The organism is Pontibacter rufus, assembly GCF_015694705.1.
GTDB classification, from domain to species: domain Bacteria; phylum Bacteroidota; class Bacteroidia; order Cytophagales; family Hymenobacteraceae; genus Pontibacter; species Pontibacter rufus.
Window position 1 is genome coordinate 115,343 of record NZ_JADQDR010000004.1, and the last position, 57,135, is coordinate 172,477.

Here is a 57,135-nt window from a genome sequence, read left to right on the forward strand (position 1 = left end):
AACTTAACTTCCCGCACGCTTGCCATTCTAACCTCTTTGGCAGTGGCCATAGTGCTGACTGCCTTTCTTGCTTTAGCCACTTATCTGTCGTCTAAGGGACTGCTGGTGGCGTTGCTGCTGGTGTTTGTAAGCTGCTTTCTGCTGGTATACTTTTCCTACGAAGCACTGGTTTTCCGGGAGGTGAAGAACGTATATTCCAGCTTGGAGAAAATCAAAAAGCAGGATTTTAAAAAAGTAGAGAGCAAATCTACCTTCAGCACCGATCCGCTTAAAAAGATAAAAGACGATATTTTGCTGATAGCTGCGCAAAAGCAGCAGGAAATTGACGAACTGAAACGGCTGCAGCTGATGCGGAGCGAGTTTCTGGCTGATGTGTCGCATGAGCTGAAGACGCCGATCTTCGCTGCCCAGGGCTTTATTCATACCCTGCTCGACGGCGCCGTAGACGACCCCAGCGTGCGCGATAAATTTCTGCAGAAAGCAGGCAAAAGCCTAGATGCACTGGATATACTGGTGCAGGACCTGATCAGCATTTCGCAGTTTGAAAAGGGGGTGGTAAAAATGCAGAAGCGCAATTTCGATGCCGCGGAACTGGTGCGCGAGGTATTTGAGCAACTGGAACTGGTAGCCGCTGCACGCAACATAACGCTGCACCTGGCAGCGCCTGGACAGAAAATCATGCTGTTTGCCGACCCTAACCGGATGCGCCAGGTATTCATCAACCTCGTAGACAATGCCATTAAGTATGGCCGCCCGGCCGGAAATATTTGGGTAACGTTTACAGAGGGCCGCAGGAAGTATACGGTTACGGTAAAAGACGACGGCAGAGGCATTGCCGAAGAGCACATCAACCGCATCTTTGAACGATTTTACCGCGCCGACAAAAGCCGCTCCCGCGACACCACCAGCACCGGCCTGGGCCTGGCTATCTGCAAGCACATTGTAGAAGCGCACCGTTCGTTTATCGCCGTAAAAAGTGAAGAAAACAAAGGCACTACGTTGCGGTTTAAGTTACTAAAAGCGAAAAAGGAGTAGGTATGGTGGCGTTGGATAACGTGCTGGGCTATGGTGCGTTTATGCACTATAGGTGTTGTTGGCGATCGTTTTTCTTTCTTCTAAAAGTTCATTGGCAGCAATGGTTGCTTCCTTTTTAAATCCATTTGCTATGGTCTTCTTTTTTAGTTCCTCTTCCGTGTGATTTTGGAACTTAGCTTTATAGGCTTCTATTTCCACACGCTGATACTCTTTCAACTCTTCTATTGTAGGTTCTTTCTCAATTCTATCTTCTAAAAATGGGATGTAGCTGTATTTAGTTACAGTTGGATGAATTGGCGGCTTTAGTGGGTCAAGAAGCAGAGAGGTAAGTAAGAACATCTTATCATCTGTGGTTATAAGTTTCAGATAGCCATAGTTCCTCCACGGCATTGGAGTCCAGTTCTGTTGCCATTTAGGAAGCTTGTAGTCGCTGTAAATTACTCTTTCAACTTTCCTTATATCATCTATTTGTAAACAGTACTCTCCGTTGCTATTTGTTATCGTTATGCTACGACCTCCTGGTTCTATTTCAAGTTTTGTATCTCTATTAGCAAAGTAATAGGTAACATGAAGTAACAAAGCAGGTAGGAAACATATTGAATTATAGATTATCAGGACTTTTAAAAAGCCTGGGTCTAAGATGCTGCTGGTAAAACCTCCAAGGTATCCAACGGCTAAGGCTACAGGAAACCATGGAAGTATCTTTAGCCCATTGGAGATAGACTTGACATGGTGTCTTCCATTTATATGGTAAATTTTATTCATATGTTTGCCAACGGGTCGCGGCTATGCGGCGGCCGGGAGATTTACTTGTTAATGTGGTTCAACTACTAATTACATTTATAGGAAAGTAAGAGTTTAGCTTCAAGAATTCAGCCAGGCTGCCGTGTAGCTGGTGTTGGCAGAAGGTGTGATTCTCTTTTTTTACTTCTCTGTAACTGAATAATTCCCCCCAAAGCCAAAATCCAAGATGGTTTTCTTTGTGTTTCCACTAGCAGAGCCCACCCGGTTACCATTTTTAATTCCTTGCACTTTACTGATTATCACTGCATCTTCTGACTTGCTATCAACTATAGCAGTGTAATTACCATCCTTTAAAATGAGTTTATAAGGCGTCTTCAAATCTTTCTTCTCAAGCTGGAATGGCGTTCTGGCTCCAGTTTCGGTAAGGGTAAAACCGGTTATAGATAAGTTGAATTTGGCAGAATCTACACCCGAGGAGTTTATTGATATTTCATAGGTAAAATCCTCAGTTATTTTGACGGGTTCAGGCGCTTTGCCTACTAAATAACCAAGTGAAAGCAGGATAAAGGTAAGTAGTAGTTTCATGTTTCAATTTATTTAGGAGTTTTATTTGCTGGTATTCTTCACTTCTTCACTTACTGCCAACTATCATATAACAGGAACAACTCCTGCTATCTGCACTATGTCTGGAGATAGCTTGAAACATATTGCTTCTCGAATTTAGATTAGAAACTAAATATAATCAAATTCCGGTTCCTATAAAATAAATCAAACAGGCTGCTATTCACCAAAGAGCCTTTACCACTATTCACAGCCAAAGAAAAGATCAGATAAATATAGTTGAGGTTTGGCAAATCTGGCACGGGCCCACAGCGTACAGGCGCGTCAAATTTCTGTATCTTTGCAAAATGCACAGCGCCAGGTATAGCCGTGCGCCAGAACAAAGTATAGCCAACATGAAGTACCCGGTTTTTAAAGACCTGATTATATTCGAGAACGAGGATTATGTGGTGGTGAACAAGCCGCCTTTTGTATCGACACTGGAGGACAGAACGCCCAATGCGACGAACATGCTCAAGCTTGCCCGCCAATACAGCCCCGATATGCAGGCCTGCCACCGCCTCGATAAAGATACATCGGGCTGCCTGGTATTTGCCAAAAATCCGGAAGCGTACCGCCACCTGGCCATGCAATTTGAGCACCGCCAGGTATACAAAATATACCATGCCGTGGTATGGGGCCAGCACAAGTTGGAGGACGAGCTGGTGAGCCGCTCTATCCTGGCGAGTGCCAAAGGTGTTGCCAAGCTCACGCCCAAAGGCAAGCCCGCCGAAACGTACTTTACCACCATCGAGAATTTCAGCCGCCATACGCTATTGGAGTGCAGCCCGGTAACCGGCCGCCTGCACCAGATACGCGTACACGCCGCCTTTCTGGGAGCGCCCATTGTGGCAGACGAGCTCTATGGTGGCGAGCCCGTTTACCTGAGCAACCTGAAGCGCGGCTTCAACCTGAAAGATGGCACTGAAGAGCAGCCGCTTATTAAACGGTTTGCACTGCACTCCTTCAATATTGGCTTTATGCTGCTGAACGGCGAGCCTGTGAAAATTGAGGCGCCTTACCCCAAAGATTTTGCGGTGCTGGTAAAGCAACTGCGGCAGTATTAGCAAGTTATAGACCTGGAGAAAGGATAAAAGACAAAGGACAAAAGATGTGGGATTGTTATTTACAGTACCACATCTTTTGTCCTTTGTCTTTTATCTGGTTCTCTAACTTACCCGCAGTACAATTTTGCCGGTATTCCGGTTTTGCTCCATGTAGCGGTGCGCCTCGGCCACATCTTCCCAATTATATACCGAATCGATTACGGGTTTTAGCGCGCCGCTCCTGAACTTGTCCAGCGCGAAATGGCATAAGTCGTTTGTTAAAGCTATTTGATATTCTTTGGAGCGTGAGCGGAGCGTGGAACCCATGATGTGCAGGCGCTTCGCCAGCACCTGGCGCAGATCAAATTGCGCTACTTTGCCACCGCCCAGGCTGGCAAGTATAACCATGCGTCCGTCAGTACGCAGACAATCGATATTATCCGCAAAGTATGGTCCGGCAATAAAATCGATGATAACATCCACACCTTCTCCATTGGTATATTTCAGCACTTCCTCTTTAAAAGACTGCTGTTTGTAATCTATAGCTTTGGCAGCGCCTAAATCGAGGCAGGTCTGGAGTTTTCCGGCAGAGGCGGTAACCAGCACCCCGGCTCCTATCTGGCGGGCAAGTTGTATAGCTGCGGTGCCCACGCCGCTGGCGCCTGCATGTATGAGCACCCGCTCGCCGGGCTGCAGTCTGCCCAGCCACACCAGCGCCTGGTAAGCCGTCAGGAACACTTCGGGTATAGCTGCCGCTTCTTCCATACTTAAATTAGCAGGCACCGGTATGGCCATCCCTTCGTCTATCACCGCGCATTCGGCGTAGCCACCGCCGGGCAACAACCCGAATACCTTATCGCCAACTTTATACTTTGTTACATCGGCACCAACCTCCGTTACTTCCCCGGCAATCTCCAGGCCCAGCAGCGGGCTGGCTCCCTCGGGCGGCGGGTATTTGCCCTCGCGCTGCAAGGTATCAGCACGATTCAGGGCAGTAGCATGCACTTTTACGAGCAGTTTGTTAGCAGCTGGTTTTGGCGCAGGGTATTCCCCAGGTATAAGTTGCTCTGGCCCGCCGGGTTGTTTTACAAGTATGGCTTTCATGGTTTAATGGACATTGGACTTAAGATTTAAGACGCAAGACAGCGGAAGAAGGATATTCCTGCATCAGATTCAAAATGCGATACTTCAGTTAAGCAGCTGGTTTATAAGGTTTAGGTTTATTTTAAAATAAATTTCCTAATTAATAACCTTTTATTACGAAATATTCGTAATATTACGAAACACTCGTAAATTATGGAAAAATTAACGCAACAGGAAGAAGAAGCCATGCAGGCCATCTGGGCATTGGAAGGCGGATTCATAAAGGATTTCCTGGAGAAGCTTCCGGAACCAAAGCCGCCTTATACTACCCTGGCTTCAACGGTAAAAAACCTCGAAAAGAAAGGGTATCTGCAAAGCGAACGGCTGGGAAACACGTACCGCTACACTCCTTTCGTGAAAGCCGAAGACTACAAGAAACGCTTTATGAAAGGTTTTGTGGATGATTACTTTAAGAACTCCTACAAAGAACTGGTGGCTTTTTTTGCAAAGGAAAAGCAGATTAGCGCAGCAGAACTGAAAGAGATTATAGATATGATCGAAAACAAAAAACCCGAATAACATGCCAGCCCTGCTCCTATACCTGCTGAAAGTGAACGCTGCCTTAGCGCTTTTTTATGTGGCTTATCATTTTATACTCCGCAGGCTCACTTTTTATCATCTTAACCGCCTGTTTCTGGTGTTCAGCATCATGTTCTCCACGCTATACCCCTTTATTGATTTCACAGGGCTGCTTAACCGGCATCAGGCACTTGCCAATGCCTATACCGTAACAGTGCCAGCCTGGGTTAGTGCAACAGTTATACCCGACCAAGGGCCTGTATTTGATTACTGGCAGATACCGGTTTTTCTGTTCTGGATTGGCGCAATGGTCATGGCGTTCAGGTTACTGATACAGTTTATATCTCTTTTTCAGATACATTCCAGCTCAGTACCAGCCCGGCATAAAGGTGTCAGCTTCCGGAAGATTGAAAGTATAACGCAGGCCTTTTCTTTCTGGCAGACTATTTACCTGAATCCGGAACAGCACAAACACGATGAAACCGAATCGATACTCCGGCACGAGCAGGTGCACATACAAGGCTGGCACACGCTTGATGTGCTGCTTGCTGAGCTAAGCACCGTGTTTTACTGGTTTAACCCGGGCGTATGGCTCCTGAAAAAAGCCATCAAAGAGAACCTGGAATTTATAGCCGACCAGAAAGTAGTTAAGGCCGGTGCAGACAGAAAACAATACCAATACCTGCTCCTGAAAGTTACAGCTACGCCGGAGCCACAGATCGCCAACCAATTCAACTTTCCATCACTTAAAAGAAGAATCGCCATGATGAACAAAAAACAATCCTCCCTACTGCAGGTTGCCCGGTATGCAGTGCTTGTACCCCTAATGATGGTCCCCGCGCTTATCGTTACCGCCTGCAGTGAAGAACCCGATGTTTCGTTGCCTGATGCTGTTGCTGTTCAGGAACAAGCCAGTGCAAAGGCAACTATACCTGATTCTGTAATTTACTACATCGACGGAAAGGAAGTACCCAATGATGCCATCAAGGAACTGGATCCAAATGAAATCTCTAGTATTAGTGTCCTGAAAGGTGAAAGCGCTAAAAAGGCTTTTGGAGACAAAGCAGCTAAGGGCATGATCGTTATCACAACCAAGAAGAATAAAGATTCTCCCCAGGTGTTAAAGTTCAACGAAGCCTTGCCTGTGCCACCGCCACCTGCACCGGAACCAGCTCCTGTTCCCCCACCGCCACCTGCCACGGAAGCAGATGCAGCGCCATCGCATAGTAAACAGCAACAAAATGAAGCTTTCATCTTTACCCCTAATGAGGTGGATTACTATAGAGACGAAACGAAACTGCCCGAGGATTATAAGGCATTTCTGAAACGAAACCCAACGGTAAAACAGGTTGGCTGGAAGTTCAACAACCGGAAAGACTATAACCTGGAGTCAATTGTTATTTATTTAAAATCCGGTAAATCTGAAGTATATGACTTTAATGGAAGCAAAAGCATCCCTGCCGCAGAAAGCAAATACGGGCAACTGCCTGGTCTGCTTCCACCACCGCCACCTGTTAGGGTAAAGAAATAAAGAGACACTTACCACCAACTATTGGCCTAAAGAAACCAGCGGCTTCTTTAGGCCAATTCGTTTATCCGGAGGGCTTACGTTACTGAAACTGCCCTATTATTTACCTGTTACACAGCATATTTTACCCTATCAGTTGCATATCAAATAACTAACAGCTATCTTTGTGTCCATTTTTGAAGTACCGAAAGTCCAATAATCAAATAAATAAATCGCTTACAACCACCAATAATGGATCATTTAAGTTACAAAACCCAGTTTGTCAACAAGAAGTCAGCCAATAAAGGCTGGGTGATTGTAGACGCCGGGCAAGGAAATCTGGGTCGCGTGGCGTCTGAAGTCGCCAAGATCCTGAAAGGCAAGAATAAGCCTACCTACACGCCTTTCGCCGACTGCGGCGACAACGTGATTGTTATCAATGCTGATAACGTGCGTTTCTCAGGCCGCAAGTGGGATCAGAAGTATTACCTGTCGCACACGGGTTACCCGGGCGGACAGCGGCGTATTTCTCCGCGCGAGCTAAAGGCCAAGTCGTCTACGCTGCTTGTGGAGCACGCTGTACGCGGTATGCTGCCTAAAGGTGTTTTAGGCCGTGAGCTATTCAGAAATCTTCATGTTTTTACAGGTAGCGAGCATCCGTATGCAGCACAGCAGCCTAAAGAATTAACCCTCAATATCTAATTTAATGGAAGTTATCAATACATCTGGTAGAAGAAAAACCTCGGTGGCACGCATCTACATGACGTCCGGGCAAGGGAATATCACTATTAACGGTAAAGATATCAAGGCATACTTCCCTAGCGAAGTATTGCAAACTATTGTGAATCAGCCGTTTCAAACCTTAGAATCAACTGGCAAGTACGATGTGGTTGCCAACCTCAAAGGTGGTGGTGTAAGCGGCCAGGCTGAAGCACTTAGACTTGCTATCTCTAAAGCACTGGTAGTTGAAAACGCCGAGGCTAAATCAGCTCTGCGCAAAGAAGGATTTATCACGCGTGACCCACGCATGGTAGAGCGCAAGAAGTTCGGTAAGCGCAAAGCGCGTCGTTCGTTCCAGTTCAGCAAACGTTAATCGTAAAGGTGTAGCAACATGGCAAATACTAATTATAAAGAATTACTGGATGCAGGCGTTCACTTCGGACACCTTACCAGAAAGTGGGATCCGAAAATGGCGCCGTACATCTTCATGGAGAAGAACGGCATCCACATCATCGACCTGAATAAAACACTGGCTTCGCTGAATGAGGCGACTTCGGCCATCAAAAACATAGCTAAATCCGGCCGCAAAATCCTGTTCGTCGCTACCAAAAAGCAGGCGCAGGAAATTGTAACAGAAGAGGCAAAGCGCCTGAAGATGCCGTACGTAACGGATCGTTGGTTGGGTGGCATGCTCACTAACTTCGCTACTGTGCGCAAGTCGCTGAAAAAAATGTCGACCATCGATAAAATGGTGAAAGACAACACAGCCTATGCCGCTATTGCGAAGCGCGAAAAACTGATGTTATCGCGTGAGCGCGAGAAACTGGAGCGTGTGCTGGGCGGTATTGCAGACCTGTCGAGACTGCCTGCTGCGCTGTTTGTAGTAGACGTAAAGCGTGAGCACATTGCCGTAAAAGAGGCGCATAAGCTGAACCTGCCGGTTTTCGCTATCTGCGACACCAACTCTAACCCGGAACTGGTTGATTTCCCGATTCCGGCAAACGACGATGCTTCTAAATCAGTAGCCCTTATCGTATCTATTATCGGTAAAGCCATTGAGGAAGGCCTGTCGGAGCGTAAGGTGGACAAAGAGGAAAGCGAGCGCAAGCGTTCTGAAGAAGAAGGCATTAAGGCAAAACAAGAAGCAGACGAACAATAGTCTATCGTTCCTATTGCATGACAACGAACTGAACATTGGGCAAAACTGCTTCAATGTTCAGTTTGTTTTAGGGGATATTGGATTTTAGCTGTTGGATCTTAGACTCAAGACAAAAGACACTAATTTGCTGCTGTGAACAGGATTGCACTTTATGCTCTCCATTTTACTTAAGGAATACCCTCATTCCCCGATTTTAATTCGTAATTCGTAATTTTTAATTAAACAAAAATATGGCTATTACAGCACAAGACGTTAACAAACTCCGTCAGGAAACAGGAGCAGGTATGATGGACTGCAAAAAAGCGCTGACAGAAGCAAACGGCGATTTTGAAACAGCAAAAGATATTCTGCGCAAGCAAGGTCAAAAGATTGCCAACAAGCGTGCTGACAATGCTACTTCTGAAGGTATTGTTCTGACACAGGTAAATGCTGAGGGCACTACAGGTAAAATAGTAGCTGTGGCCTGCGAAACGGAGCCGGTATCCAAGGTTGCTGACTTCCAGAACGTGGCAAAAGCAGTGCTCGATACAGCTGTATCTTCTAATGCAACTTCTAAAGAAGAACTGCTGGCAACACCACAGGCTGATGGCCGTCCGCTACAGGACCACATCACCGACCTGATGGGCAAAATCGGTGAGAAAGTAGACTTGGTAGCTTACGAAACTGTTTCGGCTGATAAAGTAGTGGCGTATAACCACTCTAATGGCAAGCTGGGCGTATTGGTTGGCCTGAACAACACCAACGGCACCGACGCAACAGAAGTTGGCAAGGACATAGCCATGCAGATTGCAGCCATGAAGCCGATTGCTTTGGACAAAGACGGCGTGGATGCTGCTACTATTGAGCGCGAAATTGAAATTGGCAAAGAGCAGGCACGTGCCGAAGGCAAGCCCGAAGCAATGCTGGAGAAAATCGCGCAAGGCAAGTTGAACAAGTTCTACAAAGAAAACACCCTGCTGAACCAGGAATTTGTAAAAGACCCGTCGCTGAACATTTCACAGCTGCTGGAGAAAACGAGCAAGGGCTTAAAAGTAAGCGAGTTCAAGCGTGTAGCTATCGGCTAATTGCTGGTTACAAGTATAAGTATAAAGAAAGGCCCGCAGAGATGCGGGCCTTTCTGTTTTGGGTTATATAATTACTCAGGAACAAAGTCATGCCACGGCATGATGCTATAGAGCACACTTTCGGTTTCAGGGAAAATATCTGTATATTTCTCTCCGGTGAAGCACTCTTTCAAATGTCAGAACTTCATCTTCATACTTTACCCCAACTCTATAATTCCCGAATCTAACGCGGTAGAAGTGATGATAACCTTTGAGCTTTTCGAATGTTCCAGCAGATTCAATTGATTCAAGATTTGCACTCTCATCAAAAACGAAAGCTTCTATCTTCTGCCGATCGCCTGCCGGAATTTCGGCCAAATCTTTCAGGAATCTTTTATTGATTTTAACTTTCACGCTATTGCGCTTTACCCAGCTGATTATAAAATTCTCTGGCTTCCTGCAAATCCAGATTCTCGACAGGATCATTTTCTTCCATTAATTTGCCGAGTGCATAATCCTCCAGGATCTGCTCTATCTTTTCAAAGTCAGCTATGTCAATTTGTACTGCTAATTTGTTCTGATGCTCATCAATGATGTATGTTTTCTTTATCAATTCCATGGTATTGTGTTTATCCAACTCCTGTAATCCTTATATCTGACAAACCTCTTAAAAGTTTCGTTCGCATTGTCAGTGGCTTTTATAAGATATAGCCAATCAAAAGCCTTTAGGAGATATATATTGCATTACCCATTCCGCCGGACAGTACTGACGAAGGCATCGCGCATGTCAACGAACCTGTTCATGGCAGCTTCAAGGAATTCCTCGTCCAGCAGGGCTTTGGCTCCTTCATCGCCGGTTACGTTCATTTCGCTGATTTTATAGGTCTGCTCGAAGTCGGCTTTCTCCAGTTTCAGCAGGTACTTGCCGTTCCACGACAGCAGGGTTACTTTCATGTTCGGGTTTGGGATATCGGCTACTACTCTCATAGGTTAATGTGCTAACGTTTAATGTGCTAAGTAGATTAGGTGTGATGTGCTATACCCGGAAGTATAAATCATCAGCAAAGTATAAAAGTCTTTTGTCTAAAACTCCTGTATCAAAGATTCTTCTAAAAACTCAACCCCGGCCCTGCATATCAATGCCCATCAGTTCCATCAGTTTGCTGGCGTTAAAGCTGCGGCAGAGGCCGCGTTGCAGCTTGTAATCGAATATAATCTCGTCCCCCACAATGTCGCTGTTGAAGCTGTAGTTGTGTACGCTGCCGGCGAGTTCCTCCTCCATTGCACCAAGTTCCAGGTCATGGGTGGAGATGAGGCCGGAGGCATTGCGCTTGTGTAACTGCCGGATAAGCGCCATTGCACCCTGGTGCCGGTCGCGGGAGTTGGTACCTTTCAGGATTTCGTCGAGCAGGTAGAAAACCGGCTGCTCTTCTTCCGTGAGTTCCAGCAGCACGCGCAGGCGCTTTAGTTCGGCATAAAAAGAAGACGTGTTCTCGGCCAGGTTATCAACGGTACGCATGGCGGTGTATACTTGTGCGGGGGCAAGTATAAGCTTGTCCGCACAGGCCGGCGCACCCATCAGCGCCAGCACCATGTTGATGCCAATAGTACGCAGAAAAGTGGTTTTGCCGGACATGTTAGAACCTGTTACCACGATGGTCTGGCCAATGCCCGCCATTCCGAAATCATTCGTAACCGGCGATACCGAGAAGATAAGCGGATGTGCCAGCGCCATTGCCTTAAACTCAAAAGGCTGCGTGCTAAGTTGCGGAATAGCGTATGTTGGGTGGGCATGCTGATAGCAGGCCATACTTGCCAGAGTCTCCGTTTCGGCCAGCACTTCCACTGCCTGCTCCAGCTGCGCCAGGTGCTTTTGCTTCCACTGCTCCAGGCGATACATCCAGATAAAATCCCACATCAGGATCGTATTCAGGAAAAAGCTCATGAGGGTGCTGAGGCGCCAGGAGAAATAATCTATAATGGTAGAAAGCCTGCCCACTGCTACAGAAGCTTTGCCCCTCTCCGTTATAAGCCCTGACTGTAAACCCCGTAGCAGGCCGGACCCAAAGGTATGGCTTTCCAGGTGCTGCAATTGCCGCGTATAACTCCGCACAGCCTCATACATCGCCATGCTGTTCTCGTAATAAGCTTCGCGCGCTGCTCTAAACTTGTACCCCAGCAGGTACTGCACTGCCAGAAAAAAAGATGGTACGTAGCCGCTCACGCCATTAAACCAGGCCACCACAGCCGCCAGCGTAAGTATGGGCAGCACCCAGATCAGCAGCTTCATGTAGGCGTGGCGCTGGTAAAAGTCTGTGTGCTGCCGCATCCAGGCAATAAATTCCGTTGCCGGGGCCGCAGCCTGTTTGTAGTAGCGCGGCAGCACCAGAAACGTCTGCAGCCAGTTTAGCTGCTGTGTGAGCTCCTGTACGGCTTCCTGGCGCTGCTGTATGCTATTTATACTTGCAGCGTGTTGAAGCCATTGGGCCAGTCTGCTTTTGCCTATACTTGACACGGCCCTGTTCAGCAGTTGAAACAACGAACTGTCACCAAATATATCCAGATCTGAAGTATAAGGATGCGCCGGATCAATAAACTCATTGCCACCGTTAAACCCTTTCAGGCGGCCGTGCAGCCGGTCTGTTTCCTGCAGGTTAAACTGCCGCAGCAGCACCAACTGCTGGTAATTAAAATCGAGACGCTGGTGCCACTTGAGCACAACCAGGAACAGCCCATAAAAAACAAGTATGGCAACAACCCCCAAAGCCATGTTGCCGCTGCTGAAAAAATAATACGCCAGCACGGCTCCCACCAGAAACACCAGTACCCGCCCCCACGATACCATACTCACTTTTGAGGTTGCACTTTTTTCCTGTTCAGCTAACTTATCAGCACGCTGCCGATAGAACTGTTCTGTAGTTTCGTTCACGGATCTTGTTTTTGATAGCTATACTTGTTGCGGCATATTGACAGTAGCAATAGACTTCAACTTGATAACAATAGGCGTTGGCAGCTTGTTTACTTCTACCATGACGAGTGAAGGATGTCTTCTTCTATTGCCAAGTCCAAAGATAAACATTACCGGCATTTCCGCCCGGCCAGAAACAAAAAGAGCCGGCAACAGCCAGCTCCTTTCTCACCTTAGACTAACAATCAACACTGCCTTTATTGTGTAAACTTCACGTCGCCATACTTAGAGGTGATGGTTACCAGGCCTTTAGATGTTGCGCCGCCGAAGTTACCTTTATACTCCGCAGAGGTATAATCCTTATCAGAGGAAGTAATATTGATTAACGATTTATCTACTTTAAAATCACCAAACTGCACGCTCACATCAAATCTGAAAGTGGTGTTATCCTCAAAATTTAAAGCGATTGGCGTAAAGCCGCTGTCGAGCGAAATACGGCGGATGCCCTTGCTCACTTTATCCACTTTAAACGAGCCATACTTTACTTCCAGGTTCAGCTCTTCGCCAAGGCTGCCGATTTTAAAGTCGCTGTATCTTGAGGAGCCCTGCAGGCCGTTGGTGCCGCTAAGGTTGAAATCAGCATATGCCACCTGTATGTTACCGCCATTTATAAAACCGCAGCTGCCCGAGCCGTACGTCAGTTTTACGTTGTTGCCGCTGTTGCTCAGGCGTTCGCTCTTCAGGGTGCCATACTTTACCGTGATGTCTGCTTTGCCCTGCAGGTCGGCCAGGTATACATCGCCATAGGTATTTTTTACTGCCAGCGGATTTTCGGAAGGCATAAAAACAGTATAGTTTACCTCAAAGCTTTTTTGCGTATTTCCGTTGATGCGCATCGGCGACATTTCTGTTTTAAAAGAGATAGCATCTCCTTCGCGGAACTCTACAATCCTGATGTTGTCCAGTATCTCCTGCGCTTTGCTGTCGGAGGCGGCGCGGGCAATAACATCTACCTTCACCCGCATTTCGTTTTTGCTCCAGGTGTTTACCTGCACCTTGCCGAAGCTGTTTTCGATGTCGAGCAAATTGGCTTTGCTCACTTTATAGCTTTTATCAATGGTTTTGCGCTTTTCCGCATCGAAAGCAGCAGGCTGTTGCTGTTCCAGGTATACGGTTTTCAGACTTGGGTCCAGCATGGCCAGTTTGCCCGGCTCCGCAAGCGCAGCCAGCCCTGACAAATCGACTGAAACAACCCTGAAAGGAGCAGCAGGAGCACAAGGTGCATCTGTTGCCTTTTGCGCCAGGGCCATCATCGGGAACATTACCAGCAATAAAAATAGAGATTGTATAGCGTTACGCATGGGTTGTATTATTTTTTACAGGTTCAGAATCAGGTTGTTTTTGCTTGTGTTCTATCTTTTGGAGCACTTCTAACTGGCGGTTGAGCACCTCCATCCGGATTTGTAAATTTTGGATCATGGCCTCCACCACCCTGTCGGTATTGGGCGTCGTATAAAGTTCTTTTTTGAGCTGTGTATAGCTGCTGTCGAGGCGGGCCAGCTCCTGATCGATATCCGCATCACCGTTCAGGCCGAGTAGTTTCAGGTCATAGGCGCTCAGTTCGCTTTTTTTCTTCTGTATCTGGCTGGTATAATAAGCTTCGACCTCTACTATCTCCGGCGAAATTTTCTGCAGCCTGGCCTGGTTCGCTGTGGCTATGGTGTTAGCTGCCCCAGGCGAGGCCTGCTTCATCAGGAACAGCGTAAGGCCACAGGCGAACAGGAGCAGAATTGCCGCCGCCACACGCATAAACAGGGCATCGGCGCTAAAGCTGGCGCGCTGGCCAAACGAAATCTTTATCACCTTCGCCTCCCTGGGTGCAGCGGGTAGATCCCGGCAGATTTCCTGCCACAGATCGGCGCGGGGCTCGAACGTGTCGAACGCCTCCCGGTGTTCGTGCACAAAATCTTTTAGTTTATCTCTCATGGTACTTCTCTGTTTGTTATGCTAGGCCACCAACAGTGGCTCCCGCATCAGTTCTATCAGTTTCTTTTTGGCGCGGCTATACTGCGATTTCGATGTTGACTCCGTGATGTCCAGTACTTCGCCGATTTCGGCATGATCGTAACCTTCCAGCAAGTATAAACTCAGTACCACGCGATAACCGTCGGGCAGCTTCTGGATAGCCCGCCGCACCTTGTCTGCCTGCCATTCCGTGTCATCGTCGTATCCCTGTTCGTCGGCTATCTCACCAGCAAGCCGTTCATCTATCGGCACCAGTTCCGCGCGTCTTCTGCGGATAGCATTGATGGCTGCATTCACTACAATCTTTTTAAGCCAGCTCCCGAACGAGGCCTCTGCTTTGTAAGTATGCAGGTTCTTGAAAGCGCTGATAAAAGCCTCCTGCAACACATCCTCGGCTTCGGCATAGTCGTTGGTGATGCGCATACACACGTTGAACATCGCTTTGGAATAAAGCTTGTATAGCTCATACTGCGCCCGGTTCTCGCCGTTTCTGCAGCGATCTATCACGTGCCGGTTCACATCCTGGTAGCTGAGTGTCTCCAAAGTCAGTGTTATTAGCTTTGCTGTTTAAGTAGCCTGCGCGTTTAACTTTATACTTCTGTATCCCTTTCTCCAACATCCACTACAAAGACAAAAGCATTGATGCAAGGTTGCATGATTAACAAAATATTTCAAGATGATTTTAGTTGATAAGTATTTTTTGTGTTTTGAGCTGTGGGACGGGTAAATTATACTTTGGCAGAAGCCGGACTAGCAAAGTTTAGAAATAGAAAAGCCAGCCCTGAATAGAGCCGGCTTTTCTGTTTTAGATTTGGCAGGTTTTATACTTTCTCAACCCTCACATGTCTTTCGTACCCAAGGCGCCTTTGGTGGCTCGGGTCTTTGGCACAGACGCTGCACACGCCGCGAGGTCTTTCTGTCAACACATCAGCACATTAAAAAAATAGCACATCCATTTAGTCCATAATATCAAACCTGATGCCCTGGGCGAGTGGCATTTCGCGGCTGTAGTTAATGGTGTTGGTCTGGCGGCGCATGTAGACGCGCCAGGCATCAGAACCGGACTCGCGGCCACCGCCAGTCTCCTTTTCGCCGCCAAAAGCGCCGCCAATCTCGGCACCCGACGTGCCGATGTTTACGTTGGCGATACCACAGTCAGAGCCCCGGTGGCTTAAAAATGCTTCCGTTTCCAGCAGGTTGGTAGAGAAGATAGCCGATGACAAGCCCTGCCGCACACCATTTTGGATGTCAATAGCATTTTCTATGTCGCCGCTGTACTTGATGAGGTATAAAATAGGCGCAAAGGTTTCTTCCTGCACCGTTGCGTAGTTGTTGTCGGCTTCTACGATGGCAGGCGTCACGTACGTGCCTGTTTCGTAGCCGCGGCCTTCCAGCACTTCGCCGCCCACTATCAGTTGGCCGCCTTCCTGCTGCACTTTATCTAACGCGTCCCGGAAGGCATCAACCGCCGCTTTGTCAATCAGCGGGCCCACCAGGGTAGTGCTGTTCAGCGGATGGCCGATCGGCAGGTTTGCGTAAATCCTAGCCAGGCGATCTTTTACCTGATCGTATATATTTTCGTGGATAATGAGGCGTCGGGTAGACGTGCACCGCTGGCCGCAGGTGCCCACTGCCCCAAACACTACCGCAGGTATCGCCATATCGATATCGGCACTTTCGGTGATGATGATGGCGTTGTTCCCGCCCAGTTCCAGCAGCGACTTGCCCAGCCGGGCACCTACTGCTTCGCCCACTTTTTTGCCCATGCGCGTAGATCCGGTAGCTGACACCAGTGCCACACGGTTGTCGTGGCTCATCAGGCTGCCAATTTCCGCATCGCCGATTATCACGTTAAACACGCCTTCCGGAACCTCATTCTCTGCTAAAACCTCGCGGATAATGTGCTGGCAGGCAACTGCCGCAAGTGGTGTTTTTTCAGAAGGCTTCCAGATCATTACATCGCCGCATACGCCGGCCAGCATGGCATTCCAGCTCCAGACAGCTACCGGAAAGTTGAAGGCAGAAATGATTCCCACGATTCCCAACGGATGGTACTGCTCATACATACGGTGCTGCGGGCGCTCGGAGTGCATGGTATAGCCGTGCAGCTGGCGCGACAAGCCAACGGCAAAATCACAGATATCTATCATTTCCTGCACTTCGCCAAGGCCTTCCTGCAGAATTTTGCCCATCTCGTAACTCACCAGCTTGCCCAGCGCCTCTTTGTGCTCGCGCAGCTTCAGGCCTATCTGGCGCACCACTTCGCCGCGCTTGGGTGCCGGTACCTTGCGCCATACTTTAAAAGCTTCCTGCGCTGTTTGCACCACGTGATCATAGTCTTCCCGGGAGGCCATACTTACAGAAGCAATCAGGTTGCCATCGGCCGGCGAATAAATTTCGCGCGTAGTGCCGCTTCCCTGCCCACCCCAGGCCAGGCCGGTGCTGTACGCGGGATTTACGTCTTTGATGCCTAACTGCCGCAGCACATCGTGCAGCTCCTTGTTCAGGGGGATTTCGTTTATCGTTTGTTTCATGGTCTTATCTCTAAATTCAGCGTCTTATACAAAGCTATAAAAAATAAGAAAGCTTCTGCTGTATGGCAGAAGCTTTCTTATTCTCAGCAAAAGTTGCTTTCTAATTATTTGCCAATAGGATAATAGGCTTTCAGGCCATCAGGGTATACCCCTTCAATATATACAACGCCATCTTCAAAATCCTCCAGGTATTTCTTCACATCTGAAGGTACATTTACCGGGTATTTGTCGATTTTGGTGATGATGAATCCATCTTTCATACCTGTATCGCGGAACTCGCTGTTGCGGATGCCGGTAATTTTAGCGCCGCCTGTAATGCCCAGCTTATTCATTTCCTGCTTCGACAAAGGAGCAAATGTTGCACCATCAAATGTAATGGCTTTGGCATTGCTTCGTTTCACCAGCTCGGTGCTGTTATTCAGGCTTTTCAGCGTTACGTTGGCTGAATGCTCCTTGCCGTCGCGCAGGTAAGTTACTTTTACCTTATCGCCGGGACGGTAACGGGCTACCTGCTCCAGCAACTGCGACGAATGTGTTACAGCTACGCCATTAATTCCGGTCAGTACATCGCCTGCCTGCAGGCCGGCTTCTTTTGCACCGCTTTTATCCTCTACACCGGCAATGTATACGCCATTCAGCGTTTTCAGATCTTTATCTTTAGCCAAGGTAGCATCCACCTCCTGAATAGTAGCACCCAGCAAAGCGCGCTGCACCTCGCCATACTTCAGCAGGTCGTCTACCACCTTGCTTACAATAGAAGATGGCACAGCAAAAGAATAACCGGCAAATGAGCCCGTTTGCGATGCAATGGCCGTGTTGATACCTACCAGGTCACCGTTCAGGTTCACCAAAGCACCACCGCTGTTGCCGGGGTTTACGGCAGCGTCAGTCTGTATAAAAGATTCGATACTAATGTCTCTGTTCTGATTGGTTCGCAGGATATTGATGTTACGCGCTTTGGCACTCACAATACCAGCTGTTACGGTAGAGTTCAGGTTCAGGGGGTTTCCTACAGCCAGTACCCATTCACCCACCTGTAAATCATCCGAATTTCCGTAACGGATGGTTGGCAGTTTGTCTTCATCTATTTTAATGAGTGCTATGTCGGTGGTTGGGTCAGCGCCAACCAGGGTAGCCTTGTACGTACGCTTGTCGTCGAGCACTACTTTAATTTCGTCTGCTTTGTCGATAACGTGGTTGTTGGTAACGATATAACCATTTGTAGCAATAATAACGCCTGAACCCGATGCCTCCTGTGGTCCGCGCGGTACGCGCTCACCAAATCCGTCGCCAAAGAAATCACGCAGGAATGGGTCCATGGGTGTGCGGTTATCCGCCGTTGCCTGTGCTGTATATGTAGTCATCACGTGCACCACTGCAGGTGTAGCAACCTGCGCCGCTTTTACAAAATTAAGACCTTCGGGCACAATAACATTGCTGCTGCGCATGGCACTGGTGTAGCGAACCATGGGATATTGCTGCCCGGTTACATCAGTGGTAATAATATTATCTTCCAGCAGCTTGTAACTGCCAACGGCCACACCGCCACCAAGTATGGCTGAAAGCGTTAAGCCTACAATAAACTGTTTTGTCTTCATGAATTACCTAGAAATAAATTAAATTAAAAATATAATTGATGACCTATATACATTAAGAATAACGCTACTTAAGTATACGGTAGTATGTGCTCATTCGATTGTAGATAAGGTTACATCTTTAAACTAATCAATAATAAACAAAAAAGAGGCCAGAATGCCCGGCCTCTTTTTTTATTTATCTGATTCTCTGCTTAGTGCTTGCCATCATCCGAAGTGGCAGAAACTTTTTTAGGCGCTGACTGGCCTTTCTTTTCTGTCTCAGCGGATGAGATATTTATCCTGCGTTTCATTATTTTCTGTTCGTCTTTCGGAACAGTTACATGCAGTACACCATCGTTCAAATCAGCTTTAATCTTGTCCGGATTCACGTTGTCGGGCAGGTAGAAGGTTCGGGTGAAGGAACCATATTGGGTTTCAAGCATATGATAATGCTTGTTATCCTCTTTCTTCTCAAACTTACGCTCACCTGTAATCGTCAGCTTTCCTTCCTGAAAGTCTATATCGATATCCTCCTTCTTCACACCCGGCAATGCCAGCTCAATCTCAAAGCCTTTTTCTGTCTCGCTGGCGTCTACATGGGGTGTAAAACCAGAAAAGTTTCTGGTGTTAACAGACTCATTAAAGAATCTGTCGAGCATTGAAGTGAATGTTTGCGGCATTGTTTCGTTGATGCCGTTATACTTTGTAAGTGCCATAACTACCTCCTTGTCAAAAGTTGTTTAACATCTTATACACTTACACTATAGTAAAAAGTATACCAACCCGCTGCTCAAATGAAATAATGTCGCACTCTGCTTTTAAAATCACGCAATTACCCGAAAACTTGTCAGTTAAGTTTTGTCTGGTAAGTAAAACTGGCAGTGCTGCCTTACCTTCAAAGCTGTATCCTGGCTTTAGCCCGCACAAAGGCTGCTGTTTTGCATAGCCACTTGAAGTATAATTCTCCGTGCTGTTGCCCGATATCGAATAGCGGAACATGAAGCGCGCCGCCTTATTCCGCCAGCTCCTGCAGGGCCACAAAGGCCATCAGCCCGATGCTTGTTTCGAGGGCTGCCTCGTCGATATCAAAAGTAGGCGTGTGTACCCCCGACGTAATGCCGCGCGCTTCGTTGCGGGTGCCAAGCCGGTAAAAGCAGGCCGGTACCTGCTGCGAATAATAGGCAAAATCCTCTGCGCCCATCCACAATTCCAGATCCACTACGTTTTCCGCACCCAGGTACGCTACTGCGGCAGCACGCGCGCGTTCCGTTAAAGCCGGATCATTTTTCAGGTATGGGTAACCATACTTTATGTCGATATCGCAGTGGCCGCCCATACTTTCACAAAGCCCTTCGGCCAGTTTCCGGATTTTCTGGTGCGCCTCTTTGCGCCATGCCTCGTCCATGGTCCTGAAAGTACCTTCCAGCTTCACCTCGTCCGGGATAACGTTGGTAGCGCCCTTGGCCTCAACTTTGCCGAACGACAATACCGTTGGGACCTTGGGGCTGGCCCGGCGGCTTACAATCTGCTGCAGGGCTACTATCAGGTGCGATGCCATTAGTACCGGGTCTATGTTTGCCTCCGGCATGGCAGCGTGGCCGCCTTTACCTTTCACGGTAATATATATCTCATCGGCGCTGGCCATGTACATGCCGGCGCGAAAGCCTACCTTACCCGCAGGCAGCAACGGGAACACATGCTGCCCGATAATGCCTGCCGGCGCCGGCTGCTGCAATACGCCTTCCTTAATCATGAGCGAAGCGCCTCCCGGAAACTTCTCCTCCCCAGGCTGAAACACCAGTTTTATACTTCCTTCAAACTCGTGGCGCAACTCCTGCAGTATGCGCGCGGCGCCCAGCAGCGAGGCTGTATGCACATCGTGGCCGCAGGCATGCATCACGCCCTCGTTTTTGGATTTATACGTTACCTCGTTTGCTTCCGTAATCGGCAGCGCATCCAGGTCAGCACGCAGCGCAATGGTTTTCTTCTCCGGATTTTTCCCTTCAATGAGCGCGACCAAACCCGTTCCGGCCATACTTACCGCCTGTATACCATAGCTTTCCAGCGCCTGCTTAACATAAGCCGCCGTGTTATGCTCCTCAAACGACAACTCGGGGTGGGCATGCAGGTGACGGCGCAGTTGCACTGTGCCGGAAGCGTAAGTATGGGCGAGTTGCTGTATTTTTTGTAATATCTGAGCCATGGTGTAAAAGTATGATTCGTTGATTTGGATGCCTAAGTGCTGTGCACAATTTTATAGTGCGATGTAGATAGGAGTGTATTCTATTTGTCTAAAGATAAGTATTCCGGCAAAAGTATTAAGAGATAAGGTATAGACTTTTATACTTGCTGTATTTAATAATGGGGTATTAGATGAATGCCTGACCTGCTTCGTTCATCTATGACTATTTAGAAGCTAGAAGCAAGAGAGACTTCAGCCTGTACTAGTTGCCTCATTTTCAATCCGCCTTATGAAGTTTTATAGCATGTTGGTGTAGGTACTTTGAATCAGCTGATTTTTGAAGCTCACGTACTGTAACAACCTAGCTTTGCAGATGCCTGCTTGCTTTGAATCATCGCTGTGCCTCCGGGCTTTACTTTTCTTTATCCAGTATAGCTTCTATCTGGAGTTTGTTGTCCGGCAGATAATTTGTAGCGACATCCCAAAGTATTTCATAATCAACTCCAAAGTATTCGTGAGATACTTTGTTCCTTAGTAAGTACATCTCGGCCCATGGAACCTCTGGGTATTTATCCTTAACTTTTTGCGGTAAGTTTTTCGATGCTTCTCCAATAATCTCAAAGTTTCTGACTACCGCATCTACTGTTTTATAATCTCTCTTAAAGTCAATAAAAGTATAGCCCTCTACGTATTCAGCAATACGGTTTATAGACACCAGAATATCTTCCAGATACATCCGATACGTTCTGCTGGCCTTTCTCATTAAACGTATTCAACCTGTTTCAAAATGCCGTCTTTAATCTGGTCTTTAAGGGCGTTTTTAGTAACCAAGTCTATTTTCCGGCCAAAGATTTTTTCAAGGTGAAGTTCCAGGGAGAAGAATTTCCACCCAATAGGTTTTTCCAATTCAACCAGTAAGTCAATGTCGCTGCTCTCATTGTATGATTCGTCAGAAAAAGACCCAAATAATCCGATTTCTTTAACTGCATAGTCTTTATAGAGTTCCGGTTTTAGCTCTTTCAGTTTGGAAAGGATATCTTGCTTTGTCATCATATCTCGAGTATAGTTGGCAAGTATTTATTCTTCCAGTTCATCAATAAGTCCATAAAAAGATGTCCTCCCGCTAACAATAGTATAAGATTAAGCATACGGTTATCTGTTGAAGACAACAGATAACCGTAATTGCTCAGGCACAAGTATGCATCTTACAAAGCCCCCTCCTTAATCTCATCCACCACTGCCGGGTCGAGCAGCGTAGACGTATCGCCTAAGTTGCTGGTGTCACCTTCGGCTACTTTGCGCAGGATGCGGCGCATGATTTTGCCGGAGCGGGTTTTGGGAAGGCCACTCACGATCTGTATTTTATCGGGCCTGGCGATTTTCCCGATTTTCTCTACCACGGTTTCGATGATTTCAGCGCGGAGCATTTCCTGGTTTTCCGGCACATCTTTACAAATAACGAAGGCGTAGATGCCCTGCCCTTTTACGTCGTGCGGGTAGCCCACCACCGCCGATTCTATTACATGCTCGTTGTGGTTGATGGCCTCTTCAATCTCGGCAGTTCCGAAGCGGTGCCCCGATACGTTGATCACATCGTCTACACGGCCGATGATGCGGTAAAGACCATTTTCATCGCGCTTGGCGCCGTCGCCGGAAAAGTATAAGCCTTTGTAAGTCGAGAAGTAGCTGAGGCGGCAACGTTCGGGGTCGCCGTAGGTGGTGCGAATCATACCCGGCCACGGGAATTTCATACACAGATAGCCTTCCACGCCGTTCTCTTTTATCTCATTTCCTTCATTATCAACAAGTATAGGTTGCACGCCAGGAAGCGGCAGGCCGGCATGGCTCGGTTTCATGGGCGTAATACCGGCCAGCGTGGAAATCATGATGCCGCCGGTTTCGGTCTGCCACCAGGTATCTACCAGCGGGCAGCGCTCTTTGCCCACGTGGATATGGTACCAGTGCCAGGCCTCTTCGTTTATCGGCTCTCCTACCGATCCCAGCACCTTCAGCGAGTCCAGGCTGTAGGAAAGCACATCGTCGATGTCGCCGCCCATAAGCGAGCGGATAGCGGTAGGCGCTGTGTAGAAAATACTAACGCCGAACTTGTCTACTATCTGCCAGAAGCGGCCCATGTCCGGGTAGTTCGGTACGCCCTCGAACATAACGGTAGTAGCGCCGGACAGCAGCGGACCATACAGCAGGTATGTATGGCCTGTTACCCAGCCGATGTCGGCGGTGCACCAGTAAATATCGCTTTCCTCATACTGAAACACGTTACGGAAGGTATACTGCGCATACACCATGTAGCCGCCGCAGGTATGCACCACGCCTTTTGGTTTGCCTGTAGAGCCGGAAGTATACAGTATAAACAGCATGTCCTCGGCGTCCATTTCTTCGGCAGGACAATCTTTGCCGACTTGCTGTACTTCGTCGTGGTACCACACATCACGGCCTTCCACCATGTTTACGGCCCAGCCCAGGCGCTCCACCACAATTACTTTTTGTACCGAGTCGCAGGTGGCCAAAGCTTCGTCTACCACGCGCTTCACCGGAATCTGCTTGGCACCGCGGTTCAGGCCATCCGACGTAAGCACCATGCTGCATTGGGCATCGTTGATGCGGTCGGCCATGGCGGAGGCAGAGAATCCGGCGAACACCACCGAATGGATGGCGCCGATGCGGGCACAGGCCAGCACGGCAATGGCCAGTTCCGGAATCATGGGCATGTAAATGCAGATGCGGTCGCCTTTTTTAGCGCCATTGTTTTTGAGCACATTGGCGAACTGGCAGACCTTTTCGTGCAGCTCTTTGTAAGTATAGCGGACAAACCGCTCCTTCGGGTCGTTGGGCTCCCAGATCAGGGCCAGTTTGTTGCCGCGTGTTTTCAGGTGGCGGTCCAGGCAGTTTTCAGTAATGTTGAGCTTTCCCCCCTGAAACCACTTGATGTTTGGTTCTTCAAAATTCCATTCCAGCACTTTGTCCCACTTTTTGCGCCACGTAAAGCTTTCAGCAATGTCGGCCCAAAAGCCTTCCGGGTTCTCAACACTTTCCTGGTAAGCTGTTTTGTATTCTTCAAAAGTTTTAATCTGATGATTCATCATGGCGTAGGGTTGCTTTTTGGTTTATAGATTTTAAAGTAAGAAGCTGCGTTTATACTTGCTGCATGTATAAGCTACATATTTCGCACCGATACCAGCACTTCGTTATACTTGTGAGCGTGGTGCAGGAAGTTTACGATTTTGCGGCCCACTTCTTCCGGTGAGGCCAGTTCGTTGCGGGCTTTATACTGCCTGAACTTTTCTACGGTACTGAATTTCTCTGCGTCACTTTCGCGGATATGTTCCTGCATGTCGGTATCTACCACGCCCGGCGAGAGCGCGTATACTTTTACGCCGGTACCGCGCTTGTCCTGCTCCAGCTGCACTGTTTGCGAGAGCATGTCAATGGCGGCTTTGGAAGCGCAGTAACTGGCCCAGCCATCAATCGGGTACTGGCCCGCGCCGGAGCTTACATTCACAATTATCTTTTTGGCCGGATGTTGCCCGTATACTTGTAGAAACGTGTTCATCAGCATGGCAGGCACCACTACGTTTACATCAAACACAAATTCAAAGCGCTCGTTTGGCATATCCTCGCCTACATAGCCAATATCACCCAGCACACCCGCATTGTTGACAAGCACCAACTGCTCCGCCTCCGGGTATGGTAAAAATACTTTCTGCAGGTTATGCTCCACGGCAGCAATATCCGACAGATCAAGCGGCTGATGGCGATAGTTGAGGTGTTGTATGCTACTGGTCCGCGACACGCCTACTACGTGGTTTCCCGCGTCTTTCAACAGCTCCTCAGCAATGGCTTTGCCGATACCTTTGCTCGCCCCAGTGATGATGTAGATGTTCACGTGTATAAAGTTAAAATTTATGTGTTTAGAGTTATAAGTTACGGATATGTCAGTTAGAAAGATTATACTGCGCAGCATCCCTACCCAAAGTATAAAACATCTGCCAAAATAAAAAGCCGGTGCTCCTGCCTTAACAGAAACACCGGCTTTTTGAAGTATAACCACCGCAAGTAAAAGCTGCTTTACACTTCCATCCGTAATTAAAGTATGTACTGGCTCAGATCACGGTTTTTCACCATGCCGCTTAGCTTCTCCTGTACCATAGCGCGATCTACCAGAATGTGGGCGTTGGCGCCTATTTTGTCCGGCACATCGAACAGGATGTCGTTGAGCAGGCGGCTCATCACGGTGTGCAGGCGACGGGCACCGATGTTTTCCACTTCCGTATTCACCTCAAAAGCAATGGAAGCGATTTCGTCCAGCGCTTCGTCGTTAAAAGCCAGCTCCACACCTTCGGAGGCCAGCAAAGCCACGTATTGTTTGGTAAGGGCGTTTTTCGGGAACTTCAGAATCTGGTAGAAGTCGTCTTTGGTCAGGCTGTCGAGCTCCACGCGAATCGGGAAGCGGCCCTGCAACTCCGGGATCAGATCGGAAGGCTTGGCCACGTGGAACGCGCCGGCAGCAATGAACAGAATATGGTCGGTGTTGATGATGCCATACTTGGTGTTCACCGCAGAGCCTTCCACAATCGGCAGCAGGTCGCGCTGCACCCCTTCGCGGCTCACGTCGGGTCCGCCACCGCCTTTTTTGCTGGAGCTGGCTACTTTGTCGATTTCGTCTATAAAAATAACGCCGGAGTTCTCGGCTTTAAAAATAGCTTCCTCCTTCACCTCGTCCATGTCGATGAGTTTGGATGCTTCTTCTTCCAGCAGGATTTTACGGGCTTCCGCGATAGTAACTTTGCGCTTTTTGGTTTTCTTGGGCATCATGCCGCTGATCATCTCCTGGATATTCATCATCGAGGCCTCGTCCATACCAGGCCCCATCACGCCCATGCCCGGCATGGCGCTTTGCTGAATCCGGATTTCGATGGTACGGTCTTCCAGGTCACCGTTGCGGATTTTCTCACGGAACTTCTCGCGGGTGCGCTCATTTAGTTCGTAATCCGTTTCCGGCATAGCGTTCGGGTGCGCTGTAACGCTGACGGGCGACGTATTGCGGCCCTGAATCGGCGGAATCAGTGCATCCAGGATGATGTCTTCCACCATTTCGGCAGCTTTCTGCTTCACTTCCTCTTTCTTGCGCGTCTTCACCATGTTCACCGACTGCTCCACCAGGTCGCGTACCATACTTTCTACGTCGCGGCCTACGTAGCCCACTTCGGTAAATTTAGAAGCCTCTACTTTCGTGAAAGGCGCATCGGCAATCTTGGCCAGGCGGCGGGCAATTTCTGTTTTACCCACACCGGTAGCGCCAATCATCAGGATGTTATTGGGCACAATTTCACGTTGCATGTTTTCATCGGCGTTCATGCGGCGCCAGCGATTGCGGAGCGCAATGGCTACGTTGCGTTTGGCGTCTTTTTGCCCGATGATGTATTTATCCAGCTCCGCTACAATCTGAGCTGGCGTTAAGGCTGCGATATTTTCTAACATTGTAATTCCCTTTGTTTAAAAATCATGTTTACTGCTGCTACAGTAACAACTTAAAAGTATACCTAAACTGTAGGCGTAATTACGTTAATCAATTGTTTATGCTTTAAGCTGGCTTTTCGCCTCGCCGGTTGGGTCTAAATTCCTGCTTCAAGTTTTCAACTTGGAGCTTACCTTAGCGCCAGTTTTCAACTGGCGTGTACTCTTTCGTATACTTTCGCCAGTTGAAAACCGGCCTCATTTTTACTCCAAGTTGAAAACTTGAGGTAGGAAAATGTTCTAAAACAATCCAGCAATGGAGCTTTAAATACAGCACTTCGGCAAATCATCTGCTGCGTCGCTCCTAAAGTATGTTAAAGTATAAAGTCTAATGTCTAAGTCGCTTTCCTCTTCAGAAACGTGCGGGTGTTGGTACTAACGGTAATATAATGCGTTGCACCCGACGGATGAAAAAAGGCGCTGCTGTAGTCCAGTTCAAAACTCCGCACACGCAACATGGCTCCCACCGAAAATCCCGCGCCGCCTGCGTTGGTATCGAGGCGCAGCTCTTTACGCCGCAGGTGGTTATAACCGGCACGCACCTCAAAATTTTTGCTGAACACAAACTCGGCTCCTACCACAAAATGGCGTGCAATCTTATCTCCCAGTGCTTTTTCCTCCTTCACTTCATTGCCGTTCCCGTCCAGCCCGCCTTTTGTGGCCGGGTCCAGGTATACGATGTCGAACTGGTAGAGGCGGTGCGCTGTGAACGAGAGCCGCACGGGCATGTGCTCCGGCTTGTAGCTCAGCCCCAGTTGCGCATCAAAAGGCATCGGCTGCCGCTTGCCGCCGTCGTAGGTTTTTACCTGGTAGCCCATATTCTTAAACGCCAGTCCCACAGTCAGGTCTTTCTCCGGATGTTTAAACACCACGCCTGCATCGGCCAGAATCCCAACCGCTTTGTAACCGGCTATACTCGATACCGCTACTTTGGCTGTAGCACCAATAGTAAAAGCCTCCACTTGCTGCGCATGCGTCAGGCTTAAAGTATAATCATTTACGCTGAAGCTGCCTTCTGCTGCTCCCGTGGCATCGCGCTGTACAAAATCGCCGTAATTGAGGTAGTTTATACCTGCTGCCCAACGGCCGTACTTCTCTGTATTAAACCCATAAACGACGCTGCTCTGCCTGATATCAGCCAGATAGCCTACATAAGCCAGGCTAAGCTGGTTGTCCATTGCTGCATGCAGCAGCGCCGGATTTGCCGCCACCATACTTACATCATGCGCGCCAGCCGTTACATTCACGCCCCCTAATGCCGCTTGTTTGGCGCTGCCGGGCAGCTCCAGAAAAGTAAAACCACGCTGCCCTCCTACCTGCGCCTGCGCCGTGAGCGAAAAGCCCCATAAGGTGCAAAGTATAAGGGCGGCAGTTTTCATGGGCTTTTCAATTCTGAATAACTGAATTTAAATAACCGAATATCTCAGGTCCTGGCATCTTGTGAAGATCTATGTTGCGAAGCATAAGGGCTATTGCGACTCGCCACCAAGATCCTTCCAGGATGACATAGCGTAAGTAACTCGAAACTCACCCACTTATTCAATTATTCAAAATTCAGTTACTCAGTCATTCAAAGTTTTTCCCTCCGTCAGCGTCAGTTTAAGCGGATGCTTTACTGTTTCCTGCAGCAGCGCAATTTTCACTACATCATCTACCCGGTCTACATAATGTATGTGCAGGCCTTTGATGTACTGATCCGGAATCTCGTTAATATCCTTTTTGTTTTTCTGGCAGAGTATCACATCCACAATACCCGCACGGCGGGCTGCCAGCATTTTCTCTTTAATACCGCCCACCGGCAGCACCTTGCCACGCAGCGTAATTTCGCCCGTCATGGCCAGGCGCGGTTTCACTTTGCGCTGCGTGAACACCGACGCAATAGAAGTAAAAATAGCAATGCCGGCTGATGGCCCGTCTTTCGGCACCGCACCTTCCGGAAAGTGGATGTGCAAATCGTACTGATCGAACAGGCGGTAATCGATGTCGAGCAAATCAGCGTGCGCTTTTAAGTATGAGATGGCCGTCATGGCAGATTCTTTCATCACATCACCCAGCTGGCCGGATAAGGTCAGCTTGCCTTTACCTTTGCTTAGGATGGATTCGATGAACAGGATATCGCCGCCTACCGACGTCCAGGCCAGGCCTGTTACCACGCCGGCGGTATCAATGTCCTGGTACATTTCCTTATCGAAAATCTCAGAACCGAGGCGTTTCACCACATCTTCAGGCTTAATGGTTGTCGGATACTCCTCGTCCATCGCTTTCAGTTTGGCCGTGTGCCGCACCAACTGACCAATCTTGCGCTCTAAATTTCTGACACCTGATTCGCGGGTATAATCTTCGATCACCTTCTGGATCGTCTGCTTCGGCACCTTCGCATCTTCCTCCTGCAGGCCATGCTCTGCTACCTGCTTGGGCACCAGATGGCGTTTGGCAATTTCTGTTTTCTCCTCTAACGTATAACCGGTCAGCTCGATGATTTCCATGCGGTCGCGCAGGGCAGGCTGTATGGTATCCAGCGCGTTGGCCGTGGCAATAAACAACACTTTAGACAGGTCATACTCCACATCCAGGTAGTTGTCCATAAAGGTATGGTTCTGCTCCGGGTCCAGCACTTCGAGCAAGGCCGAAGAAGGATCGCCCCGGAAATCAGAGGCAATCTTGTCTATCTCATCCAGTATGATGACGGGATTGGAGGAACCTACTTTTTTTATCTGGCTGATAATCTTGCCCGGCATAGCACCCACATACGTGCGGCGGTGCCCCCTTATTTCAGCCTCATCCCGAATGCCGCCCAATGACATTCTGACATACTTACGGCCCAGTGCTTTGGCTATCGAGCGTCCCAGTGATGTTTTACCCACTCCCGGCGGGCCATAGAGGCAAAGTATGGGCGCTTTCATATCGTTCTTCAGCTTCAGCACTGCCAGGTATTCCAGGATGCGCTCCTTTACCTTCTCCAGCCCGTAATGGTCGTTGTCGAGGATCTTTTTGGTGCGCTTCAGGTTGAAGTTGTCTTTGGTAAATTCGCTCCAGGGCAGGTCGAGCATAAACTCCACATAATTTACCGCCACCGGATATTCTGCTGCCTGCGGATTCAGGCGTGCCAGTTTATCCAGCTCCCTCTGAAAATGCTTTGCTACCGGCTCTGCCCATTTCTTCTTTTCTGCGCGCGCTCTGAAGCGCTCAATTTCCTGGTCGGGACCTTCCTGCCCCAGTTCGTCCTGCAGCACTTTTATCTGCTGGCGCAGGAAATAGTCGCGCTGCTGCTGGTCTATATCGGTGTGTACTTTGGTATGAATTTCCTGCTTCAGCTCCAGCATCTGCACTTCGCGCAGCATTAGTTGCAGCAACTGCGTGCCGCGCTCCACGCCATCGTTCACCTCCAGCAATTGCTGCTTCTGGGTTACTTCCACGTTCAGGTTGCTGGAGAGGAAATGTGTCAGAAAGGCGGGGCTATCGATGTTATCCAGCGCCACCTGTGCCTCCTGCGGTATTTCGGGGCTCAGCTTCAGCATTTTAGCTGCTGCATCTTTCAGCGACTGCACCAGGGCTTTTACTGATTTATTTTTTTTATCGAGCCTGGTTTCCTCACACAAGCTCACCTTGCCTGCCAGGTATGGGTCTTCCTGCGTTACAGCATCTATTCTAAAACGGCTCTGGCCCTGAATGATAATCGTGGTATTGCCATCCGGCAGCACCAGCATTTTCAGGATGCGGGCCACCGTGCCTACGTTATACAAGTCCTCGGCTGTGGGATCTTCGGAGTTAGTATTTTTCTGCGCTACCACACCCACCATCTTGCCGCTTTTATGTGCTTTACGCACCAGCCGCACCGATTTTTTGCGGCTTACGGTAATCGGCAGCACCACCCCCGGAAAAAGGACCGTGTTGCGCACTGCCAGCAAAGGCAGTTCGTCGGGCAGTTCTTCCGCGGCTGTCTCCTCATCCACGTCTGCAGTGGTAATGGGTATAAGTTCTACGCCGTCTTCCTCCTGAAGTCCGCTAAGCAACAGGCTCTGTAAAAAGTTGTTTTGTGAATAGTTCATAGTATGGTTCAATGCCATCCTGACAGAAAAACACCACATGGTTCCCAGTTTTCTGCCGTGGCTAGTTAGTGTCAACTCTTATGCCAAGCCTGCAACGCAGCATTCCTGACGATGGGCAGGCGCCGGCGTTTATGGTCGCTCATAACAAGTATAGCCTGCGCCTTTTCCTGCAAGACAAAGTAAAAATACCTGATTACCGGATAAAGTGTAGGCCGGCAAACGTTTATGCCTCAGATAAATTGCTGCCACGAGCGGCTTCAAAGTATAAACGGCAATGCCCGGAACAGTACTTCACCCAAAACCTCCATTGCAAATGCAAACCTTTGCTAAGTTAAAGCGCATCAGGCACAAGGCTTTTAAAATAGCTGTAGGTTTTTATAAAAAGTAAAATTAAGGATTATGAAAGTATAAAGTTCATTTTGTTCCTATACTTATGGCCTTACTGCTCCTTTTTCAGGCTTAAATTTCCTTTTCCCCGGCTTTTCTTTAAATCGGGAGAGAATAAAAGCAGGATTGCAGCAGATGCGCTGATAAATAAATTTGCGCCGGAGTACATCACTTTACCGCTGAAAACGTTTGAGTGGTAAAAAATTATTATGCCCTTTACCGCCGCGCACCCTGCTGTTATACTTCCGTTAATTCACAGGCGTAGCCGTTTTCTATCTGCCACCGGCCTTGTTGTTGGGGCCATAGTGCCTGATTTTGAGTATTTTTTTGAGATCGAGAAGCCTTTCCGCACCAGCCATACGTTGCCGGGCATATTTTTATTCAACCTGCCTGTGGCTATACTGATTGCGCTGCTTTTCCATGCGTTTGTGCGGGAAGTAGTAGTGGAGCACCTGCCTCCATTTCTTCGGAAAAAGATAAAACCGCAAGGCAACAGCAAATGGTTTTCTTATTTGCGTCGGAACTGGCCCTTCTTTCTCATTTCGATTATTATCGGCACGCTGTCGCACCTTCTCTGGGACTCGTTTACAGAACTGGACGGCCGCCTCCTGGAAAAGCTGTCGCCATTTCTGGTAGAGAAAGTTTTTATACTTGGATTTGGGATGGAACGCGGCCGGATATTACAGCACCTGAGTACAGCCGCCGGCCTGGTAGTAGTTATATGGTATATTATGAAACAGCCTGCCGTAAGGCCCCAAATAGAGCAACAAAAAGTATGGGAATGGCTGAAGTTCTGGGTTATGATATCGCTGTTTGCTTTGCTGTACCTATACCTGGCGTGGCCGAAGCAAGCTATTGCAGAACCGCTCACCAGAGCTGTGGTAATCTTAATCAGCGGCGGCTTGCTTGGCCTGCTTTTCCTGAGCCTGGTTTACAGGTTAAAAGCCAATCTGGCAAGGGCCTAAAAAGATACTTTTTTCTCCTGCTCGTCTTTCTGTAGCAGCATACTTTCTGTTTTGCCTTTATAGCTGATATTAACGATGTTCATCTGGTCACTGAATGTGTCCATCAGCACCGCATTTTTGACGTATAACTGCGGCAGCGTAGCTTGTTTTAAGGGGACTTCTATGTATAGCCAGATGGCGTCGTCCTCTTCTTCAGAACCCAGCAAAGTATAAGCAAGTGGCTTGCCCGGCTGCAGTGCAAAAGCCAGTGTGCTATGTAGATAATTGCTTAATTGCTGCTTCACTGCTGCGCTGTTACTATAATGTATATCTTTTTTGGCGCGCCGCGAGAGGGCGCTTTCCAGATCATCTGTAAATACTTTTACGGCTACCTCCAGGCTTTGGGAGCGCGGGTTATACTTTACGTCGGTGATGCTGGTGTGATAGTTGTGGGCAAAGGCAGCACGGCTCCCCCCGAATACAACAAACAACAGCAAAAACAGGAATTTATACTTCATAAGGCACCAGAAACATACTATGTTGCAAAAGCTTCTGCAAAAACAACACCACAAAAGTAGCAGTTCCTGCTTGACGCCTGGTTATCAAATTTAAGCACATAGCAAGTAGCCAAAGGCCGCTTATCCGCATCCGGCGTTAAAGGAACAGCACGCAGCGCAATGTATAGCGCATACCTGTTTAAAAGAAGGTCTGAAACACATCATTAAAGATGGCAAAGCCCATCAGGCACAGCAGGATAACCATGCCTACTTTCTGCGCATTCTCCAGGAAGTTATCGGATGGTTTGCGGCCGCTCACTATTTCATAAGTCAGGAACATGACGTGGCCGCCATCCAGCGCCGGTATGGGTAAAAAGTTCATAAAAGCCAGCACCATCGACAGCAGGCCCGTCATCGACCAAAACTTAAACCAGTCGAAATTACCGCCATAGATCTGTGCAATTTTAATGGGACCTCCAATGGATTTGGTTGGATCTACCTCGCCGCGGAACATTTTACCGAAGCCTTTTAGCTGCGCCGAAACCACGCCAAATGCCTGCTCTGCACCCAACGGAATAGACTCACCGAGGCTATAGTCGCGGGTGGCATAGTGCAGCATCGGTTTCGGAAAAAAGCCAAGGTGGCCTTCGCTGTCTACTTTTGCACTCAGTTTAATAGGCTTTCCGTCGCGCTCTACCTGCATGGTTATCTGCTTGCCGGCATTTTCCAGCAGCATGCTCTGGAACACATCGAAAAATTTCGCATCCTTGCCGTTCACTGTTAAAATGAGGTCTCCCGGTTTCAGGCCTGCTTTGGCGGCGTTGCTGCCCGCCTGTATGTCGCCAATCTCAAAGGTCTGCCGCGGCTGCACAAAAAACATACGTTCTTCTTTATCGGCCAGCCGGTCCATCAGGTTGGCAGGCACCTGAATGTCCACGCGTTTGCCGTCGCGCAGCACCGTATAATAAGCATTCCGCCCCAGCAGCACATCCATCGAGTATACATCCTCAAACTCCTTTAGTTCCTTGCCGTTCACAGCCACAATCTTATCACCTGTCCGGAAGCCGATATCTTTGCCGATTTCATTGGCCACCACACCATACTTGGCTTCGCTTGCCGGCAGGTAGCTGTCGCCGTAGTGATAGGTCAGGGCCGCGTAAATTACGATGCCCGTAATCACATTCACGATAATGCCGCCCATCATTACGATCAGGCGCTGCCAGGCGGGCTTGGCCCGGAATTCATAGGGCTTGGGCTCTTCTTTCAGCGCTTCCGTGTCCATGGACTCATCCACCATACCTGAAATTTTCACGAAGCCGCCCAGCGGAATCATCCCCAGCATGTATTCTGTTTCGCCGAACTTTTTGCTGATAATTTTTGGCGGAAACCCGATCGCGTACTTCTCTACGCGCATCCCGAACCACTTGGCAGCCAGCATATGGCCCAGCTCGTGCAATCCTACCAGTATTGTAAGGCCCAGGATCAACTGAGCTACCATTATCACTACATCCATCTAAAAAGAGTAAATTTTATACTTTGTATTTTGATGCCAGCGGCTACTTATCGGTTACCGTTGCCGCTGCTGCACGGGCCTCCCTGTCTGTATCAACATAGTCGTCGTAAGAAGGATGCGCAATATACGCAACTTTTGCCAGACAGCTTTCCAGGATATCGGACATCTGCAGGAAACCGATTTTATCCTTTAAAAAAGCACTGACGGCTACTTCATTGGCTGCATTCAGGATACAGGGCATGTTGCCGCCTTTTTCCATGGCATCATACGCCAACTGTAAATTCCGGAATGTCTTTAAATCCGGCTGCTCAAACGTCAGTTGCGGGTAATCCATAAAACTAAAGCGCGGGTAATCCGATTTCAGGCGATTGGGATAACCCAATGCGTACTGTATCGGCAGTTTCATGTCGGGCAGGCCCAGCTGCGCTTTAAGCGAACCATCCTCAAACTGCACTAGCGAATGCACGATAGACTGCGGATGCACCACCACTTCTATCTGCTCGTTGCGCAGCCCGAACAGCCACTTGGCTTCTATCACTTCCAGGCCTTTGTTCATGAGCGACGCCGAGTCGATCGTGATTTTGGCGCCCATGTCCCAATTCGGGTGTTTGAGGGCCTGCGCCTTGGTTACGTGCCGCAGCTCTTCTGCCGTGCGTCCTCTAAACGGCCCGCCAGAGGCAGTTAGTATAATTTTCTCGATAGGGTTGTGAAACTCGCCGGCCAGGCACTGAAAAATAGCGCTGTGCTCTGAGTCTACCGGGTAAATGTTTACACCATGCGCCCGCGCCAGCTCCGTAATCAGCTGCCCGGCCACTACCAGCGTTTCCTTGTTGGCCAGCGCAATCTGCTTGCCCGCTTTAATGGCACGGATGGTGGGCAGCAATCCGGCATAGCCTACCATGGCAGTCAGCACCATGTCTATGTCGCCCATTTCTACTACCGAGCACAGGGCATTGGTTCCGGCATATACTTTGATGTTCTCGTGCTGCAATGCGTCCTGCACCTGCTCATACAAATCCTCCCGGGCTATTACCACCGCGTTCGGCTTAAACGCCAGCGCCTGTGCTATCAGCAGGTCAGCATTGCTGTGGGCAGTGATGACCTCCAGCTCAAAATGCTCAGGGTTGGCTTTTATCACCTCCAGGGCCTGCGTGCCGATGGAACCGGTGGAGCCCAATATGGCGATTCTCTTCATCCAATTACGAATTATGAATTACGAATTACGAATTGGACTTATCTTCCAGCTTCGCTTTACTCGTAATGATGATGCTATTCAATATTTTAACTATTTCCTCACAGTCTGCATGTATACTTTCAAATTGAGGCGCTGCGATATAACCAGTATCACACAACAGCCGCAGCCAATAAGATGTTTCTCTGGCTTCTTTCCGGGCTATACTCAGCTTATGTATAAAATCGACCGTAGACTGGCCTGCTACAGCCTCCTCGATGTTAGCACCAATAGAAGTTCCGCTACGCAGCATCTGCTTTGCCAATACAAATTCCTGCTTTTCTTTTTTCAGAAATTCATAAAGCTTCACAACCCGAATAGCGAAAGCATAAGACTTATTAACAATTACATTCTCCTTCATTCGTAATTAGTAATTCTTAATTCGTAATTGCCAGCAGGCCAGAGGCCAGGTGGCGGTCGTTGCTCAGGCGCGGCACTTTGTTCTGGCCGCCCAGCTTTCCCTGCGATTTCATGTAGTTGCGGAACGTGCCTAGCGGCAGCGATGTAATTTTAAGGTTTTGCAGAATGTTGCCTTTTATCAGGTCGTCGTAGTAGGAATTGAGCTTTTGCAGCTGGCTTTCCAGTTCTTTTTCAAAATTGTCCATGTTAAGCGGCGGACGGGCAAACTCTACCAGCCACTCGTGGTACGACTGCCCCTGATTCTGGCTTACGTATGGCGCCACCGTAAACTCTACCAGTTCTACATTGCTGAACTTGGCCATGGTGCGCTGCATGGCTTTTTCCACCTCCTCGCCTATCACGTGCTCGCCAAAGGCAGAAATAAAATGCTTGATGCGGCCGCTCACCACCACCTTGTATGGCTGTATGGATGTAAACTTCACCGTATCGCCGATGGCGTAGCTCCACAAGCCGGCATTGCTGCTTATTACCAGCGCATAATTCACATCAGGCTCCACCTCCCCAATGGTCAGGCGGGTGGGCTGCGGGCTAAAATATTCTTCGGCAGGTATAAACTCGTAGAAAATGCCCGCATTCAGCAGCAGCAGCAAGCCACGGTCGTTTTGCTCGTTCTGGTAAGCAAAAAAACCTTCGGATGCCGGAAACAGCTCAATAGAATCCACCTCTTTGCCTACAGATTCGATAAGCTTTTTGCGGTAAGGCTCAAAGTTCACCCCGCCGTATACAAACAGCGAGAAGTTCGGAAAAATATCCTTTATCTTTTTGCCCGTCTGCCGCATCAGCTTATCAAAGTACATTTGCACCCATGGCGGAATACCCGAGATGAGCGTCATGTCCTCTTCAATGGTTTCTTCGATTATCTGGTCCAGCTTGGTTTCCCAGTCTTCAATACAGTTGGTTTCGTAGCTGGGCAGCTGGTTGGTGCGCAAATAGCCTGGCACGTGGTGGTTGGCAATACCCGACAGGCGGCCGGTTTTAATACCGCCTACCTCCTCCAGTTCGGGGCTGCCCGACAGGAAGATCATCTTGCCATCAATAAACTGCGCTTTACCCGTTTCATGCACGTAATTCAGCAAAGCATCGCGGGCGCCGTTAATGTGGTTGGGTATGGAATCGCGGGTGATGGGGATATACTTGGTGCCGGAAGTAGTGCCCGACGTTTTAGCCAAATAGAGTGGTTTGCCCGGCCAGAGTACATCCGCCTGGCCCTGCTTTACCAAATCAAAATACATAGACAACCCCTCATAATCGCGCACCGGCACAGCTTTTACATAATCTGCATGACTTTTTATATTTGAGAAGCCATGATCCCGGCCGAAGCGGGTGTGCTGTGCTTTATGCAGAATCTCTTCAAAAACAGCCTGCTGCGCCGCTACCGGATGCTGCACCCAGCTTTGGTGCTTTTTGTGCACAAAGGCAGCCAGCGGCTTACTCAACAACGCTTTTACACCCATAGAATCCGTTTGTATATGGTAAATATAGGCAGATAAACGTTTATTGCCATCATGCCGGCCATTTTCAGGCCAAAGCAATCCGAAATTTCCGGTAAACAGTAAAGCTTTGTTAACCTTATGCGCTTAAATTAGTTTTAAAGTAGTATAAACAAAAAATCGACATCTATGAAAAAGCACACTGCAAAAGCAAAATGGGAAAAAGGCCTGAAAGATGGCTCCGGAGAGTTACAGACAGGAAATGGCGCTGTTCAGGCCAAGTATAGTTATGCCTCCCGCTTCGGCGACAGCACCAGCGGCACAAGTCCCGAAGAACTGATTGGCGCTGCCCATGCCGGCTGTTACTCCATGTTTCTGAGCGCCCTGATGGGCAATGAAAATATTACACCAGACTACATCGAGACGACTGCCAGCGTATGGCTGGGCGAGAAAGACGGCGGACCGCTGATTCAGAAGATAGAATTGCGTACCGAAGCCAAAGCTAACGGCCTGAGTGAAGAGAAATTCCAGCAGCTGGTACAGCAAGCCAAAGCGGGCTGCCCGGTATCGAAAGCGCTGGCTGCCGTACCGGAGATAACGGTTGAGGCAACGCTGAAAGGATAAATTTATTATATTGCGCCAAAGTCATCCTTCTGGCAGCAATTGTTTCACTAAATTTATACTTTATGGCAGCGTCTGGTAGTAATGCCCGATCGACGTTGGTGGTACAGCTTGGTCCTACCCGCAGTGCAAAACTATCTTTTAGTGTTCTGATGGCGCTCTCCCTGCTTTGGCTGGGCTGGGCTGCCTTCCTGCTTTTTTCCGACAGAACCAGCGGAAGCGAGGCTTACCTGTACTACATCTTTTTCGGGTTGGCTGTTGTTTTCCTGCTTTATGTGGTGCTTCAGAATACTTCTGTGTTTGGCGTACAGTCTTACATCGAAGTAACGCCAGAGTACATTGTGCAGAAGCAGGGCGCTTTCCGGACCAAGCACATCATCCCCATACCTGAGATTAAGGAAGTGCACATTTCGCCACTGGCCCTGCAGGTTACCAGGAGAGATGAATCAAAAGTCTACCTGAATCTGAAACAGGTGCGCAAAAGGCGCGATTTGGAAAAGATTAAAATGAAAGTGCGTGACATGGCGCAGGAGCACGGCTATACCGTTACAGAATCGGCCAGCTTCCACGCTTAAACAGGCAGCGCTTATAGTATAAAACAGCGGCGGCTATACTTAGAGCAAGTATAGCCGCCGCTGTTTTTATCAGGCCGGATCAGCTTGGTTTCTTAGCACTGATTATCGTTACTTAAGTACCCGGACAAAATCAACTTGCACTATCTATAAAAGCATCATGCCCCTCAAGCTACTGCATACCAATCGCAGATAGCATAAAAAGGCCTGTGTCTTGATACCTGATACTTGTGTCCTTTTACTTATCTGTAGCGAAGTTTAAATTGGAGGGTTTGGCGATGATACCTACGGGCAGTAGTGTTTTCCCATATACTTCGTTCAGCAAAGTAGCCGCTGCCGTATAGATAGCAGAAGCGCCGCATACGATACCCTCATACCCGGTAAATGTTTTGATGGCTGCATTGCCGGTGGCATCGCCGAGGGCTAGTAAAAAAAACAGGATGGTTAAGGTCGCAAACACAAATTGCAGGGCCCTGCTTATTCTTAGTGTGCCAACAAAAAGCAGCGCTGTAAAAATGCCCCACATAACTAAATAAGCAACCATACCTGTTTCAGAAGCAGGAACAACCCAGCCCAGTTTAGGCATCACGAGCAAACCCACCAGTGTAAGCCAGAAAAACCCATAAGAAATGAAGGCGGTGAAGCCAAAGGTATTGTTCTTCTTTGCCTCCATAATGCCTGCAATAATTTGTGCCAGCCCGCCATAAAAAATCCCCATGGCAAAAATCATTGCGTTCATCTCAAAAATGCCTGCATTGTGCAGGTTCAGTAATACAGTGGTCATACCAAATCCAAAAAGGCCCAGGGGAGCAGGATTTGCAGAAGTGTCTTTTATGGCAATAACATCCGTTTGGCTCATGGTATATCTATGTTTGTTTGGCTAAATGCTTTGCAGGTAAATCCGCGATAGCAAGCAGAAGCTCTTTATTTCAGATGTTGTACTATGCTTCTACTGGAGGTATTTCCCTTTACAGCTATCTCCGCAGTGCTATACTACACATTTACAACAATAAGTGCAATACTTCAGCTGCTACGCGCTCGTTAGCAAGCGCTCAACCTGTTAACCATTTCCCTGATCTCTGCGGGATACCAGGGAAGTTTATGTTCAGGCACATTTCGCTTCTCAAAGCTTCTTAGGCGCCTCAACCGGCTCGCCGGTTGGTATAGTGTATGCAGAAAGGAGTTGCCAGCAGCTTACGGAGCAGCAGAACCGCTATGTCTTCACTCCTGTAAAGAAGTATAAGGGAAGTAAGGAATAAGGGGAAGGAAATTACCGGCACAGTTTCGGCACAGCACCTGGAATGCTGTTTTTGCCGGTCGGTGCAGAAGTAATATTCAATATGATGCTAAAGCCGAACTGCAGAAAAGCGGTTGTAGCTTATCAGCCTGCCTTCGATTTAAACTTTTTCTGAAGTTCCTGTATGCTGGCCTTAAATTTCTTATCGGTGTCGATGAGATCGGAAACGGTTTGTACGGAGTGAATGACGGTGCTGTGATCACGGCCGCCAAAGTGATAGCCAATGGATTTAAGGGAGTGACTGGTAAACTCCTTGGCAAAGTACATAGCTACCTGGCGTGCCGTTACAATTTCTTTCTTGCGCGTTTTGGCTTTAAGCGAGTCCAGGCTTACCTGGAAATATTCGGCCACTGTTTTCTGGATGAAGTCGAGATTTACCTCCGTTTCCACATCCTCGATGATGTGCTTGAGCGCCTGTTTGGCCAGCTCCAGGTCTATTTCCTTGCGGTTCAGCGACGACTGCGCAATCAGCGAAATCAATACGCCTTCCAGCTCCCGCACGTTGGTGTCTACGCTGTAGGCCAGGTATTCCACCACGTTATCCGGAATATCAATGCCGTCGCTCTGCATCTTCTTCTGGATGATGGCCATGCGCGTTTCAAAATCCGGGCTTTGCAGATCGGCCGTCAGGCCCCACTTAAAGCGCGACAGCAGGCGCTCTTCCAGCCCTTTCAAATCGCGTGGCGGACAGTCAGAAGTCATCACGATTTGCTTGCCGGATTGGTGCAAATGGTTGAAGATATGGAAAAACATCTCCTGCGTTTTATCCTTGCCGCTCAGAAACTGCACATCGTCGATGATTAGAATATCCACCAGCAGGTAAAAGTTAGCAAAGTCCTGCACGTTGTTGGTGCGCACCGATTCGATGAACTGGTTTACGAACTTCTCTGAAGACACATACAGCACAAACTTTTCGGGGTCGCTGTTTTTTATCTGGTTGCCGATGGCCTGCACCAGGTGCGTTTTGCCAAGCCCAACCCCGCCATACACCATCAGGGGGTTAAAAGAAGTAGTGCCGGGCTTGTTGGCTACCGCATATCCTGCCGAGCGCGCCAAACGGTTACAGTCGCCCTCAATGTAATTCTCGAAAGTATAAGTGGCGTTTAGCTGCGAGTTCAGAAAGTGCCGGTCGATGGTTTTCGACTCGAACGGATTCTTGATAAAGTTCTGCTCCGGCCTATAGGAATTAACAACAGCCTGCGGTATTTTTTTGGTGGGGATATTGACTGTCTGCGGTTTGTTCGACTCATTGCCGCGGTCCACGATAATAGAGTATTCCAGCCTGCCCTCGCTGCCGAGTTCCTGGTAGATAACCTTCTTCAAAAGCTGCACATAGTGCTCCTCCAGCCATTCGTAGAAGAACTGGCTGGGCACCTGTATAGTTAGTACGCTGTCGCGGAGTGATATCGGCTTTATTGGCTCGAACCAGGTTTTAAAGCTCTGTTCGCCAATATTTTCCTTGATCACCTGCAGGCAGTTACTCCATACAGTAGAACAGTCTTTAATCATCCAGTTTTCCAAGATACACGAGATCCGTTTGGTGAAATAAGCCTCTCCTTAACGGCGGGGGGTTACAAAAATGCTCAAATAATTTAAAACAAAAAATTATTTATTCACGAAGTTAATACAGGGTTATCCACAGGCAGCACCAGGGCACTTACGCCTGTTTTTTGCCTGTTTTTTTTATTGAAGGTAAAGTCGATACGGCCTAAGAAGATACCCGACCAGCCTACCTGGTTCACCAGGGTTTCGCCGCCGGCGTTTTGTACCACGGTAGGTTCGTCCAGAAAAGTATGGGTATGGCCACCGATAATTAAATCGATGCCGGGTACCTGTTTTGCCAGTTTTAGATCATCAATTTTATCAGTTTTGTAGCTATAGCCCAGGTGCGACAGGCAGATAACCAAGTCGCATTTCTGGTTCTGGCGTAATTCCTGCACCATTTCCTGCGCGACTGGCACCGGATCAATGTATTGGGTTTCGCCGTAGTTCTCTTTGCTCACCAGCCCCGCCAGTTCAATACCCAGGCCGAAAACGCCAATGCGCAATCCCTGCTTTTCAAACACCTTGTACGGCTGAAACCGGTTTTCCAGAATAGTGCCGCCAAAGTTATAGTTAGCTATCAGAAACGGGAATGTTGCTTTTGGCAACTGGTTCTGCAGCCCTTGCAGGCCGTTGTCGAAATCGTGGTTGCCCAGCGTGGCTGCATCGTATTGCATCCGGCTCATCAGTTTATACTCCAACTCCCCGTTAAAGAAATTAAAGTATGGCGTGCCCTGCCAGATATCGCCTGCATCGAGCAGCAGCACGTTGGGTTGTTCTTTCCTGATTTTTTCGATAAGGGTGGCGCGTCGGGCCATGCCGCCCATGCCCCCATACTTGCGCCCGTCGTTTGGCATCGGGTCGATGCGCGAGTGCTGGTCGTTGGTGTGCAGGATGGTGAGCGTTACACTTTGCGCTGCCTCTGCCGGCAAAGGAAAGCCCAGCAAGCTGATACCCGCCGCCCCTACTGCCGATGCTTTCAGAAAGTCTCTTCTTTTCATAAGATGATTATACTATGGGAGCACTGTTACGCGTGAATCAGTGTCGGCCGTGACAGGCTGGCCTGCCGCTGTCAGCTGCCTGATTTGCTGCAGAATGGCATCGCGCAGCAGCAGGCCTACTTTCTCAGTTTTGGTTGCTTTTTTCAGCATGTTCAGGTCATCGCCGCCACCTGCCAGGTAATCTGAGGTGACCAGGGTATAACTTTTAGCCGGGTCAAAGGGCTGCCCGCCGATTTTAATGTCTGTCGGTTTGCCGTTTTTCACGGTATAAGTAGCGCCGCCAATGGGCGCCCACTTTTTTTCGACGGCATAATCAAACAGCTCCTGCACCGTACTTCCGTCCAGCGTCAGCACCACCAGTTCGTTCTCGAAAGGCATGAGTTCAAATACATCGCCAACATTAATTTCTCCCTTCGGCAGCGGCTGGCGCAGTCCGCCATTGGTGGTGAGTGACAAGTCGATGGGCTTGCCATAGAGCGGCTGGCTTTGCGCTATTTGCAAATCAACCACAAAGTTACCCAGCGGCGACTCATACTCCGCTTTGCCGAGCGCTTCGGGTGCAAAGCCTATCACTTCGCTCATTTTCTCGGTTACCTGCCGACGGTAAGGCGCGATGACGGCTTCTGTCTGCGGATCGGCGGTAATGGTGCTGTCCACCGGCACGTCGGTATTGGCCAGGCTCGGTGAGGCTTGCCAGGCCAGCGGCTGGCAGGCGCCTACGAGCAATGCCACCAGCGCAACACCGAGGCTCTTCCGGAATCTGATTTTCATGTGAGGAGGTCTGTTGGATAACTTGTCCACAAAAGTACAGTCTTCGCCGGAGCGGCGCAAACGGAGTTGCAGAACGAGTCTGGTATTGTTAACCATCTATACTCGAAAAAACGAGAGCGTATGGTGCTGGTGCGAGTTTGCAGCTTGTACTAAATTGTCTGCTCCTTTTGCATCCTAAACGGCATGCTTTGCTGCTGTTTTATACTTCTCTGCCCATTTATACCAAGGCTATTTACCGTTGCATTTGCGGCTCGCTGTCTTTAGCTATAAAAGGAGGTGATTCTTTTATAGTGTTCCCATTCTACTAATTCATAACCAGCAACGATTGAGTCATTCGCTAATTCTATTATCAGATAGCTGCCACTAACGGGGTCAATATTCCAACCATAATCAACTTCGATTTGATAGGCAATTTTGTTATAGTCCATATCAGCATAATTTTCTGGTTCGCCCAATAAATTAGTAACTTTTTGATATGTCATACCTTCATGCAGATGATTTTCCATAAGGTCCGTCACCATTATTTTTCTGTTTGCATAAAGAAAATCTTCTCTATCATTCCATGTTGTTTTATCAAACTCAACTTCCTTTGCCCCACAAGAAGCCAAAATTACCGACATAAAAATGATTATTACAAGATTAGAATTTCTCATACTTCAACTTGCACACATCTATACTATAAACAAGAAATATACTATAAATCACAAAGGCAGGCATATAAGACTACCTTTATAGTTAGCAGGAATAACTTTATTTTACTTCTTCCCTTTACCTGCCATGTAATTTAATGTCAGGCCTGTAAGCGTTTTCACGCCCAGTTTCATACCGCTTTCATCTATGTAAAAATCGGGCGTATGGTGCGGGGCAGCAGTGGCAGGATCTTTCCCTTTGGGCATGCCGCCTACAAAAATAAACAGGCCAGGTATTTTCTCCTGGTAAAAGGCAAAATCTTCGGCTCCTGTTACGGCTTTGGCCAGTATTACGTTCTGGGGGCCGGCAACCGCCTGCAGCGTGGGCAGCATTTTATCCGTCAGTGCAGGATCGTTGTAGGTAACGGGTGTTTGCGGAATAATTTCGACTTCAGCGGTAGCGCCGGCACTTTCGGCAATTTTCGTGGCTGTCAGCTTAATTTTGTCGTGTAACTGCTGTTGCATTTCCTTGTTCAGCGCACGGATGGTGCCTTCCAGTTGCACCTCTTCCGGAATAATGTTGTTGCGCACGCCGCCATGTATCATGCCTACCGTTATCACGGCAGCATCCTCCGGCAGTTCTATCTGGCGGCTGATGATGGTTTGCAGGCCCATTACAATCTGTGAGGCGGTCACCACCGGATCGATGCCGCCCCAGGGGTAAGCACCATGCACCTGCTTGCCTTTTACCTTGATGCGGAAGATATCGGCGCTGGCCATGGTGCCACCCGGTTTATACTTCAGTTTGCCAACTTCTGTCTGCGAGTTGATGTGCAGGCCGAAAATCACTTCCGGCTTTGGTCCCTTTTCCAGCACGCCTTCCTGCACCATCAGGTTGGCGCCGCCAATCTGCCCCACCGGAGAGCCTTCTTCAGCTGGTTGAAAGATAAATTTTACTGTACCTGGCAGCTCATTCTTCATACCTGCCAGTACTTCAGCCGTTGCCATCAGCATGGCGATATGTGTATCGTGGCCGCAGGCATGCATCACGCCTACCTGCTGCCCGTTATAGGTGGTAGTTACTTTAGAGGCAAAAGGCACATCGGTGCGCTCTGTCACCGGCAGGCCGTCAATGTCTGCGCGCAGCGCTACCACAGGTCCGGGTTTGCCGCCTTTCAGCACGCCTACTACGCCGGTGCGTGCTACGCCTGTCTGCACTTCTATGCCAAGCTTTTTCAGGTGAGCGGCTATTTTGGCAGCAGTTTCGGTTTCATGGTTCCCCAGCTCCGGGTGCTCATGAAAATCGCGGCGCCATTCAATCATCTGCGGCTCCAGCTTATCGGCCATGGTGTTGGCACGGGCAATCAGTTTGCTTTGCTGCGCAAAAGCAGGCGCTGCCAGCAAGCCGAGCCCCAGGGCAGCAAGCAGGATGCGTTTGCAGAAAATATCGTTGCTGTTCATATGTATTGTTACCATAAATAAAGCGATAAATATACAATAATTTCAGGATGGATGATGAAGATGCGATTTATACCTGCGCACACTGCGAGGTCTTTGTTGTAGCAAGCAGATTCCACATCTCCCGAACATCTCACCCAGTTGCTCCCGTACAATAAAGTATGCTAAGACGCTGGAAAGAAACCGTTCGGAAACTTAAGGAGGATATTTATACCTTATACCTGGCTGCCAATGATCCGCGCATTCCGTTTGGGGCCCGGCTGGTGCTGGTTATAACGGTAGCCTATGCCTTCAGCCCCATCGACATCATACCTGACTTTATACCGTTGATAGGCTATCTGGATGACCTGCTGCTGTTGCCGCTCGGTATCTGGCTTTGTATTAAACTGATGCCGGATGAGGTGCTGGCCGAGTACAGAGCCAAGGCAAAAGCACAAATGATGGAGCGAAAACCCAACTACATCATGGCTGCTGTTATCGTTATCCTCTGGCTGCTGCTGGGTTACTGGTTTTATCAAAACTGGATAGCCCGCATCGACTAAACCTCGTATAAGCTGCGTATTTAGCCACCTGGCTCCGTGTAGCCGGTAAGGTATAAAGCTCTATATTTACAGGAAAATAAATAAGGTATGATGACTGACGAGCAGAAATTATTTCCGGATTTCAGCCCTGCAACGGCAGCTGCGTGGGAGCAGAAAGCACGCAAAGACCTGCGCGACATACCGCTCGAAAGCCTGACCTGGCACACCTACGAGGGCATTGACGTAAAGCCATACTATAGCCGCGAAGACATACAAAATCTGCCGCTGGCACAGCAGCAACCCGGCCGCTTTCCGTTTCTGCGGGGTCATAAAACCAACAGCAACAACTGGCTGAACATACAACAACTGAAGGCAGAAAACGACGGCCATACCGCTATAGACAAAGCCGCTGATGCGTTGGCGCGAGGCGCCGATGGTATTCTCTTCGTGGTGCTGCAGCCGGATTTGTTCGATGTGGCCTATCTCACCGAAAAGATAAACCTGAGCCAATGCTCCGTTGGTTATACTTTGGCGCAGCAGCCTGAGGCTTTTCTAACAAAGCTTTATGCCGAACCGGAGGCAAAGCAGCTATCGCCTTATAGCTTACACGGTTTTGTGAACTTCGACCCGATGACGGGCAAAGGCCAGCTTACGGATGAGGAGAATAACAGCCTTATCCGGGTACTGGAGCTAACCAAAGACAGTCCCGATTTTTACGGCGTTACGGTTTGTGGCACCAGTTTCAGCAGCATCGGCGCTTCCATCACGCAGGAGATTGCCTATACTTTGAACGCCGCCGTTGCTTACGTGCACCGCCTGACAGATGCCCGGGCAGCGCCCGGGCACGTGCTGCGCAACATGCAGTTTTATATGGCTTCGGGCACTAATTACTTTTTCGAGATTGCCAAGTTACGCGCATTACGCCTGTTGTGGGCTGCCATAACAGAAGCCTATCAGGCCGGACCAGGTACAGCCGCTAACCTACGCATTCATAGTATCACCTCCAGCTGGTATCAGACGACATTGGACCCTTACGTAAACATGCTGCGCGTAACCACCGAAGCCATGGCCGCCATTATTGCGGGTTGCGACAGCCTGACCGTTGTGCCGTTTGATAACACCTTTAAGCAGCCGGATGAATTTTCGGAGCGCATTGCCCGCAACGTGTCCGTTATCCTGAAAGAGGAAGCTTATTTAGATAAAGCCATCGATCCGGCTGCGGGCTCTTATTACCTGGAGTCGCTTACCAACAAACTGGCGCAAAAAGCCTGGGCACTGTTTAAAGAAGTGGAGGCCAAAGGCGGCTTTGAAGCAGCCTATAAAAGCGGGTTTATACTTGGCTCCATCACCGAAATCAGCCGCCGCAAGTTCCGGGATATTGCCACTGGCCGTGAGGTGCTGGTGGGCACCAACAAATACCCGAACCCCCATGAGAAAATTGATTTTGAACCGGAGGAACTGATACAGAGCGCCGGTTTTGATACCACCCGCGCCGCGTACCCTACCGAAGTAATGCGTATGGCCACAGAACTGCACCTGCGTAAACGCAAACGCCGGCCGAAGGCAGTGGTGGCCACTGTTGGAGACACAGAAGAGCGCCGCCTGAAAACTTCGTTTGCCCTTGAGTTCTTCAGGTGCTCCGGCTTTGAAATCGAATTACAGGAATATGCTTCTACAGCAGAAGCAGCCGACATCCTGCTGCATGCCGCTGCCGAAGTGGTGGTGGTTTCCTCATCAGAAGCGGCCTTTGTACGTGCGTTTGGCCCTAAACTGCGCCACCATCACAACAAGCCCATTGTTATACTGGCAGATGACCCGCAGCACATGAAAGCCGAAATGGTAGAGCATGGCTACGATGAATTCATTTTTGAAGGTTGTGACATGTCCGCTATCCTGAAGGCAGTGCAGCAAAGGCTGAAGCAGGAGGACATAAACGGCAACACTTAAGTATACTGCAGCACACTGATGATGGCAGCAAATACATTAGTTTCAGCTTAACACGTTTGCCGGAAAAAAAGACTGAAATGCTGGTTCCGCCTTAAACACTAAGGCGCTCTTTACAACCGGCAGCAGGATTAATTACAGCATACCTCTATTATTATACTTTATGCAACTGGATGATATTACCATCAGAACCTCTCTGAAACCGGGCGATATCGGGTACGTTATTTACGGCATGGTGCCCTTTACCAGCACGAATGCGGCTATGGCATTGCGTTTGAAAGTTACGTTGCCCAGGGGCTGCACGAGTTCTACAGCGGGTATAATCCGGAACTGGACAGGGTTTGGGTGGCAGAACATCAACATAAAATGGTAGGGTTCCTGCTGCTCCTGCATCGCCCCGGCAACACAGCGCAACTACGATACTTTTTGATTGAGCCGGAGTACAGAGGTATCGGGTTAGGTAAAAAGCTGATGGACCTGTATATGGCTTTTTTCAGGGCCATGGGCTATACTTCGTCTTACCTCTGGACCACACACGAGCAGGAAGCTGCCATAGCCCTGTACAAGCGCTATGGTTTCCGGCTGACCGAAGAAAAACCATCTACGGCCTTTGGCAAACCTTTAACAGAGCAGCGATATGATTTAAAAGTCTAGTATCGCTTCTCCTGAAAACAAAGTATACTTAAAGTGAGCGGATTGGCCGGACTCCGCCATACTTCGCTCGCCTACAATCAAAACTGAAACATGAAGCCTGACTTCTCTGACATTGACATAAACAAAATTGCCCCGGCTGCGGCCCAGCCCGAAGGCGCTTCAGAAGCAAAACCCTGGAGAACCGCCGAGCAAATCAAGGTGAAGCGCTTTTATACTTCGGAAGATGTAAAGGACTTTGAACACCTGGATTTTGCCGCCGGGTTGCCGCCCTACTTACGCGGCCCCTACAGCACCATGTATGTGCAAAAGCCCTGGACAATACGCCAGTATGCCGGTTTCTCGACTGCGGAGGAAAGCAATGCTTTTTACCGCCGTAACCTGGCCGGTGGCCAAAAGGGTCTTTCCGTCGCGTTTGATTTGGCCACACACCGCGGCTACGATTCCGACCATCCGCGCGTGGTAGGCGATGTGGGCAAGGCTGGTGTGGCTATTGATTCGGTGGAGGATATGAAAATCCTTTTCGACCAGATTCCACTTGATGAGATGTCGGTTTCCATGACGATGAACGGAGCGGTGCTGCCGATTATGGCCTTTTACATTGTAGCCGCCGAAGAACAGGGCGTGCTACCGGAGCAACTCAGCGGCACCATCCAGAACGACATCCTGAAGGAATTTATGGTGCGCAACACCTACATTTATCCGCCGGAGCCAAGTATGAAAATTATCGCGGATATTTTTGAATTTACTTCCCGCCACATGCCGCGCTTCAACTCGATCTCTATTTCGGGTTACCACATGCAGGAAGCCGGCGCCACTGCCGACCTGGAATTGGCTTATACCCTCGCGGATGGTTTGGAGTATGTGCGCACCGGTTTACAGGCAGGCATGGACATAGATGAATTCGCGCCACGGCTTTCGTTTTTCTGGGCTATCGGGATGAACCATTTTATGGAGATTGCCAAAATGCGCGCCGCCCGGATGTTATGGGCCAAGCTTATCAAGCAGTTTAACCCGAAAAACCCGAAATCGCTGATGCTGCGCACGCATTGCCAGACTTCCGGCTGGAGCCTGACGGAACAGGACCCGTTCAACAACGTTGCCCGCACCTGCGTGGAGGCGCTGGCCGCCGCGCTTGGCGGCACACAAAGCCTGCACACCAATGCGCTGGATGAGGCGATGGCGCTGCCCACCGATTTTTCGGCCCGCATTGCCCGCAACACACAGATTTACCTGCAGCAGGAAGCCAACATCACCAAAGTGGTAGATCCCTGGGGCGGCTCTTATTATGTGGAAACGCTGACGCACGAGCTGGCGCACAAAGCCTGGGAACTGATTCAGGAAGTGGAAGAACTGGGCGGCATGGCCAAAGCCATTGAAACAGGTTTGCCGAAAATGCGCATCGAAGAAGCCGCTGCCCGTAAGCAGGCCCGCATCGACTCAGGCAAAGACGTGATTGTCGGCGTAAACAAGTATAAACCGGATCAGATACAGGAAATCGACATCCTTGACATCGACAACACGGCCGTGCGCGAATCGCAGTTGCAGCGCCTGGCAAGTATAAAAGTCTCGCGCGACGAAGGCAGCGTGCTGAACGCGTTGCAGGCTTTAACCAATGCTGCCGAATCATGTGTGGGTAATTTGCTGGAACTGGCCGTGGAGGCCACCCGCCGCCGTGCTACGTTGGGTGAGATTTCGGATGCGCTGGAAAAAGTGTATGGAAGACATAAAGCCGTGATAAGATCGATTTCAGGTATTTACAGTGCCGAGCTCTCGGATGACGAGAATTTTGAACGCGCCAAAGCCCTTGCTGATAAGTTTGACGGGTTGGAAGGCCGCCGTCCGCGCATCATGGTTGCCAAAATGGGGCAGGACGGCCACGACCGCGGCTCCAAAGTTATCGCAACCTCCTTCGCCGACCTCGGCTTTGATGTGGACATCGGCCCGCTGTTCCAGACGCCTGCCGAAGTAGCCATGCAAGCCGCCGAAAACGATGTGCACGTGGTAGGTGTTTCTTCGCTCGCAGCCGGCCACAAAACGCTGGTGCCGCAACTCATTGAAGAACTCCGCAAACTCAACCGCGGCGACATCATGGTGATTGTCGGCGGTGTGATTCCGGCCCAGGATTATGATTTCCTGTTTAGAGCCGGTGCAACAGGTGTTTTTGGCCCGGGCACCATCATTTCCGTAGCTGCGCAGCATATTTTAGAGAAGCTGATAGAAAAAGTTGAAGGTTAAGAGTTTAATTAAAGAATGAAAAGTATAAAAAGCCACAGTTGATTCATGTCAGCAGTGGCCTTATACGTCCTACATTCCGGCGTTGGACTTAGTCCCGCGCCAGGAAACAGGTATTTAACCCCATACTTTAATTATCTTTGCTGCAGCCAATACTCTATTCTCCACACCATGTCCTCCAAAACCATCAAATATCTCTTCACAGCTGCAGCAGCCGTCCTCATCATCTGGTTCATCTATGATGCCTCGTCTCAGCCCGGCGTAGATGATCTGAAGGGCAACTTTAAAGAAATAGCCATGTACCGGAACGAAAACAACACGGGCCCTATCGTCCGGATTTACGCCGTAACTGTGGCGGATACGCTCTGGAACGAAATGCGCAAATATGGCGATTACATGCCGCACACCAAGTATGGCAACACCAAAGTATACTTCTTTTTGGCAGATAAACCGGCGCCAACAGCGGTTTATCCCGGCGATGCAAACTTTGATGCACGATTTCATAACAACGCGGTAGCCAGGTATGAAAAAGATGCGATGGGCCAGATAGCATTCGTAAAATATCCCTTCCGGTAGCATGCTTGCTAGTTTGCGTATGAATAATCCCATCAACTCCGGCGTCCTGCCTGCTACTCTCACCCAGAACGGTTTAGGCTGGACGAACAGTACGCTACTGAAATTGCTTGTACTTTGCCCCGAGCTGCTGCAAGTGAAGCAGGAAGCCACTTTGCAGGAGCAACAACAAGTATAAACTACTATTGCTGAGGTGCAAAGTTTTGCGCAGATACAGCGCGTAAAACTTCCTGCATGCACCTGGCACTAGGTTTGCAGATAGCTCGTTTAAGAATCAAAGGAGCTATCATGACTATACTTAAACACTTTGTAGCGGCAGTTATACTTTGTGTTGGCAGCTTTTCGGCTTTTGCGCAAGGCGAAACCGCCAACTGGTACTTCGGCAAGAACGCAGGTATCACTTTTAAGGGCGATTCGGCCATTGCCCAAACCAACGGCCGGCTGGTGACCGAGGAAGGCAGCGCCACACTGTCAGATAAAAATGGCAATCTGCTGCTGTATACCAATGGCATCACCGTCTGGAACGGCAAGCACCGCGTGATGCCCAACGGCAATGGCCTGATGGGCGGCAAATCCTCTACACAATCAGCGCTTATACTTCCCAAGCCCGGCACTGACAGCACCTTTTACATTTTCACGACCGATATCCAGGCGCAGTCCGATGGTTTGCGCTACAGTGTGGTGGATCTAAGCAAGGCCGGCGGCACCGGCGACATCGTTTCCAGGAATGTGTTTATGATTGCACCTGTTACCGAGAAGCTCACTGCCGTGCGCCACAGCAACGGCCGCGACTGGTGGGTGCTCGCGCACCGCTGGAACAGCAATGCGTACATCGCTTACCTGGTATCGGCGGATGGCGTAAGCGTGGAGCCGGTGATGAGCAACGTAGGCACGGTGCATGGCGGCCCCAACCGCAAGGCCATCGGCTATTTAGTGCCCTCGCCGGATGGCAGCCGCCTGGCTGCCGCCCTCTGGAACGACGACAGCAATTTCGAAATACTCGACTTTAACCGCAGCACCGGTGAAGTATCGAACCCTATACTGCTGAAAGGCTATACAGAAGCGTATGGGGTAGCTTTTTCGCCGGATGGCACCAAGCTCTATGGTACGACCAACAACGGCAAAGTGGGCAAAGGTCAGATCGTGCAGTTTGATTTAAAGGCAGGTAATGCCGCTGCGGTGTCCAAATCGGCGGTAGTGGTGGCTACCTCCGGCAGCCCGACATTGGGCGCTTTAGCATTGGGGCCAGACGGTAAAATATATGTGGCGCGAAAAGACAACAATTACCTCGGCGTCATCAGCAAGCCTGATTTAAAAGGCGTCGCCAGCACTTATACCGACGATGGCTTCTACCTGGCAGGACGAAAAAGCGATCTGGGCCTGCCAAACTTTGCCCAGGGCATCCGCACAGGATCTCCTCACAAAACCACCAGCCGCTAAGTATCATACTTGTACTTAGGTGAAAGTGCATCCTGATAATCCTTACTCAAAGCTATATCATCTATTTTATACTTTAAGGACTTCATTTTTGGCTATACTCTCTTCTATCTGTTTACCTTATGGCACTTATGGCACTTCGCTCAAAAATTCTACATTTGTAAGAGCATCACTTAAATAAAAGCTTTGGCCAAACGATACAGCCCCGAAACTTACGTGCAAGGCATTTTAGCCGGAGATCGCGTGCTGCTCAGCCGGGCCATCACGTTAGTGGAAAGCAAGCTACCCGCCGACCAGGAGCTGGCCCAGCAGGTAATCAGCCAGGTGCTGCCCCACGCCGGAAAATCGGTGCGCATCGGCATAACGGGCGTGCCGGGCGTGGGCAAGAGCACGTTTATCGAAGCGTTTGGTGATTTCCTGATAAAAGAGGCGGGCAACAAACTGGCGGTGCTGGCCATAGATCCTACCAGCCAGCGCTCCGGCGGCAGTATACTGGGCGATAAAACACGTATGGATTTGCTGGCCGTAAACCCGCAGGCCTACATCCGGCCTTCCCCGGCGGGCAAGTCGCTGGGTGGCGTAACCAAGAGCACCCGTGAAACCATTATACTTTGCGAAGCAGCAGGTTTTGACACTATTTTCGTGGAGACCGTAGGGGTAGGGCAGTCAGAAACGGCAGTGCATGCCATGGTAGACTTTTTCCTGCTGCTGATGCTGGCCGGCGCTGGCGATGAATTACAGGGCATCAAGCGCGGGATCATCGAAATGGCTGACGCCATCGCCATCACCAAAGCCGACGGGAGCAATACAGACAAAGCCAAAGCCGCCCGTGCCGAATACCAGAACGCACTGCACCTCTACCCGCCTGCCGCTTCCGGCTGGTTACCGAAAGTCAGTACTTGCTCTGCCCTGCAGCATATGGGCCTTGATACTATCCGGCAAACGATAATTGCTTATGTGGAGCTTACCAAGCGCAACGGCTTTTTTGAGCAAAAGCGCCGCGACCAGAACCTGCAGTGGATGTATGAAACTATCCGCCATGCACTGGAAGAAAATTTCTTTGCCCGTGAACAAGTAAAAGATCAGTTGCCGGGTATAGCGCAGGCGGTAAAAGAAGGACAGAAATCAGCTTTTGCTGCCGCAGCAGAATTGCTGAAGATTGTCTGAACCTTTTCGTTTCAAACTGTACAGCTTTTCCTATGTAGCCGGTGCCACTCAGGTAAACAAAAAGGCCGGCTCTTTTCCAGAACCAGCCTCATTTATATTCTTCCAGGAGTACCTTATCTTGCTTCCTCCAGCACCACTTTTGCCCATTTGCAGATGCCTCCGAGGGGTGGGTTATACTTGTACACGCTTACTTTTACCGAAGCTACAAAAGGAAACTGATCGTATACTTTGTCGATGATGCGGTGGCCGAGGTGCTCCAGCAAACGGGCAGGTGTGCCCATTTCCTCCAGCACCAGCGCGTACAGCACTTCGTAGTTTACGGTCTGGTGTAAATCATCTGTTTCGGCGGCACGGCGCAGGTCGGTGTCAATGTATAAATCGATGCCATACTTGTTGCCGATTTTCTGCTCTTCGTCGTAATAGCCGTGGAAGGCAAAGAACTCCATTCCCTCCAGTGCAATCTGCCCCATTTTTATACTTAGCTGATATCGTCGAAGAAAGATCCTGCGCTTTGCTTTACAGCAGCGCCGCCGGCGTAGTTGCGCGATGGCTCCGTAAGCGGACGCTGGATTTCAGGCTTGTCGGGCGTAACCGGCTGTATGTCCGGAATTGGTTTCTCGATATCGGGAGCGGGTACCTGGCCGGGATAATCAGGCGAAGGCTGCTCAATTTCCGGAGCCGGCACGTTGGGTACCATGGGCTCCGCCGGGCTTGGCACCTCCGGCTGCGGCTGTGTTACATCCGGAGCCGGATCGCCAATCGGATCATAACTGTTACTGATAGCTACAGGTACATTTGCCGCTGTAGAAGCTGCGAGCTGGTATGGTTTGTTTTCGTAGGTTGTGTCCATTTCTTTCAGGTTTTTTAAAAGCCCGGCATCCTCTACTTTTACGCCTGCAGCTCCTGAAAGAATACTGTTTATAGTTGTTTTGGGTTTTGCTTTCGTTTTTTCTGCTTTCTCCAGCGCCTCGTTGGCCAGGTTCTTCAGGTCGCGCACCAACGAATCGAGGTATCCCTCCAGGCGCTGGTGATCCTGCTCCATGGCCCTAACTTCCTGCTGCATTTCTGCCACCACTTTTTCGGCGTCTGTTTTAGCCTGTTCCAGCATCTGGCGGGCCTGGTTGCGTGCCTGGTTCAGCAGTTCGTTTGCCTTCAGTTCGGCCTCCCGGGCCTGCAGTTCCGCCGATTTGGTTGCCTGTTCCAGAATGCTGTTGCCGGTATCTTCAGCTGTTTTCAGGGTTTTATAAAGCGATGATTCCACCTCGCGGAGCTTTTGCGTTTCGCGGTGCGATGTGTCCAGCTTCATGCGCAGATCCTTGTTTTCGTCCAGCAGTTTTTCCCATTGCTGCGAGAGGGTGAGCAGAAATGCGTTTACCTCATCCTTGTCTAATCCTCTGAATGCCTTCTCAAACGTTTTTTGCCTGATCTCTAATGGTGTAATCTTCATAAACGTACCTTTTTAATGTCCCAGACCGAAATGGTGCGGTCGTCGCTACACGAAACTAACTGATTCTGATGAGCCGACCAAAATAATTTATTCACAGAAGTGCCATGGCCGGCATTTCGTACTTTGTCTATCACTTTCAGCAATTTAAAAGTTTCAGCATCCCAGAGCTTGATAGATTTATCCATGCTGCACGTAGCAAAATATTGCCCGTCAGGGCTGTACGTAATATGGTTGATGGTATACATGTGTGCAATCTGGTAGCCGCGCGCCTTATAGTTTTCAGCCACCTCCCACACCCACAGGTGCGCATCGCGGCCGGCGGTGAGCAGCAACCGGCCATCCGGCGAATAAGCGACCGTAAACACCGAGTTGGTATGCGCTGTAAGCTCCTGTTGCAGCGCCATACTTGCTGCATCAAACACGCGCACCACATTATCGCTGTAGCCCACGGCCAGTTCGCCCGTATGCTTGTTGTAAGCCAGGCAACGGGCGCTCTGGTCGGTTTTCCGGATAATGGTTTGCAGCTCAAACGTGTCGCCATCCAGCACGCCAACGCCGCCGTTACCCAACGCCACGTATACTTTGCCCTGCTCCGAAGTATAAAGTATGTCGAAGATTGCAGCTTTCGGCAGCGGCACCGATTTTAAGATTTGTTTGCTGTTAAGGCCTATCACCTGCAGTCCTTCCTGGTTCTGGCCGATGAGCAGCAGGTTACGGTCCGGCACGTATTGCAGCGCATATACCGAGGTGCTTACCCGCGCCACCAATTCCCCGTTTTCCGGCTTATCAAAGTCCCAAGCTGCCACCATGCCATCCCCTCCGGCAGAGAAGAAGATGTTTTCCTGCCCGGATGGTTCCAGCGTGTACACGCAGTCGCGGTGGCCAGTAAGGGTCGTTATTTTTTGTACCTGTAAGTTGCCGGCCATGTTACCACACTGCTTGTTTTAAAATTTAGCTAAATTTACAATAATTAAGTAAGATGACACAAGCATCAGGATGTTAGGCAAAAGACTTTCCCGCTGATCCGATTATCAACAGGAAAGTCTTTGTGTCATCCACAGAATTTTAAAATAGCTGATTTATTATGCCTGTCAGCTGTCTTGCAGCTTTGTTTTTTATACTTATACAACCACCCTTACCTGTTCTATTGCCTATGCCCCTGCTGCTTACCCGACAACTGAACCCGCACACCATACTTGGCATCTGGCAGCTGACAGAGCCTGTTGCGGAACTGCAGCAGTTGTTGCCGCCTTACCTGGATGCCAGCCAGCTAACGGGGCAGGTGCATGCACGGCGGCAGCGTGAGTGGCTCGCCAGCCGGACGCTCGTGTACCACCTGCTAAAACACTTTACGGATGAACCGCTTCTGCTCAGGCGCAATGTACACGGCAAGCCATACTTCGAGGAAAAGGGCTACTGTGTATCTATCACACACTCGCCGCACCTGGCTGCCGTTATACTTTCGGATAAGTATGAGGTTGGCACAGATATTGAACTTATCACTCCGAAAGCGCTGCGCGTAGCAGATAAGTTTTTGTCGGAAGCAGAAAAAGAAAGTACAAAATCCGACGAAAAAGAAACCTGCCTGTACTGGAGCGCCAAAGAAACTTTGTACAAAATGTATAGCCGTAAAAAGCTGATTTTCAAGGAAAATTTACTGATTGAGCCTGCCATGCAGCCAAATACACTGCTGGGACGTGTGCAAACGGATAATTTTTCTAAATTGTACCAGATTTCCTTTGAAATGGTACTGAACCATGTGCTTACCTATAGTATCGACCAAAACTGAATTTGAATAACCCAAACCACAACACAATGAAATACCTTGCCTCCATTGCCGCAGCTACCTTCCTTTCGGTGAATGCTTTTGCACAATCCGGCGGGTATGCATTAGGCGATAAAGTCGCTGATTTCTCGCTGAAGGACAGCCACAACCAACCTGTTTCGCTCAGCGATTTTGCCAACACTAAAACTGTAGCGCTGGTGTTTACCAACAACCAGTGTCCTTATGCCAAATTGTACGAAAACCGCCTGGTTGATCTGGCAAACAGCTATGGCAGCAAAGGGGTGCAGTTTGTGTTTATCAACCCCGGCGTGGGCAGCGGCGACGGCAGTGAAACGCTGGCTGATATGGCCGCCAAAAACTACAGCTTTCCTTACCTGGCTGATGAGGGCCAGAAAGTAAGCAGGCAGTTTGGCGCCACCAAAACGCCCGAAGTATACGTGCTGCAGAACAACAATGGCGCGTTTGTGCTGAAGTATAAAGGCGCTATAGACGACAATCCGCAACTGGAGAGCGGCGTAAAGAACTTTTACCTGAAAAACGTATTGGACGAAGTGCTGGCCAATAAAACAGTCACTGCCCTGAATAAACGCCCGACAGGTTGCCTAATAAAAGCATATTAAGCTACTTAAAGAACGAATATTCTGAAATGGAAATAGCGCTTTGCCTTTTAGGAATTATAGCTGCTGCCATAGGTGGCGCGGGTGTATATTATTTGTTGCAACGCGCGAAGGCTAG

57 protein-coding genes (1 of these 57 running past the window's edge) are annotated in these 57,135 nt (G+C 49.3%); 22 read left to right on the forward strand and 35 right to left on the reverse strand.

Translation table 11 applies throughout. The annotated features are described in order from the left end of the window. On the forward strand, positions 1-1,035 hold the 3' portion of the coding sequence (locus tag I2I11_RS08480) for a sensor histidine kinase (RefSeq protein ID WP_196267262.1). 3 nt of this gene lie to the left of the window's left edge; the window shows 1,035 of its 1,038 coding nt (coding positions 4-1,038); the start codon falls outside the window, past its left edge; its stop codon occupies positions 1,033-1,035. A 39-nt stretch (positions 1,036-1,074) separates the two neighbouring features. Here I2I11_RS08480 and I2I11_RS08485 read toward each other — a convergent pair whose 3' ends face one another. Then, positions 1,075-1,800: a PH domain-containing protein gene (locus tag I2I11_RS08485; RefSeq protein ID WP_196267263.1), complete on the reverse strand. Its 726-nt coding sequence runs from the start codon at positions 1,798-1,800 to the stop codon at positions 1,075-1,077. Positions 1,801-1,959: 159 nt separating this feature from the next. Further along, positions 1,960-2,364, reverse strand: a complete 405-nt coding sequence (locus I2I11_RS08490; protein ID WP_196267264.1) for a hypothetical protein — start codon at positions 2,362-2,364, stop codon at positions 1,960-1,962. A gap of 371 nt (positions 2,365-2,735) precedes the next feature. On the opposite strand from I2I11_RS08490, the gene I2I11_RS08495 reads away from it, so the two are divergent. Continuing rightward, positions 2,736-3,446 carry an RluA family pseudouridine synthase gene (locus I2I11_RS08495; RefSeq protein ID WP_196267472.1) on the forward strand — a complete coding sequence of 237 codons (711 nt, stop codon included), beginning with the start codon at positions 2,736-2,738 and terminating at the stop codon, positions 3,444-3,446. A 102-nt stretch (positions 3,447-3,548) separates the two neighbouring features. On the opposite strand, the gene I2I11_RS08500 is transcribed toward I2I11_RS08495, so the two are convergent. After that, the gene (locus I2I11_RS08500) at positions 3,549-4,529 is read right to left on the reverse strand and encodes an NAD(P)H-quinone oxidoreductase (protein ID WP_196267265.1); all 981 of its coding nucleotides are present in this window, start codon (positions 4,527-4,529) and stop codon (positions 3,549-3,551) included. A gap of 192 nt (positions 4,530-4,721) precedes the next feature. Between I2I11_RS08500 and I2I11_RS08505 the strand changes: the two genes are divergently transcribed. The 6 genes from I2I11_RS08505 to tsf all read left to right on the forward strand — a co-directional run bounded on the left by I2I11_RS08505 (position 4,722) and on the right by tsf (position 9,537). Continuing rightward, complete coding sequence (locus I2I11_RS08505; RefSeq protein ID WP_196267266.1) at positions 4,722-5,087, forward strand: BlaI/MecI/CopY family transcriptional regulator; 366 nt, start codon at positions 4,722-4,724, stop codon at positions 5,085-5,087. A 1-nt stretch (position 5,088) separates the two neighbouring features. Beyond that, the gene (locus I2I11_RS08510; RefSeq protein ID WP_196267267.1) at positions 5,089-6,618 is read left to right on the forward strand and encodes a M56 family metallopeptidase; all 1,530 of its coding nucleotides are present in this window, start codon (positions 5,089-5,091) and stop codon (positions 6,616-6,618) included. Positions 6,619-6,846: 228 nt separating this feature from the next. Further along, positions 6,847-7,296: a 50S ribosomal protein L13 gene (gene rplM / locus I2I11_RS08515; RefSeq protein ID WP_196267268.1), complete on the forward strand. Its 450-nt coding sequence runs from the start codon at positions 6,847-6,849 to the stop codon at positions 7,294-7,296. Between the two features lie 4 nt (positions 7,297-7,300). Beyond that, the gene (rpsI, locus tag I2I11_RS08520; protein ID WP_196267269.1) at positions 7,301-7,687 is read left to right on the forward strand and encodes a 30S ribosomal protein S9; all 387 of its coding nucleotides are present in this window, start codon (positions 7,301-7,303) and stop codon (positions 7,685-7,687) included. A gap of 18 nt (positions 7,688-7,705) precedes the next feature. After that, a complete protein-coding gene (rpsB, locus tag I2I11_RS08525; protein ID WP_196267270.1) occupies positions 7,706-8,473 on the forward strand; it encodes a 30S ribosomal protein S2 in 768 nt (255 codons plus the stop codon). A 230-nt stretch (positions 8,474-8,703) separates the two neighbouring features. Then, the gene (tsf, locus tag I2I11_RS08530) at positions 8,704-9,537 is read left to right on the forward strand and encodes a translation elongation factor Ts (protein ID WP_196267271.1); all 834 of its coding nucleotides are present in this window, start codon (positions 8,704-8,706) and stop codon (positions 9,535-9,537) included. Positions 9,538-9,663: 126 nt separating this feature from the next. Here tsf and I2I11_RS08535 read toward each other — a convergent pair whose 3' ends face one another. The 18 genes from I2I11_RS08535 to lon all read right to left on the reverse strand — a co-directional run bounded on the left by I2I11_RS08535 (position 9,664) and on the right by lon (position 30,326). Continuing rightward, positions 9,664-9,930, reverse strand: a complete 267-nt coding sequence (locus tag I2I11_RS08535; RefSeq protein WP_196267272.1) for a type II toxin-antitoxin system RelE family toxin — start codon at positions 9,928-9,930, stop codon at positions 9,664-9,666. A gap of 1 nt (position 9,931) precedes the next feature. Next, positions 9,932-10,135 carry a hypothetical protein gene (locus tag I2I11_RS08540; RefSeq protein WP_196267273.1) on the reverse strand — a complete coding sequence of 68 codons (204 nt, stop codon included), beginning with the start codon at positions 10,133-10,135 and terminating at the stop codon, positions 9,932-9,934. Between the two features lie 125 nt (positions 10,136-10,260). Continuing rightward, complete coding sequence (locus I2I11_RS08545; RefSeq protein WP_196267274.1) at positions 10,261-10,503, reverse strand: hypothetical protein; 243 nt, start codon at positions 10,501-10,503, stop codon at positions 10,261-10,263. 130 nt (positions 10,504-10,633) lie between these two features. Continuing rightward, complete coding sequence (locus I2I11_RS21555) at positions 10,634-12,445, reverse strand: MutS-related protein (protein WP_370582950.1); 1,812 nt, start codon at positions 12,443-12,445, stop codon at positions 10,634-10,636. Between the two features lie 236 nt (positions 12,446-12,681). Next, positions 12,682-13,785 (reverse strand): DUF4097 domain-containing protein, encoded by a 1,104-nt coding sequence (locus I2I11_RS08555; RefSeq protein WP_230679985.1) that lies wholly within the window; start codon positions 13,783-13,785, stop codon positions 12,682-12,684. Then, on the reverse strand, positions 13,778-14,410 hold the full coding sequence (locus I2I11_RS08560; RefSeq protein ID WP_196267275.1) for a hypothetical protein: 633 nt from the start codon (positions 14,408-14,410) through the stop codon (positions 13,778-13,780). The genes I2I11_RS08555 and I2I11_RS08560 overlap by 8 nt, the downstream gene beginning before the upstream one ends. A gap of 21 nt (positions 14,411-14,431) precedes the next feature. Further along, a complete protein-coding gene (locus tag I2I11_RS08565) occupies positions 14,432-14,992 on the reverse strand; it encodes an RNA polymerase sigma factor (RefSeq protein WP_196267276.1) in 561 nt (186 codons plus the stop codon). Between the two features lie 413 nt (positions 14,993-15,405). Then, on the reverse strand, positions 15,406-16,983 hold the full coding sequence (gene amaB, locus I2I11_RS08570; protein ID WP_196267277.1) for an L-piperidine-6-carboxylate dehydrogenase: 1,578 nt from the start codon (positions 16,981-16,983) through the stop codon (positions 15,406-15,408). A gap of 104 nt (positions 16,984-17,087) precedes the next feature. Continuing rightward, positions 17,088-18,581, reverse strand: a complete 1,494-nt coding sequence (locus I2I11_RS08575) for a Do family serine endopeptidase (RefSeq protein ID WP_196267278.1) — start codon at positions 18,579-18,581, stop codon at positions 17,088-17,090. A 191-nt stretch (positions 18,582-18,772) separates the two neighbouring features. Next, entirely contained in the window at positions 18,773-19,276 is a 504-nt protein-coding gene (locus tag I2I11_RS08580; protein ID WP_196267279.1) for an Hsp20/alpha crystallin family protein, read from the reverse strand. Positions 19,277-19,572: 296 nt separating this feature from the next. After that, positions 19,573-20,763 carry a M20 metallopeptidase family protein gene (locus I2I11_RS08585; protein ID WP_196267280.1) on the reverse strand — a complete coding sequence of 397 codons (1,191 nt, stop codon included), beginning with the start codon at positions 20,761-20,763 and terminating at the stop codon, positions 19,573-19,575. Positions 20,764-21,154: 391 nt separating this feature from the next. Then, complete coding sequence (locus I2I11_RS08590) at positions 21,155-21,505, reverse strand: HepT-like ribonuclease domain-containing protein (RefSeq protein WP_196267281.1); 351 nt, start codon at positions 21,503-21,505, stop codon at positions 21,155-21,157. After that, positions 21,505-21,795, reverse strand: a complete 291-nt coding sequence (locus I2I11_RS08595; RefSeq protein ID WP_196267282.1) for a nucleotidyltransferase family protein — start codon at positions 21,793-21,795, stop codon at positions 21,505-21,507. Before I2I11_RS08595 ends, I2I11_RS08590 begins: the two co-directional genes overlap by 1 nt. 152 nt (positions 21,796-21,947) lie before the next feature. After that, positions 21,948-23,846: an acetate--CoA ligase gene (acs, locus tag I2I11_RS08600; protein WP_196267283.1), complete on the reverse strand. Its 1,899-nt coding sequence runs from the start codon at positions 23,844-23,846 to the stop codon at positions 21,948-21,950. A gap of 71 nt (positions 23,847-23,917) precedes the next feature. Next, positions 23,918-24,646 (reverse strand): SDR family NAD(P)-dependent oxidoreductase, encoded by a 729-nt coding sequence (locus I2I11_RS08605; protein ID WP_196267284.1) that lies wholly within the window; start codon positions 24,644-24,646, stop codon positions 23,918-23,920. Between the two features lie 200 nt (positions 24,647-24,846). Beyond that, positions 24,847-26,241: an ATP-dependent protease ATPase subunit HslU gene (hslU, locus tag I2I11_RS08610; protein ID WP_196267285.1), complete on the reverse strand. Its 1,395-nt coding sequence runs from the start codon at positions 26,239-26,241 to the stop codon at positions 24,847-24,849. 371 nt (positions 26,242-26,612) lie between these two features. After that, positions 26,613-27,656: a type IX secretion system protein PorQ gene (gene porQ, locus I2I11_RS08615; RefSeq protein ID WP_196267286.1), complete on the reverse strand. Its 1,044-nt coding sequence runs from the start codon at positions 27,654-27,656 to the stop codon at positions 26,613-26,615. A 183-nt stretch (positions 27,657-27,839) separates the two neighbouring features. Beyond that, positions 27,840-30,326: an endopeptidase La gene (gene lon, locus I2I11_RS08620; RefSeq protein ID WP_196267287.1), complete on the reverse strand. Its 2,487-nt coding sequence runs from the start codon at positions 30,324-30,326 to the stop codon at positions 27,840-27,842. Positions 30,327-30,922: 596 nt separating this feature from the next. On the opposite strand from lon, the gene I2I11_RS08625 reads away from it, so the two are divergent. Beyond that, complete coding sequence (locus tag I2I11_RS08625) at positions 30,923-31,678, forward strand: DUF4184 family protein (RefSeq protein WP_196267288.1); 756 nt, start codon at positions 30,923-30,925, stop codon at positions 31,676-31,678. On the opposite strand, the gene I2I11_RS08630 is transcribed toward I2I11_RS08625, so the two are convergent. The 5 genes from I2I11_RS08630 to I2I11_RS08650 all read right to left on the reverse strand — a co-directional run bounded on the left by I2I11_RS08630 (position 31,675) and on the right by I2I11_RS08650 (position 36,772). Next, positions 31,675-32,175, reverse strand: coding sequence for a DUF6702 family protein (locus tag I2I11_RS08630; protein WP_196267289.1), 501 nt, complete (start codon positions 32,173-32,175; stop codon positions 31,675-31,677). The genes I2I11_RS08625 and I2I11_RS08630 overlap by 4 nt on opposite strands. 178 nt (positions 32,176-32,353) lie before the next feature. Then, entirely contained in the window at positions 32,354-33,667 is a 1,314-nt protein-coding gene (rseP, locus tag I2I11_RS08635) for an RIP metalloprotease RseP (RefSeq protein ID WP_196267290.1), read from the reverse strand. Between the two features lie 43 nt (positions 33,668-33,710). Further along, complete coding sequence (locus I2I11_RS08640; RefSeq protein WP_196267291.1) at positions 33,711-34,862, reverse strand: 1-deoxy-D-xylulose-5-phosphate reductoisomerase; 1,152 nt, start codon at positions 34,860-34,862, stop codon at positions 33,711-33,713. Positions 34,863-34,887: 25 nt separating this feature from the next. Next, positions 34,888-35,259 (reverse strand): four helix bundle protein, encoded by a 372-nt coding sequence (locus I2I11_RS08645; protein WP_196267292.1) that lies wholly within the window; start codon positions 35,257-35,259, stop codon positions 34,888-34,890. A 16-nt stretch (positions 35,260-35,275) separates the two neighbouring features. Beyond that, positions 35,276-36,772 carry a GH3 auxin-responsive promoter family protein gene (locus I2I11_RS08650; RefSeq protein ID WP_196267293.1) on the reverse strand — a complete coding sequence of 499 codons (1,497 nt, stop codon included), beginning with the start codon at positions 36,770-36,772 and terminating at the stop codon, positions 35,276-35,278. Positions 36,773-36,937: 165 nt separating this feature from the next. On the opposite strand from I2I11_RS08650, the gene I2I11_RS08655 reads away from it, so the two are divergent. Next, on the forward strand, positions 36,938-37,372 hold the full coding sequence (locus I2I11_RS08655) for an OsmC family peroxiredoxin (protein ID WP_196267294.1): 435 nt from the start codon (positions 36,938-36,940) through the stop codon (positions 37,370-37,372). A 62-nt stretch (positions 37,373-37,434) separates the two neighbouring features. Continuing rightward, positions 37,435-37,944, forward strand: a complete 510-nt coding sequence (locus tag I2I11_RS08660) for a hypothetical protein (protein WP_196267295.1) — start codon at positions 37,435-37,437, stop codon at positions 37,942-37,944. Between the two features lie 235 nt (positions 37,945-38,179). Here I2I11_RS08660 and I2I11_RS08665 read toward each other — a convergent pair whose 3' ends face one another. The 6 genes from I2I11_RS08665 to I2I11_RS08690 form a co-directional block, all read right to left on the reverse strand. Then, positions 38,180-38,800, reverse strand: a complete 621-nt coding sequence (locus I2I11_RS08665; RefSeq protein WP_196267296.1) for an acetate uptake transporter — start codon at positions 38,798-38,800, stop codon at positions 38,180-38,182. 522 nt (positions 38,801-39,322) lie between these two features. Beyond that, entirely contained in the window at positions 39,323-40,747 is a 1,425-nt protein-coding gene (gene dnaA, locus I2I11_RS08670) for a chromosomal replication initiator protein DnaA (RefSeq protein WP_196267297.1), read from the reverse strand. Positions 40,748-40,851: 104 nt separating this feature from the next. Then, a complete protein-coding gene (locus I2I11_RS08675) occupies positions 40,852-41,781 on the reverse strand; it encodes a bifunctional metallophosphatase/5'-nucleotidase (RefSeq protein ID WP_196267298.1) in 930 nt (309 codons plus the stop codon). Positions 41,782-41,793: 12 nt separating this feature from the next. Continuing rightward, positions 41,794-42,552 (reverse strand): 5'-nucleotidase C-terminal domain-containing protein, encoded by a 759-nt coding sequence (locus I2I11_RS08680; protein ID WP_196267299.1) that lies wholly within the window; start codon positions 42,550-42,552, stop codon positions 41,794-41,796. A gap of 260 nt (positions 42,553-42,812) precedes the next feature. Continuing rightward, positions 42,813-43,205, reverse strand: a complete 393-nt coding sequence (locus tag I2I11_RS08685) for a hypothetical protein (RefSeq protein WP_196267300.1) — start codon at positions 43,203-43,205, stop codon at positions 42,813-42,815. A gap of 102 nt (positions 43,206-43,307) precedes the next feature. Continuing rightward, the gene (locus I2I11_RS08690) at positions 43,308-44,657 is read right to left on the reverse strand and encodes an amidohydrolase (RefSeq protein WP_230679986.1); all 1,350 of its coding nucleotides are present in this window, start codon (positions 44,655-44,657) and stop codon (positions 43,308-43,310) included. Positions 44,658-44,800: 143 nt separating this feature from the next. Between I2I11_RS08690 and I2I11_RS08695 the strand changes: the two genes are divergently transcribed. The 9 genes from I2I11_RS08695 (at position 44,801) to meaB (ending at position 53,167) form a co-directional block, all read left to right on the forward strand. Next, positions 44,801-45,181 carry a YkvA family protein gene (locus I2I11_RS08695; protein ID WP_196267301.1) on the forward strand — a complete coding sequence of 127 codons (381 nt, stop codon included), beginning with the start codon at positions 44,801-44,803 and terminating at the stop codon, positions 45,179-45,181. A gap of 87 nt (positions 45,182-45,268) precedes the next feature. Further along, positions 45,269-47,107 carry a methylmalonyl-CoA mutase family protein gene (locus tag I2I11_RS08700; RefSeq protein WP_230679987.1) on the forward strand — a complete coding sequence of 613 codons (1,839 nt, stop codon included), beginning with the start codon at positions 45,269-45,271 and terminating at the stop codon, positions 47,105-47,107. A gap of 160 nt (positions 47,108-47,267) precedes the next feature. Further along, a complete protein-coding gene (locus I2I11_RS21245; RefSeq protein WP_230679988.1) occupies positions 47,268-47,477 on the forward strand; it encodes a hypothetical protein in 210 nt (69 codons plus the stop codon). Then, complete coding sequence (locus I2I11_RS21250) at positions 47,471-47,758, forward strand: GNAT family N-acetyltransferase (RefSeq protein ID WP_230679989.1); 288 nt, start codon at positions 47,471-47,473, stop codon at positions 47,756-47,758. Before I2I11_RS21245 ends, I2I11_RS21250 begins: the two co-directional genes overlap by 7 nt. Positions 47,759-47,848: 90 nt before the next feature. After that, positions 47,849-49,993: a methylmalonyl-CoA mutase gene (scpA, locus tag I2I11_RS08710; RefSeq protein WP_196267302.1), complete on the forward strand. Its 2,145-nt coding sequence runs from the start codon at positions 47,849-47,851 to the stop codon at positions 49,991-49,993. Positions 49,994-50,161: 168 nt separating this feature from the next. Continuing rightward, entirely contained in the window at positions 50,162-50,566 is a 405-nt protein-coding gene (locus I2I11_RS08715; RefSeq protein WP_196267303.1) for a hypothetical protein, read from the forward strand. 19 nt (positions 50,567-50,585) lie between these two features. Further along, positions 50,586-50,741, forward strand: coding sequence for a hypothetical protein (locus I2I11_RS08720; protein WP_196267304.1), 156 nt, complete (start codon positions 50,586-50,588; stop codon positions 50,739-50,741). 110 nt (positions 50,742-50,851) lie between these two features. Continuing rightward, complete coding sequence (locus I2I11_RS08725; protein ID WP_196267305.1) at positions 50,852-52,003, forward strand: NHL repeat-containing protein; 1,152 nt, start codon at positions 50,852-50,854, stop codon at positions 52,001-52,003. Between the two features lie 183 nt (positions 52,004-52,186). Next, positions 52,187-53,167, forward strand: coding sequence for a methylmalonyl Co-A mutase-associated GTPase MeaB (gene meaB, locus I2I11_RS08730; protein WP_196267306.1), 981 nt, complete (start codon positions 52,187-52,189; stop codon positions 53,165-53,167). A gap of 113 nt (positions 53,168-53,280) precedes the next feature. On the opposite strand, the gene folB is transcribed toward meaB, so the two are convergent. The 3 genes from folB to I2I11_RS08745 are packed head-to-tail and all read right to left on the reverse strand — an operon-like array spanning position 53,281 to position 55,540. Continuing rightward, entirely contained in the window at positions 53,281-53,637 is a 357-nt protein-coding gene (gene folB / locus I2I11_RS08735; protein WP_196267307.1) for a dihydroneopterin aldolase, read from the reverse strand. Between the two features lie 8 nt (positions 53,638-53,645). Beyond that, on the reverse strand, positions 53,646-54,614 hold the full coding sequence (locus tag I2I11_RS08740; protein WP_196267308.1) for a DivIVA domain-containing protein: 969 nt from the start codon (positions 54,612-54,614) through the stop codon (positions 53,646-53,648). Further along, positions 54,611-55,540, reverse strand: coding sequence for a WD40 repeat domain-containing protein (locus I2I11_RS08745; RefSeq protein WP_196267309.1), 930 nt, complete (start codon positions 55,538-55,540; stop codon positions 54,611-54,613). The genes I2I11_RS08740 and I2I11_RS08745 overlap by 4 nt, the downstream gene beginning before the upstream one ends. 227 nt (positions 55,541-55,767) lie before the next feature. Between I2I11_RS08745 and I2I11_RS08750 the strand changes: the two genes are divergently transcribed. Continuing rightward, the gene (locus tag I2I11_RS08750) at positions 55,768-56,403 is read left to right on the forward strand and encodes a 4'-phosphopantetheinyl transferase family protein (RefSeq protein ID WP_196267310.1); all 636 of its coding nucleotides are present in this window, start codon (positions 55,768-55,770) and stop codon (positions 56,401-56,403) included. A 26-nt stretch (positions 56,404-56,429) separates the two neighbouring features. After that, positions 56,430-57,020 carry a thioredoxin family protein gene (locus I2I11_RS08755; RefSeq protein ID WP_196267311.1) on the forward strand — a complete coding sequence of 197 codons (591 nt, stop codon included), beginning with the start codon at positions 56,430-56,432 and terminating at the stop codon, positions 57,018-57,020. Positions 57,021-57,135: the final 115 nt, after the last annotated feature.

Excerpts from the sequence above, each read along its gene's own strand:
- hslU (WP_196267285.1), bottom strand. The coding sequence starts at position 26,241 with ATGTTAGAAAATATCGCAGCCTTAACGCCAGCTCAGATTGTAGCGGAG.
- dnaA (WP_196267297.1), bottom strand. The coding sequence starts at position 40,747 with ATGATTAAAGACTGTTCTACTGTATGGAGTAACTGCCTGCAGGTGATC.
- porQ (WP_196267286.1), bottom strand. The coding sequence starts at position 27,656 with ATGAAAACTGCCGCCCTTATACTTTGCACCTTATGGGGCTTTTCGCTC.
- I2I11_RS08555 (WP_230679985.1), bottom strand. The coding sequence starts at position 13,785 with ATGCGTAACGCTATACAATCTCTATTTTTATTGCTGGTAATGTTCCCG.
- I2I11_RS21250 (WP_230679989.1), top strand. The coding sequence starts at position 47,471 with ATGGTAGGGTTCCTGCTGCTCCTGCATCGCCCCGGCAACACAGCGCAA.
- I2I11_RS08645 (WP_196267292.1), bottom strand. The coding sequence starts at position 35,259 with ATGAAGGAGAATGTAATTGTTAATAAGTCTTATGCTTTCGCTATTCGG.
- folB (WP_196267307.1), bottom strand. The coding sequence starts at position 53,637 with ATGGGGCAGATTGCACTGGAGGGAATGGAGTTCTTTGCCTTCCACGGC.
- I2I11_RS08580 (WP_196267279.1), bottom strand. The coding sequence starts at position 19,276 with ATGGCACTTACAAAGTATAACGGCATCAACGAAACAATGCCGCAAACA.
- I2I11_RS08725 (WP_196267305.1), top strand. The coding sequence starts at position 50,852 with ATGACTATACTTAAACACTTTGTAGCGGCAGTTATACTTTGTGTTGGC.
- I2I11_RS08665 (WP_196267296.1), bottom strand. The coding sequence starts at position 38,800 with ATGAGCCAAACGGATGTTATTGCCATAAAAGACACTTCTGCAAATCCT.
- I2I11_RS21245 (WP_230679988.1), top strand. The coding sequence starts at position 47,268 with ATGCAACTGGATGATATTACCATCAGAACCTCTCTGAAACCGGGCGAT.
- I2I11_RS08540 (WP_196267273.1), bottom strand. The coding sequence starts at position 10,135 with ATGGAATTGATAAAGAAAACATACATCATTGATGAGCATCAGAACAAA.
- I2I11_RS08700 (WP_230679987.1), top strand. The coding sequence starts at position 45,269 with ATGATGACTGACGAGCAGAAATTATTTCCGGATTTCAGCCCTGCAACG.
- I2I11_RS08685 (WP_196267300.1), bottom strand. The coding sequence starts at position 43,205 with ATGAGAAATTCTAATCTTGTAATAATCATTTTTATGTCGGTAATTTTG.
- I2I11_RS08655 (WP_196267294.1), top strand. The coding sequence starts at position 36,938 with ATGAAAAAGCACACTGCAAAAGCAAAATGGGAAAAAGGCCTGAAAGAT.
- I2I11_RS08750 (WP_196267310.1), top strand. The coding sequence starts at position 55,768 with ATGCCCCTGCTGCTTACCCGACAACTGAACCCGCACACCATACTTGGC.
- tsf (WP_196267271.1), top strand. The coding sequence starts at position 8,704 with ATGGCTATTACAGCACAAGACGTTAACAAACTCCGTCAGGAAACAGGA.
- I2I11_RS08510 (WP_196267267.1), top strand. The coding sequence starts at position 5,089 with ATGCCAGCCCTGCTCCTATACCTGCTGAAAGTGAACGCTGCCTTAGCG.
- acs (WP_196267283.1), bottom strand. The coding sequence starts at position 23,846 with ATGATGAATCATCAGATTAAAACTTTTGAAGAATACAAAACAGCTTAC.
- I2I11_RS08500 (WP_196267265.1), bottom strand. The coding sequence starts at position 4,529 with ATGAAAGCCATACTTGTAAAACAACCCGGCGGGCCAGAGCAACTTATA.
- rseP (WP_196267290.1), bottom strand. The coding sequence starts at position 33,667 with ATGGATGTAGTGATAATGGTAGCTCAGTTGATCCTGGGCCTTACAATA.
- I2I11_RS08715 (WP_196267303.1), top strand. The coding sequence starts at position 50,162 with ATGTCCTCCAAAACCATCAAATATCTCTTCACAGCTGCAGCAGCCGTC.
- I2I11_RS08625 (WP_196267288.1), top strand. The coding sequence starts at position 30,923 with ATGCCCTTTACCGCCGCGCACCCTGCTGTTATACTTCCGTTAATTCAC.
- lon (WP_196267287.1), bottom strand. The coding sequence starts at position 30,326 with ATGAACTATTCACAAAACAACTTTTTACAGAGCCTGTTGCTTAGCGGA.
- I2I11_RS08640 (WP_196267291.1), bottom strand. The coding sequence starts at position 34,862 with ATGAAGAGAATCGCCATATTGGGCTCCACCGGTTCCATCGGCACGCAG.
- scpA (WP_196267302.1), top strand. The coding sequence starts at position 47,849 with ATGAAGCCTGACTTCTCTGACATTGACATAAACAAAATTGCCCCGGCT.
- I2I11_RS08490 (WP_196267264.1), bottom strand. The coding sequence starts at position 2,364 with ATGAAACTACTACTTACCTTTATCCTGCTTTCACTTGGTTATTTAGTA.
- I2I11_RS08495 (WP_196267472.1), top strand. The coding sequence starts at position 2,736 with ATGAAGTACCCGGTTTTTAAAGACCTGATTATATTCGAGAACGAGGAT.
- rpsB (WP_196267270.1), top strand. The coding sequence starts at position 7,706 with ATGGCAAATACTAATTATAAAGAATTACTGGATGCAGGCGTTCACTTC.
- I2I11_RS08695 (WP_196267301.1), top strand. The coding sequence starts at position 44,801 with ATGCTAAGACGCTGGAAAGAAACCGTTCGGAAACTTAAGGAGGATATT.
- I2I11_RS08575 (WP_196267278.1), bottom strand. The coding sequence starts at position 18,581 with ATGAAGACAAAACAGTTTATTGTAGGCTTAACGCTTTCAGCCATACTT.
- I2I11_RS08590 (WP_196267281.1), bottom strand. The coding sequence starts at position 21,505 with ATGAGAAAGGCCAGCAGAACGTATCGGATGTATCTGGAAGATATTCTG.
- rplM (WP_196267268.1), top strand. The coding sequence starts at position 6,847 with ATGGATCATTTAAGTTACAAAACCCAGTTTGTCAACAAGAAGTCAGCC.
- I2I11_RS08545 (WP_196267274.1), bottom strand. The coding sequence starts at position 10,503 with ATGAGAGTAGTAGCCGATATCCCAAACCCGAACATGAAAGTAACCCTG.
- I2I11_RS08680 (WP_196267299.1), bottom strand. The coding sequence starts at position 42,552 with ATGAAAATCAGATTCCGGAAGAGCCTCGGTGTTGCGCTGGTGGCATTG.
- I2I11_RS08560 (WP_196267275.1), bottom strand. The coding sequence starts at position 14,410 with ATGAGAGATAAACTAAAAGATTTTGTGCACGAACACCGGGAGGCGTTC.
- I2I11_RS08755 (WP_196267311.1), top strand. The coding sequence starts at position 56,430 with ATGAAATACCTTGCCTCCATTGCCGCAGCTACCTTCCTTTCGGTGAAT.
- I2I11_RS08585 (WP_196267280.1), bottom strand. The coding sequence starts at position 20,763 with ATGGCTCAGATATTACAAAAAATACAGCAACTCGCCCATACTTACGCT.
- I2I11_RS08675 (WP_196267298.1), bottom strand. The coding sequence starts at position 41,781 with ATGAAAAGAAGAGACTTTCTGAAAGCATCGGCAGTAGGGGCGGCGGGT.
- I2I11_RS08650 (WP_196267293.1), bottom strand. The coding sequence starts at position 36,772 with ATGGGTGTAAAAGCGTTGTTGAGTAAGCCGCTGGCTGCCTTTGTGCAC.
- I2I11_RS08505 (WP_196267266.1), top strand. The coding sequence starts at position 4,722 with ATGGAAAAATTAACGCAACAGGAAGAAGAAGCCATGCAGGCCATCTGG.
- I2I11_RS08745 (WP_196267309.1), bottom strand. The coding sequence starts at position 55,540 with ATGGCCGGCAACTTACAGGTACAAAAAATAACGACCCTTACTGGCCAC.
- I2I11_RS08690 (WP_230679986.1), bottom strand. The coding sequence starts at position 44,657 with ATGGTAACAATACATATGAACAGCAACGATATTTTCTGCAAACGCATC.
- I2I11_RS08720 (WP_196267304.1), top strand. The coding sequence starts at position 50,586 with ATGAATAATCCCATCAACTCCGGCGTCCTGCCTGCTACTCTCACCCAG.
- I2I11_RS08740 (WP_196267308.1), bottom strand. The coding sequence starts at position 54,614 with ATGAAGATTACACCATTAGAGATCAGGCAAAAAACGTTTGAGAAGGCA.
- I2I11_RS08595 (WP_196267282.1), bottom strand. The coding sequence starts at position 21,795 with ATGATGACAAAGCAAGATATCCTTTCCAAACTGAAAGAGCTAAAACCG.
- rpsI (WP_196267269.1), top strand. The coding sequence starts at position 7,301 with ATGGAAGTTATCAATACATCTGGTAGAAGAAAAACCTCGGTGGCACGC.
- amaB (WP_196267277.1), bottom strand. The coding sequence starts at position 16,983 with ATGAAACAAACGATAAACGAAATCCCCCTGAACAAGGAGCTGCACGAT.
- I2I11_RS08630 (WP_196267289.1), bottom strand. The coding sequence starts at position 32,175 with ATGAAGTATAAATTCCTGTTTTTGCTGTTGTTTGTTGTATTCGGGGGG.
- I2I11_RS08660 (WP_196267295.1), top strand. The coding sequence starts at position 37,435 with ATGGCAGCGTCTGGTAGTAATGCCCGATCGACGTTGGTGGTACAGCTT.
- I2I11_RS08485 (WP_196267263.1), bottom strand. The coding sequence starts at position 1,800 with ATGAATAAAATTTACCATATAAATGGAAGACACCATGTCAAGTCTATC.